The sequence below is a fragment of the Brucella sp. genome (assembly GCF_032066345.1).
Lineage (GTDB): Bacteria > Pseudomonadota > Alphaproteobacteria > Rhizobiales > Rhizobiaceae > Brucella > Brucella pseudogrignonensis.
In genome coordinates, this window is sequence record NZ_DAMBKZ010000027.1 from 1 (window position 1) to 55943 (window position 55943).

The window sequence follows — 55943 nt, forward strand, 5'->3', positions numbered from 1 at the left end:
TCGTGAATCGGGTTCGATCGAGCAGGACGCCGACGTGGTACTTTTCGTGTTCCGTGAGGAATATTACGTTAAGAACCTCGAGCCTCGCGATGAGTTCGACCCTAAGTATGAAGAGTGGAAGCAGCACTTTGAAAAAGTAAAGGGCACCGCTGACGTTATTGTTGCCAAGCAGCGTCACGGACCAACGGGTACAGTTAAGCTCGCCTTCCAGGCCGAGTTCACGCGATTTGCAGATTTGGCCGAGGGATCTTATATCCCGGAGCAGTATGAATAAATCCGAATGTTCCTTTTGGTCGCAATTCCGAACGGAAAACCGCTAAGCACTTTTCCCGGAATTGCTTGTATCCCGGAGCAATATGAATAGTTTTTCCAATCTTAGAGAGCGTGCTTGATGGCCAAAGCACGCATTCAGTTCATCTGCCAGAATTGCGGCGCGGTTCATACGCGCTGGGCTGGCAAGTGCGACGGCTGCGGCGAGTGGAATACACTCGTCGAAGAAGGCACCAATAGTGGCATTGGCTCCGGCCCTGGCTCCATGCTTTCAAAGCGCAAGGGCCGCGCCGTTGCCCTCACCTCTTTGTCTGGCGAAATCGAAGATGCGCCGCGCATCATTTCCGGTATCAGCGAACTTGATCGCGTAACTGGCGGTGGCTTCGTCCGTGGTTCGGCTATCCTGATTGGTGGCGATCCCGGCATCGGCAAGTCAACGCTGTTGACACAGGCGGCGGCAGCTCTCGCTAATCGCGGGCACCGAATCGTCTATGTATCCGGCGAAGAAGCCGTCGCGCAGATACGTCTACGTGCACAACGTTTAGGCGTTGCGTCTTCTTCGGTAGAACTGGCCGCCGAAACCAATGTCGAAGATATTCTTGCCACCGTTTCTGATGGCAAGCGACCTGATCTCGTTATCATCGACTCAATCCAGACGCTCTGGACTGACATGGCAGATTCCGCACCCGGTACAGTGACGCAGGTGCGTTCCTCTGCTCAAGCAATGATCCGCTATGCCAAGCAGACAGGTGCTGCGGTCGTCCTCGTTGGCCACGTCACCAAAGAAGGGCAGATCGCCGGCCCGCGCGTGGTTGAACACATGGTCGATGGCGTTCTCTATTTTGAAGGTGAAGGCGGACACCAGTACCGCATTCTACGCACGGTCAAGAACCGTTTCGGCCCGACCGATGAAATCGGCGTTTTTGAGATGTCGGATGGCGGCTTGCGCGAAGTCTCCAATCCCTCTGAACTGTTCCTTGGTGAGCGCAACGAAAAGTCGCCTGGAGCTGCTGTTTTTGCAGGCATGGAAGGCACGCGCCCGGTTCTGGTCGAGATACAGGCACTCGTGTCCCCCTCTTCGCTCGGTACACCGCGCCGTGCGGTTGTGGGCTGGGATGGAAGCCGTCTCGCGATGATTTTGGCGGTTCTCGAATCACATTGCGGCGTGCGTTTTGGCCAGCATGATGTCTATCTCAATGTGGCGGGTGGCTATCGCATCAGCGAGCCAGCGGCGGATATTGCCGTGGCTGCAGCGCTTGTTTCATCCATTGCAGGTATTGCCCTGCCCGCAGATAGTGTTTATTTCGGCGAAATCAGCCTTTCTGGTGCTGTTCGTGCGGTTTCGCATGCAGTACAGAGACTGAAGGAAGCCGAAAAGCTCGGTTTCCGGCAATCAGTAGTGCCGGGCGGAAGCAGCGAACTCTGGAAAGACCGCAACTTCGGCCTCGTAGAAACTACGGCGCTACCCGATCTTGTTGCGCGTATCGCTGCATCGGGACCGGGTAAGAAGTAAGTTTCATCTGCGACCATAAGGTTGCAGATCATTGAATTTAATGAGATTTAACAGCGGAAGGTTTCGTCAACTTTCCGCTGTTATGCTCAGCCAAGTTTGACTGCCCCGCAGGCGAAAAAGCCACGCTGCGTATAAATTAAGGACAGGCCAGAATGCCGATTACGTTACTTGATGGAATTCTACTCGGAATAACGCTGGTTTCGGCCGTTCTTGCGATGGTCCGTGGTTTTTCGCGTGAAGTGCTTTCGCTGGTCTCATGGGCAGCAGCAGCCGCCGCTGCGTATCTTTTCTATAAGCCGGTTCTGCCGTACCTTCAGCCCTATATCAACAACGAAACAATCGCCAAGATTGCAGCCGCCGGTGCGGTTTTCCTTGTGGTTCTGATCGTTGTTTCGCTGATTACCATGAAGATCGCTGATTTCATCATCGACAGTCGCATCGGTGCACTCGATAGGACGCTCGGCTTCTTGTTCGGCGCTGCACGCGGTGTTCTTCTCGTTGTTGTCGCGATGTTGTTCTTCAACTGGCTGGTGCCAACCGGCCAACCTGCGTGGGTGAGCAACGCAAAATCCAAGCCAATGCTTGATTCCTTTGGCCAGCAGCTGATCGATCTTTTGCCTGCGGACCCAGAAGCGGCCATCAAGCAGTTTAAGCCAGGCCAGGAAGGTCAGGCACCTGCAACTGGCCAGCCAAATGGCCAGACAGGCGATCAGACGGAAGCACCTGTACCGGACGATACACCGGCTGCAAACTGATCTTGAACCACCTTTTTTGAAACCGGTATGCCTAGCGCTGCCGGTTTCATCTGTTTTCAGCCTCAATCCATCCTTATATTGAGAGCTGAAAATGACGCAGGTGAAACGGACCGCTTTTAAAGTGACGCCTTTTCCTGTAAATACCGCTTTTAACAAACCGCAATCGAAAGGCCTTGCGGACGATGTTCCAACAATCGCATGACGAAACTTCCTTTATGCTGGACGATGATACGTTGCATGAAGAGTGTGGTGTATTTGGTATTCTCGGCCATGAGGACGCGGCAGCGCTGACAGCGCTTGGTCTGCACGCCCTTCAGCATCGCGGACAGGAAGCCGCCGGTATTGTTTCCTACCACAACCGCCGCTTCCATTCGGAGCGCCATATGGGGCTGGTTGGAGATCACTTCACCGATGCTTCGACGCTCAATCGTTTGCCCGGCGATCGCGCCATCGGCCATGTGCGTTATTCCACCACCGGCGAAACAATCCTGCGTAATGTGCAGCCACTTTTCGCAGAGCTGGAAGTTGGCGGCATCGCCATTGCGCATAACGGCAATTTCACCAATGGCATTACGCTGCGCAAGCAGCTGATCGCGTCCGGTGCCATTTTCCAGGCAACATCGGACACCGAAGTTGTGCTGCATATGATCGCTCGTTCGCGTCAAGCTTCCTCGAGCGCGCGTTTTGTCGATGCAATCCGTCAGGTCGAAGGCGGTTATGCCATGCTGGCGCTTACGCGCACGAAGCTGATTGCGGCGCGCGACCCGGTTGGCATTCGTCCCCTCGTCATGGGCGAACTCGACGGAAAACCGATCTTCTGCTCGGAAACCTGTGCTCTCGACATTATCGGCGCGAAATATATTCGCGACGTGGAAAACGGCGAAGTCATCATCTGTGAAATCCAGAAAGATGGTTCGATCACGACTGACTGCATCAAGGCCGAAAATCCGCAACCGGAACGCCTTTGCTTGTTTGAATATGTCTACTTCGCACGTCCTGACTCGGTTGTTGGCGGTCGCAGCGTTTATGTTGCGCGCAAGAACATGGGCATGGAACTGGCGAAAGAATCGCCAATCGAAGCTGACGTGGTTGTTCCTGTGCCGGATGGCGGCACACCTGCGGCCCTTGGTTTTGCACAGGCCAGCGGCATTCCGTTTGAATATGGTATCATCCGTAATCACTATGTCGGTCGTACCTTCATCGAGCCGACGCAGCAAATCCGTGCGCTTGGCGTTAAGCTCAAGCACTCCGCCAATCGTGCGATGATCGAAGGCAAGCGCGTCGTTCTGGTGGATGATTCCATCGTGCGTGGAACCACTTCGGTCAAGATCGTTCAGATGATCCGCGATGCAGGTGCCAAGGAAGTGCATATTCGCGTTGCAAGCCCGATGATCTTCCATCCAGACTTCTACGGCATCGACACACCGGACGGTGATAAGCTGCTGGCGAACCAGTATGACAGTCTCGAAGCGATGTGCCGCTATATCGGTGCAGATTCGCTGGAATTCCTGTCAATCGATGGACTTTATCAGGCTGTTGGCGGACAACCTCGTGATCCGAAGGCGCCCGCCTTCACCGATCACTACTTCACGGGTGAATATCCAACCCGTCTTGTCGATCAGGAAGGCGAAAGCAACGTTCACACGTTGTCGCTTCTCGCTTCTAACGGCTGATCGATAGTCTTCACGCAGGCGGCTCAAAAGGCCGCCTGTTTCATGTTCCAGCACGAAATTGGGGGTAGAATGACAACTGACCTTAAGGGCGACCTTACGGGCCGTATTGCCTTGGTAACAGGTGCATCACGCGGCATTGGATATTTTCTTTCGCTAGAGCTTGCAAAGCGCGGCGCTCATGTGATCGCCGTTGCACGTACTGTTGGCGGTTTGGAAGAACTTGACGACGAAATTCGTAAGATCGGTGGCACCAGCACGCTCGTTCCGCTCGATATTACCGATATGGAAGCGATTGATCGTCTCGGCGGCTCCATTCATGAGCGCTGGGGTAAACTCGATATTCTGGTTGCAAATGCTGGCGTCCTTGGCACGATTTCCCCCATCGGCCATGTCGAAGCCAAGACATTTGACAAGGTTATGAATGTCAACGTGACCAGCGTATGGCGCCTCATCCGCACCACAGACCCGCTGCTGCGTGCATCTGATGCTGGACGTGCAATCCTGCTCTCATCAGGTGTTGCTCACTCCTGCCGCGCATTCTGGGGTCCTTATGCTGCCTCCAAAGCCGCAGTCGAAGTGATGGCGCGTTGCTGGGCGGAAGAAGCCAAGCAGATGAAGCTCAAAGTCAACTCAGTTAATCCGGGCGCAACCCGCACCGCCATGCGTGCGCAGGCAATGCCGGGAGAAGATCCGGAAACTTTGCCAACACCACAGTCAGTCGCCGAGAAGATCGTCAAACTAGCCGATCCGAACCTTGATGTTACCGGCAAGCTTTACGATGTGCGTCAGGATCGCTTCCTCGACTATCATATGCCGTCCTGATTTTTGCAGATCCGGCCTTGCACAAAGCCAAGGCCGGACTTATCCTTTCTAGAGCATTTCCTGTTTTGATTGAGTCATTGGAAATGCTCTATCTATTTGTTTCTACCCGCATCTTTTTCCGAAAACCGCTTCGCACTTTTCGGGATGCGCTCTAAATATTCCGCTCCTGCCGACCTTTCCGGCCCATTTTTAAAGCGGACCTTCCCCCTCACCAGACAATACTGTTCCTTCGCGCGCTTGTGCACGCGTACATTCCCATTCTACTGGAGGACCAATGTCTCACGATTATCAGCGCTTTATCATTATCAGTGGCGGACCCGGATCAGGTAAAAGCACACTCATTGATGCTTTGGAGAAACAGGGCTTCGCACGCAGTGTCGAAGCAGGTCGCGCCATTATTCAGCATCAGGTAGAAATCAGCGGGAAAGCACTGCCATGGGCAGATCGCGCCTTGTTTGCGGAACTGATGCTTTCATGGGAGATGCGCTCTTACGATCTTGCCAGCAACAACGAAGGGCCGGTGTTCTTTGATCGCGGTGTGCCTGATGTTATCGGCTATCTCACGCTTTGTGGATTGCCGGTGCCTGAACACATTCGGCAAGCAGCGTCCACGATTCGATATAACAGAATGGTGTTTCTCGCGCCGCCATGGTCAGAGATTTTTGGTCAGGACGCCGAGCGCAAACAGGACTTCGATGAGGCGAAACGCACATTTGATGCGATGGAGCAGACATATCAGCAGTTTGGATATGAAATCGCGCTCCTGCCGAAATCAACGGTTCAGGAGCGCGCAAATTTTATTCTCCAAAACTTACCGTCAGACGTCTTCTGACGGCTCGTTTTCATGAGCGGCCTTCTTATCGGCTGCTTCACGACGGTTCCATGCCAGCAGACTAAGCGGCAGAAAGGCAACATAGGCTAGCGCTGTCAGTGTCAGCGTGTGCCATGTGAAGCTCATCAGAAATGCCACATAAATCACCACCATGAGGATCAGCGGCATGACGATGTCGCGGCGCACGAGGCTACCGGCGGACTTGCCGTTATAAACCGGCAAGCGGCTGACCAGCAGGAAAGCAATGGCAACTGTGTAGATCGCAACACCGAAAGCCAGCCCCTTGCTTGGTGTCAGCCCAAGGAAGCCGAGATAGACGGGCAACAGAACCAACATGGCGCCTGCTGGTGCAGGCACGCCGATGAAGTAATTGCTCTGCCATGCAGGGCGGTTCGGGTCTTCCAGCATCACGTTGAAACGGGCAAGACGCAGGCAGCAGGCAATGGCGTAAAGCAGCGCCGCAATCCAGCCGAAGGAACGCGCCTGATCAAGTACGAAAACATAAAGCACCAATGCCGGCGCGACGCCAAAATTGACGATATCGGCCAGCGAATCCATCTGCTCACCGAATTTCGACGAGCCTTTCATCATGCGGGCGACGCGGCCATCAATACCGTCGAGAAACGCCGCAATCAGCACCATCGTTACTGCGAGTTCAAAGCGGTGCTCAAATGCCAGACGAATGCCAGTCAGGCCTGCACAGATGGCAAGAACCGTGATGACATTCGGAATTACGATGCGCAGAGGAATCTGCGACAGTCTTGGGCCGCGGGATGAATCCACGCGGCCATTAGGCTCGAAGGGTGGGAATGGTGTTTCCATCGGCTCAGGCGATCCGCACCACAGGTTCAACGCGTTCGCTACCGAATTCAGCAAGAACCGTTTCGCCAGCCACAGCGGTTTGGCCGACAGCAACGCGAACCGATGCACCGGCTGGCAGATAGACATCAACGCGTGAGCCGAAACGGATCAGGCCGAAGCGTTCACCGACCGAGAGATTGTCGCTTTCGCGTGACCAGCAGACGATACGGCGGGCAACCAGACCTGCGATTTGTACAACGCCGACCTTGCCGTTTGAACTGTCGATGAGAACGGAATTGCGCTCGTTTTCGGTGCTGGCCTTATCAAGTTCTGCATTGAGGAACTTGCCCGGGCGATGAAAGATCTTCTCGATACGACCTCGCACTGGCGCACGATTGATGTGAACGGAAAACACGTTCATGAACACAGACACGCGCATAAGCGGCTCTGCGCCGAGATCCAGTTCCGCTGGCGGCACTGCGGGGCCAACAAAAGAAACCTTGCCATCAGCCGGGCTGATCACAAGATCGTCGGCGATTGGCGTCACACGCTCAGGATCGCGGTAGAAATAAATGCACCAGATGGTCAGAACGAGACCAATCCAGAACAGCGGGTTCCACAGCCAGCCCAGAATGAGCGAAACCACGAAGAAGCCCGCGATGAACGGATAACCTTCACGATGGATCGGCACGAAAGTGTTGCGAATGGTATCAGACAGGCTCATCGTTTTTCCTTCTGGAACGCGGCAAGTCTCGCCGACACACCATGCGTTCTAGTGAATTATATGCGCACCGCTTTGCCGAAAATCTCCCCTGATCGACGGCACGATGCGACGCTTGGCCCGGTTTTACCTCATCCCGCTTAAAATCGAAACGTATTTCGCAATTTATTCACGACTGTCAGGGTTCGTGATCATATACTAATCCAAAGCACTAAAATGCTGAGCATCAAGCTTTGAGAAATTCATCTACGCTCAGGCCTGACCAAACACCTATGAGAAAAGGTCACAGGTGTTTGGTTTAACAAGCGATTGTTTACTCAGCAGCAGGCGCACCACGCGTGACGACGCCCATGTCGTCACTTTCGCGGACTTGACGCAGGCGTTCTTCTGCCTCATCAGCCTCACGCTGACGGTTCCACATCGAAGCATAAAGACCGTCCTGCTTCAGAAGCGCCCTATGCGTACCACGTTCGGCAATCAGCCCTTCCTTCAGCACGATGATTTCGTCCGCACCAATAACCGTCGACAAACGATGCGCGATCACCAGTGTTGTGCGGCCACGGCTGACGATATCGAGCGCCAACTGAATTTCTTGCTCGGTCGCTGTATCGAGCGCCGATGTAGCCTCATCCAGAATAAGAATTGGTGGTGCTTTCAGGATCGTACGAGCAATTGCCACGCGCTGCTTTTCACCGCCTGAAAGCTTCAAGCCGCGTTCGCCGACCATCGCCTGATAGCCTTCCGGCAGATGTTTGATAAAGCCGGAAATCTGCGCCATTTCGGCTGCCTTTTCCACTTCCTGATCGCTCGCATCGGTGCGACCATAACGAATGTTATAGGCTATCGTGTCATTGAAGAGCACAGTATCCTGCGGGACCATACCGATGACTTTGCGCAGGCTCTCCTGCGTTACATCGCGCACATCCTGCCCATCAATCGTCACCGAACCGGACTGAACGTCATAGAAGCGGAACAGAAGACGCGAGATCGTGGATTTACCTGCACCTGACGGGCCGACAATCGCCACCGTCTTACCCGCCGGCACTTCAAAGCTGACACCTTTGAGGATCGGACGGTTGGCGTCATAGGCGAAATGCACATCGTTGAAGCGGATTGCGCCTTTGTCCACATCAAGCGGTTCGGCGCTTGGCTTGTCCTGCACTTCCTGCTGTACATCGAGAAGGTCGAACATCTGCTCAATGTCAGTCAGGCCCTGACGGATTTCACGATAGATGAAACCGATGAAGTTGAGCGGAATGGAAAGCTGCATCAACATCGCGTTGATGAATACGAAGTCACCAAGCGACTGCGTACCCGCCTGCACTTCGCGCGCCGACATCACCATGACAATGGCCATACCGACACCGAAAATCACAGCCTGACCAAAGTTCAGCCAGCCGAGCGAAGTCCAGGTTTTGGTCGCGGCATCTTCATAGCGCGCCATAGACGCATCGAAGCGCTTGGCTTCCATCGTCTCATTGCCGAAATATTTGACCGTCTCGAAGTTGAGTAGCGAATCGATGGCCTTGGTGTTGGCATCTGTGTCGGAATCATTCATCTCACGACGAATATTGATGCGCCAGTCACTCGCCTTGATCGTGAACCACGTATAGGCCCATACGGTTGCAGCAACCACCAGCAGGTAGGAAAAGCCATAGGCGAAGGCGAAAATCACCGCCGTCAGCGCAAACTCTAGAATGGTCGGCAACGTGTTGAGAATCGTGAAACGAACGATCGTTTCAATGCCCTTGGTGCCGCGCTCGATCACACGCGAGAGACCACCCGTGCGCCGCTCCAGATGGAAGCGGAGCGAAAGCTGGTGCATATGCACGAAGGTTTTATAGGCAAGCTGACGCACGGCATATTGGCCGACACTGGCAAACAGCGCATCGCGAAGCTGATTGAGTCCCGCCTGAATAATCTTGGCCGCATTATAGGCGAGCACCAGCATGACCGCGCCGGTAAGGATCAGCGGAATGTAATCGGGCGCTGAAAGCTGTCCGTTCAGTGCATTCGTCACCCATTTGAAGAAATAGGGAACAAGGATCAGAACGATCTTGGAAATCACCAGATAGAACGTCGCCCAAACCACGCGCATGCGCAGATCAGGGCGTTCAGATGGCCACATATAGGGCCAAAGATTTCGCAATGTTTTGAACGTTTCGCCGGAATCGGCAGAAACAGTTTTGGGGGAACTCATGATGTTTCTTTCAAATCAGACAGTTTTTTCGCAGCAGCCATTTCGAAAGACTGCGAGATGCGAACGAATGATGGACAATTGCTGCCAGTTGACGCTGTAGCGTGAAGTCTGGCGGTCGGGCCGATAGTCGATAAGGCCGGCCTGTACGAGAACCTTGAGATGCTGCGATACCGTGGACTGAGCAAGGTCGAGACGGCCGACAATATCCTTGCAGCAGCAGGCATCTTCAAGAATCAGCTGCCGGAGAATGTGAATGCGAACGGGATGACCGAGCGCTGCATAAATACGCGCCGCAAGGTCGTCATCTAAGCCCGGAAAAACATCGGACATTGTCTCGAGTGAAATATTCATCGTAAATCGACGATATACGATTATACTCAAAAAGGCAAGATAACGCAGCATCCTTTCTAAAAGACACTGCGTTCACAAAACAGATATTGCCGATTTATATCAGTTTGCGGAATCCTGCAGTCGGCGCTGCACTTCGTCATCACCGAGCGGCTGTTGTGGCATTACAAAGACCTGTCCCGGCAAAATCAGGTCAGGATTACGGATCTGATCGCGGTTCGCGAGATAGATCGTCGTGTATCGTGTACCCTGACCATATGTTCGCTTCGAAATCGTCCAGAGATTATCACCCTTGCGGATGATCACAGAGCCTTCCACCTTCTGCAAAGGTGTGGCGCTGGCTGCTTCTCCCGCACTGGAGTTCTGATCGCCAGTTCCCGAAGCAACAGCCGAAACATTTTCGCCAGCTTCTCGGCGGAAAGGCACGCGCGCTGTGGCAATCACACGAGAAGAGCTATTGAGAAGATCAGCACGAATAATGTAGTCGCCCACTGCGAGCGGCTTCTGGCTCTGCACCAGAAAACGACCTTCCGGCGAAATCGGGCTGGCACCAAGCATGATATCATTGGCGTTCACAACAACGCTGTTACCATCCTTCAGACCATTGGCCTTACCTGCAACAAAGACCCTATCGCCTTCAATCTCGACAGCCTCGATGGCAATCGGCGCATCGGGATCAGGCTTAGCCTGCGGCGCGGTTTCGGTAGGAGCTGCATCCGGCGCGGTTGAAGCGGTCGTTTGCTGAGCTGGGACTTCTGGCTTGGTGATCAGGCGACTGGCCTGGCCCGGCTCTTCAACCAGCGCCAATACCTGGCCCTTGCTGTTATCGGGAACGGAAACAATCGCAGTTTGCGCAGAGGTTGCAACATTGCCGCCCTCACCGCCAGCACGCAGCACCAGCTGGTGATCGCCCGGTTCAAGCGGCTGATCGAGAACGATAGCGAAGTCGCCGTTTTCACCGGCCTTAGCCGTCCCCAGCACCTTGGAACCGGAAATGATTTCGATGGCGGCATTCGCAGCAGCCTGACCGGCAATTACGACAGAACCATCTGTTTCTACACGCAGAATATCGAAGACCGGAACTTTCGCTTCTTTCGGCGCTTCTTTTGCTGCCTCTGGCGCAGGCTGTTCAGTCAATTGCTGCGGCTGAGCATCCGCTGGTTTTTCTGGCTCTTGTGTTGCAGCGGGCGTTTGCGTCTCAGCAGACTTTGGCAAACTGCCGGTTTCAGGAGCCTTTGCAGCAATGCCCGAATCCGACGTAACAGCCTGCTCTTTCAGCGAATTCCAATAATATGCACCCCCGCCAAGAACGAGGACGAGAAGAACACCGATAACCCCATATCTATAGTTTTGCATTCGGCCCGAAACCCACAAGAGATAAATTAACCTCCGGGTTTATCGCTTTTTTCTGCACCTCACAAGAAGTTGAGCCGAATTGCGAGCGCTATCCGAATGATTATTGCTGTGAAATTACTCTTCCTTGCAGCTGATCGGCTTTTCCTGTTCCGGATCATCCATCAGATTATACAAATCGGCAGTTTCACCTTTGGTCCACCAGACGTAAATCCCGCCCGCATATTTAGCACCGGAACCGGAAAGGACGTTGGCTGCGATGACCGTGTTATCTTCCATTTCAAGCTCAACAAGCGAGTTATCACCCGCATTATAATAGGTTGCAGAAACATTCTGATCACCGCATTTGTAGAGCACTGAATTTACAGTCACATCAATATCGTCAGGGAGCTGGATCGTGATCTCACCTGCCGATGCATTCGATGCAGCCAGCGAAAGACCTGCCAACAAAATCCATTTCTTCATGCCATCGAACTCCCTGTCAAAATTTTACCTTTCCAGAGTTATAGGTCTGGCTTGAAAAGTCTAGCCAAAGCTTGACGCTCAAACGCCAAAGGCGCACAAGAAATCATGTCTGAGATTCGATCCATTTGTGTTTATTGCGGCTCTTCAACGGGCTTAAATCCAATCTATCGTGAAGCAGGTCTGACGCTCGGTCGTTCCCTTGCAGAACACGGCATTCGCCTTGTTTATGGCGGCGGCACACGCGGCATTATGGGCGCGGTTGCGCAGGGTGTGATGGAAGCTGGTGGCGAAGTCACCGGCATCATCCCGACCTTCCTGCTCGACAAAGAAGCGAGCCTTGAAAAGGCGCAGGAGCTGACTGAACTCATCATCGTCGGCGACATGCACGAACGCAAGCATCTGATGTTCCAGAAGTCCGACGCTTTCGTCACCCTTCCCGGCGGTATTGGCACGGTTGAAGAAATCGTGGAAATGATGACATGGGCGCAGCTTGGCAAGCATCGCAAGCCGATGGTCTTCGCCAATATCAACAATTTCTGGCAGCCAATGCTCACATTGCTTGAGCACATGACAAATGAGGGCTTCCTGCACACCGCGCATCAGGTGAAGCCGCTGGTGATCGATCAGGCGAAAGATATCGTGCCTGCAATCCTCGCTGCCAATGGCAAAGCCCATGAAGGCGATCCAAAAATCATCGAAAAAATGTAATCACCGCACTGAACTATTATGCGTGATTGAAGAATGAGGGCGGAGCGATCCGCCCTTCATTATATCCGGGAGGGCTTGATGAAAACGATTGGACTGATTGGTGGGATGAGCTGGGAAAGCTCGCAGGAATATTATCGCATCATCAATCAGGAAGTCCGTGCGAGACTAGGCGGCACGCATTCGGCCAAGAGCCTGATGTGGTCGATGGATTTTGGTGAAATCGAGCACCTCCAGCATCAGGGCAAATGGGACGAACTGACCAAGTTGATGGTCGGGGCCGCGCAGAACCTTGAAAAAGGCGGTGCGGATTTCATCCTCATCTGCACCAACACCATGCATAAAATGGCCGCTGATATTGAACACGCCACGTCGATCCCGCTTGTGCATATTGCAGACCCGACAGCCGAAAAGATCAAGGCCCAAGGCCTCACCAAAGTCGGCCTTCTCGGCACAGCCTTCACGATGGAGCAGGATTTCTACAAAGGCCGCCTCGCCTCCAGGCACGGGCTTGAAGTTTTGACGCCCGACGATGCCGACCGCAAAACCGTGCATGACATCATCTATCAGGAACTGGTGGTTGGCGAAGTGCGCGATGCCTCACGCGAAAAATACCGCGCGGTCATCCAACGCCTCGTCGAGCGCGGTTCCGAGGCCATCATCCTCGGCTGCACTGAAATCATGCTGCTGATTGGCCAAGAAGACAGCCCCGTACCAGTGTTTGACACGACACGGCTACATGCAGTGGCAGCGGTTGATTGGGCGTTGAAAAGTTAACCACTGAAATCTTCTTACAAAGACTTGCATTAGGTCCTTGCTCAATTAAGCTATACTTGGGGTAGCTTAAATAATTGCGGGGCTAAAAAAGTGAACATCCAAGACGAAATAGCAAATATCGAAAACGAGAACGTTTCCTCACCTTCTCAAATTCCCTTTACTTTGTTTCAGCGCCCAGAACTAAAAACATCAAATTTATGGATCGATAGCCCCAGTCATACCGGACAAAAAGGGGCCTCCAAACCATTTGAATTTCAGTTCAGAAGTCCTGATTTAGTGACTGTTGTAGTTATTCATTTAGAAAACTATTCTTCCCACGATAAATTTGATGTGACTTGGACCAGCTTAGATGGCGGTAGTGTTACCCAATCTTATTCACCTAACGAAGACAAGCTAACATTTGAACCAAATGAGTTGATATCGAAATTTACATTTCGCCCCCCCACCAAATTATTCCCAGGTAAAAAAATAGTTTCGGTGTTAGCTGAAGGCTTGGACTATGAGACATTGGCAGCAACTCTAAAGTCCCATAACCGCATCTCCATGTGGAAACAAAACGTAATTGCCCAAACAAACCAAAAAAATAAAGAGTTTCTTGACATACAGAGTAATATTGAGAAACAAGAGCTAGCTAAAACTGAGGCACTTAGAGAGCAAGCAAGAAAAGATCTTAATAATAGAGAAAAATCTCTCATTAAGGCAAATCAAGAATATAAAGATGCCGCCAGTAAAACTACTAACGAGATGAATATATTAAGGGAGACGGCTGTAACAATTTCCGAAAAGCAGAACGAACTGAAAAAGCTGAAAGACGATATTAATCTTTTCCCTACAGAGCTAACAGCATTCGCAACTCAAGGAAATAAAACTGCAAGACACTACGGGCTACTTGCTGTAATACCGATGCTCGTAATTATTGGAATGGCTACTAATTTAATTTGGGGTGCGGATAATTTAAAAGATGCAGCATGGGGAAAACCACTATCCGAAGTGGTTGCAGCACTTGTCTCAAGGGGACCTTACGTTACATTATCACTAGCAACTATCGCCGCCTGCTATGGGCTCGCTCACTTCTTACTTTCTGAAATTGTAAAAATAAACCGCCAAAAACTTATCCTTAGCAAGCTTAGCATTATAGCGACAGACGTATCTAAAACTGCAGCCATTGACTTTCGTGAACTCAATGAAGAAGAATTGTTCGAGAAGAGGGTAGAGTTTAAAATGATCTTGCTTCGAGATCACTTAAAAACGCACATCTCTGACGATTTAAGTTTTAAGTTTCCGAGAATTCGCTTTTTGGAAAACAAGTTTTTTGGCACCGAAAAAGACAACTCTTAGAGAACATAACGAGTCCGAGTACTACTTCTTCACGAGCGTCGCCACGGCTTCGACATGTGGCGACCAGAGGAACTGGTCAATCGGTGTAACGCGGGTGATGCGGTAGCCGCCCTTCACCAGAATGGCGAGGTCACGGGCCAGCGTCACCGGGTTGCACGAGATCGCGACAACCTTCTCCACCTTGGATTTAGCCAGTTCCAGCGCCTGTTCTTCTGCACCCGCACGCGGCGGATCAAAAACGACCGCATTGTAAGGCAACAATTCTTTTGGCATCAACGGACGGCGGAAGAGGTCGCGGCGCTCGACCGAGACAGGCTTCAAACCCTGCACATGGCGCACACCGCGATCAAGTGCTGCCAGTGCCGGAGCATCGTTTTCAATCGCATGGACCGCGCTCTTTTCCGCAATGCGCAGTGCAAATGTGCCCACACCGCAGAACAGGTCTGCAACGCGCTTGGCCTTGCCCAGATGCGCCTGCACAAGCGATACCATCGCTTCTTCCGCATCGACCGTTGCCTGCAAGAAGCAACCCGGCGGAACCGGAACCGGCACCTTGCCAAAATGAATGACAGGCTTCTTTGGCTCAACGATGATTTCGCCTTCATGAGACAGACGCGCGAAATCCTTTTTCATCATAAGCGCGGTGAGCGCGCGGCGCTGCTCGTCGCTAAGTGTGCCGCAGCCACTTGCCGCCAGATCAAGGCCCGATGCGGTTACAGTTGCCGCCAGTTTGAACGGCTTGGAACCGGGTGCAATCAGCGCACCCACTTCGCGCAGATCATCAAGCCGTGAAATGATTTCCGGCACCGTGACGGCGCATTCGACAATATCAATGATCTCGTGGCTCTGGTGGCGGTTAAAGCCAAGCAGCACACCCTTTTCCGTCTTGCGCGCTGCAAAGGTTGCGCGGCGGCGCGACTGTGGCTGGCAAGCGACCAGCTCATCGACTTCAACCTCAAGCCCCCTGCCCTTTAAGGCAGAGACGACCAGTTCGCGCTTCCATGCGCGGTAAGGTTCGTCCTGCCAATGCTGCAAAGCGCAGCCACCGCAATCTTCAAAATGCTGGCAGGCTGGGTCCTGACGTTCAGCGGAGGTTTCGAGCAATGCCATCACTGTCGCACGGTTTTTGTCGCGCGCCACATTGGCCACCTCACCGGGCAGTGTGAAAGGCACAAAAAGCTGACCATCGGGAAGATTGGCGACGCCATCGCCGCCCGCACCCATCGAGCGGATTGTAATTTGCGTCGTCATTGGTCTTTCTTTCCTGCCAAGAGATATTCACGATTGCCGTCGCCGCCCTCAATGGGTGACGGGCAAAGGCCGAGCGCGCGCCAACCGGGCTGCGTCTCAAGCCATGATTTCAATTCTTCCGCAATGCGTTCGCCGTCTTTCGGGTCACGCAAAATGCCACCTTTGCCAATGGCTTCGCGCCCGGCTTCAAACTGCGGCTTTACGAGAAGCGCGCAGATAGCATCTTTTTGCGCCAAGGCCAATGCCGGTGGCAATGCGAGTTTTAATGAAATGAAGCTCACATCCGAAACAACGCAGCCAATATCGCGGCCATCAAGGTGGCTGAAATCCAGCGCACGGGCGTTGATGCCCTCTTTATTGGTGACACGCGGGTCATTGCGGAGGCTCTCGTGCAACTGGTCATGGCCGACATCAATGGCGATGACATGATTGCTGCCGCGCTCCAGAAGCACTTGTGTAAAGCCGCCGGTCGATGCGCCAATATCAAGCGCGCTCACGCTCTTCACATCGAGATTGAAATAATCTAGTGCCGCGATAAGCTTCAGTGCGCCGCGCGAAACATAGGCGCTTGCGGGATCATCCACGCTTAGTTCTGCTGTACGCAGAACATTTTGCCCCGGCTTGGTGACGGGTTTGCCGTCAACCTTCACCGTGCCGCGCTGAATGGCGTCACGCGCACGCGAGCGCGTGGCGAACAACCCGCGGTCAACCAGCAACTGGTCGAGACGCGGGCGATTATCCGTCGATGCTTCGCTCATCAATTATGCGCGGAAAGGTGTCGCGATTTCTTCGCGGCCCAATGCTGCAAAGACCGTATGCACGATGCCAGCGCGATCAAGCCCGGCATTGGCATACATGACTTCCGGCTTAGCGTGATCCTGATAGGTATCTGGCAGGGTCAGCACACGCACCTTGAGGCCACGGTCCAGCAGACCATCGGTCGCCAGGAATTGCAGCACATGGGCAGCAAAGCCACCCGCAGCACCTTCTTCAATCGTGAGGAGCACTTCATGCTCACGCGCAAGACGACGGATGAGATCATGATCGAGCGGCTTGGCAAAACGAGCATCGGCAACCGTTGTAGAAAGGCCAGCAGCGGCCAATTCATCAGCAGCGCCCAAGCATTCCTGCAAGCGGGTGCCAAATGACAAAAGCGCCACCTTGGTGCCTTCGCGCACGATGCGGCCCTTGCCGATTTCCAGCACAGAGCCACGCTCCGGCAGTTCCACGCCGACACCATCGCCACGCGGATAGCGGAAGGAGATCGGGCCTTCGTCGTATTCCGCCGCCGTGCGCACCATATGGCGCAGTTCAGCTTCGTCAGAAGCAGCCATCACCACAAAGCCCGGAAGCGCCGCGAGGAAGCCGGTATCGAATGAACCCGCATGGGTTGGGCCATCGGCACCCACCAGACCCGCACGGTCGATTGGGAAACGCACGGGCAGGTTCTGGATCGACACATCATGCACGACCTGATCATAGCCGCGCTGGAGGAAGGTCGAATAGATCGCACAGAACGGCTTATAGCCTTCCGTTGCAAGGCCAGCGGCAAACGTCACCGCATGTTGCTCGGCAATGCCCACGTCAAAAGTGCGCTTCGGGAAGACCTCACCAAAAAGGTCGAGGCCGGTACCGGTTGGCATCGCCGCTGTAACCGCGACAATCTTGTCGTCGTGGCGGGCTTCTTCGATCAAGCTTGTGCCGAAAATCTTGGTATAGCTTGGTGCATTTGCCGGTGGCTTCGACTGCTTGCCGGTGATGACGTCGAACTTATTGACGCCATGATATTTGTCGGCAGCGGCTTCAGCAGGCGCATAGCCCTTGCCCTTTTGCGTCACTACATGGATCAGCACCGGGCCTTCCTGCGTGTCGCGGACGTTTTTCAGGACCGGCAGCAGATGATCGAGATTATGACCATCAATCGGGCCAACATAATAAAAGCCCAGCTCTTCAAACAGCGTGCCGCCGGTGAAAAAAGCCCGCGCATATTCTTCCGACTTGCGAGCCTTGTCCTGCAAAAACTTCGGCAGCTTCTTCGCAAGCTGCTTTGCGGTTTCGCGCAGCGTGCGATAGGTCTTGCCGGAAACAAGACGCGCCAGATAGGCGCTCATGGCACCTGTCGGCGGGGCAATCGACATATCATTATCATTGAGGATAACGACGAGGCGCGCGTCAAGCGCACCGGCATTGTTCATCGCTTCATAGGCCATGCCAGCCGACATGGAGCCATCACCGATGACGGCAATCACATTGCGTTTTTCGCCCGAAAGATCAGCCGCAACGGCCATGCCGAGACCGGCCGAAATGGAGGTCGAGGAATGCGCGGCACCGAATGGATCATATTCGCTCTCAGTGCGCTTGGTGAAACCAGACAGGCCGTTTTCCTGACGCAACGTACGGATGCGGTCGCGGCGTCCGGTCAGGATTTTGTGCGGGTATGCCTGATGGCCCACATCCCAGATGATACGGTCATGCGGTGTGTCAAAGACGTGATGCAGCGCGATGGTGAGTTCCACCACGCCAAGCCCCGCCCCGAGATGCCCGCCCGTCGTGGAGACTGCATCGACCAGTTCGGCGCGCAGTTCTTCCGCCAGCTTCGGCAAATCCTGTTCCGGCAATTCGCGCAAAGCATCAGGTGTTGGTGCCTTGTCGAGCAGCGGGGTTATGGGTCGGGACATTGCTTACCCTATCTATCCGGTTGGGTGTTTATGCGAGGTCGGTATATCAGTATCGGTTCCCAGATCAAGAAAAAGGAAACGCTAAGCCGTCAGAGCGAGACATCCTGTCCTATCCTGCATGTCTGTTATACAAGCTTTTTCACCCTTATTCTGGCAAAGGTATGAACTCTTCTTCATCGCCCGGCACAATATCAAAACGCCCGGTGCGCCATTCTTCCTTGGCCTGTTCGATGCGTTCTTTGGAAGACGAAACGAAGTTCCACCAGACATAACGTTTTGAGCCAAGCGCCGCGCCGCCGAACAGCATGAAATGCGCACCATCCGGCCCAGCCTGCACAACAATATCGTCGCCCGGACGAAATGCCAGCAGACGATCTGGAGGGAACACCTCGCCGCCAATGCCGACATTGCCGCGTAGCGTATAGATTGCGCGTTCTTCCGTTGTTGGTGGGATATGAAAGCGTCCGCCGGGCAGCACTTCAATATCCGCATAAAGCGTTTCGGCATGCTGGATAACCGGCGAGGAAACGCCATGCATCGAACCGATGATCAGCCGCCCGTTAAACTCGCGGTCCTGCATCAGTGGCAGATCAGGCCCATTGGTGTGATAGAACTGCGGATCAATTTCTTCGAGCGACTCAGGCAGCGCCAGCCATGTCTGCACACCAGAAATCGGCATTGGACCATTGCGCTCTTCTTCCGGCGACCGCTCGGAATGAACAATGCCACGACCTGCCGTCATGAGGTTCACATCACCCGGCTTGATCACCATTTCGGTGCCAAGACTGTCGCGATGGCGGATATGCCCATCAAAAAGATAAGTCACGGTGGAAAGCCCAATATGCGGATGCGGGCGCACATCAAGCGCATCGCCATCACGCAATATCGCAGGTCCCATACGGTCAAAGAAGATAAACGGACCGACCAGACGGCGCTTGACCGTTGGCAGAGCGCGGCGCACTTCCAGCCCGCCAATATCGCTCGTGCGCGGGAGAACCAACGTTTCAATGGCATCCACTGTCGTCTTGTCGCCAAGCACCGGATCAGGACAAGGAAAAAAACTCATAAAACCGCTACCAAATAAAGCGCACCGGCAAGCCGTTTGCCGGTGCGTGATGTAGAAAAATAAGACCGTATTAGCGATTGTGCAACAGGCGCGACAATTCGTTTGTGTCTGGCACCTGTCCGTTGGTCGTGAGCTTATCCACCAGCCCCGGAAGAACCTGCGATAGCTGATTAAGCAATTCCTGTTGATCAATCCCTGCATGAGCAGCGATTTCGCTCAACGTCTTCTGGCCGAGTGCATCTCCGAGCTGACCCGGTTCAATCTGATGATTGCTGCCCTGCCCAACCCAGGAATCCACCTTATCGCCAAGACCTGCCTGTTTGAGCTGATCGAGAAGACCGCCTAAGCCGCCGCCAAGCGGACCGGGAGCAGTCGGCGCGGAAGCTGCACCGCCACTTGCGAGCGCACCACCCAGCAAACCACCGAGGCCACCGAGAATACCGCCAAGTAGACCGCCACCGTTATCCGCCTGCTGAGGAGCAGACTGGTCTGGAATGGAAGCTGGCTGTTCAGGCTCCTCACTATGCCCTTTCAGCATCTTGCCGACCAGAAGCGCACCGAGCGCGATCAGAACCGGCTTGGCAAGGCTGCCGCCGGGGATCGGCGAATTGTTGGAATTGTCGTCATAACTTCCCATCACACGATACTCCCTGTTGGTCGCTGTGGTTTTCTCACACGCGATAAGTTAAGGTGAAATAAGTTTCCGCCTTTGACAAGCATTATACCTTGCCAAATCGAAACTATTGTGAAAATTTTCTAACTGTCTGATGCAAAAACTTATTTTCGCAATCGGAGATATTAGATGTCTGTAATAAGCTGGATTATATTAGGCTTGATTGCCGGCTTCATCGGCAGCAAAATCGTCAATAAAAGCGGTCAGGGGGTGTTTTTCGACATTGCTTTGGGCATTGTCGGAGCAATCGTTGGCGGCGTTCTTTCTTCCGCTCTTTTCGGTCGAGGCGTCACAGGCGCATTTGATCCAATGAGCCTGATCATTGCAATTATCGGTTCCATTATCGTCTTGTGGGCTTACCACAAGATCACCGGCAAGCGTTCCATCGGCTAACAAAACCAACTATAGTGCTTAGGCTCCGGTTCGCGCCGGAGCCTTTTTATGTTTAGCGTGGTTTCCGAATGAGCTTTATTGAGCCTTATATCGCCGCCTATGGCGCGCTGGCCCTTTTCGTCATCGTCTATTTCGAGTCTTTTGGCGCACCGCTTCCCGGTGAAAGCGCATTGATTGCAAGTTCGCTCTTAGCGCTGCATGGCACACTCAATATCGAGATGGTCATTCTGGCGGTGTTTGTTGGTGCGGTTTTAGGTGATTGTACCGGCTATGCGATTGGGCGCTTTGGCGGGCGCGCACTCATTCTGCGATACGGGCACTACGTGAAACTGACGCCGGAGCGTCTCGATAAATTCGAGAAAATGTTTGAGAGCAAGGGTATCTATGTGGTCGCGACAGCGCGCTTTGTCGTCCTGCTTAGACAATTAAACGGCATTGTCGCAGGTTCCATGAAAATGAACCCTATGCATTTTCTGGCTGCCAATGTGATTGGCGCTGCCGGTTGGACACTTGTCTGGGGACTAGGGCCCTATCTCCTGAGCGGCGTGCTTGCGCCCTACGCCGCCCAGCTCAAGGCGATGTTTTAAGTCTGAGATTTATTCAGCGTCGAGCGGTTCTGTACCCGCTGGCTGACCGTCACGGCCAACGCGAATTTTCTCGACCTTGTCTTCTGCAGATTTGAGCAGCGTATCGCAATGCTTCTTCAGCGCTTCGCCACGCTCATAGATGCGGATGGATTCTTCCAGCGGCACATCGCCCCGCTCCAGATCATCGACGATCTTCTCAAGCTGCTTCAAGGCATCCTCAAAGCTCATAACTGCAATGTCGGTGTTGGACGGTTCGGTTACCATGGTTTATCCTTTCAACAGCCGCGTAATATGAGAAGACGCGGACTGCGACAAGCCCTCAAGATCATATCCACCTTCAAGCACACTCACCAGTCGGTGATTGCAGAACCGTTCAGCACGTTCCATGAGCTTGCCCGTCGCCCAATCGAAATCCGATTCATCGAGATTGATCTCGGCAAGAGGATCGCGGAAATGCGCGTCGAAGCCAGCCGAAATAAGGATCAAATCTGGCCGGAAGTTGTCCAAAGCAGGCAATACACGACTATTAAATGCCTCGCGAAATTCCCGGCTGCCGGTATTGGGCGAAAGCGGAGCATTGACGATGTTACCGACCCCCACCTCATCTTTCCGGCCTGTGCCAGGAAAAAGCGGAAACTGGTGCGTCGAACAGTAAAGAACGCTCGGATCATCTTTGAAGATATCCTGCGTGCCGTTGCCATGATGCACGTCCCAATCAACTATTGCGATGCGTTCCGCACCATGATTGCGCTGCGCATGACGCGCTGCGATAGCAACATTGTTAAACAGGCAGAAGCCCATTGCCGTTGACAGCTCGGCATGATGACCGGGCGGGCGTGAAGCGACAAAGACGTTATCAGCTTTCCCGGAAAACACATCGTCTACGGCAGCATTTGCGCCACCAATGGCTAGCAATGCTGCTTCCCAGCTTTTCGGGCTCACATAGGTATCGACGCCAAGCTTGTTGATCGGTTGCGGCGCTTCCTCATCGTCTATGCCATCGGGAATTTGCTTACGGATTTCGTTGACATAGCTTTCAGGATGCGCGAACAGGATGGCATCTTCTGATGCCATCCGCGCTTCCACACGGTCGAGACGGTAGAAATCCGGCCCTTCCAGCTCGCTCATCAATGCACGAATGCGGTCGGGCCGCTCGGGATGTCCGGGCGGCACGATATGTTCAAGATAGGTAGGATGCCAGTAAAGCCGTGTTGTCATTGCGATCCTGTAGCATCTTTAGCCGACAACACTGTGTCAGATGATTTCGGTGCGGGCGATGTTTATGCCGAAACCTTCAAGACCAACATAGTGGCGCTCACGCGATGCCAGAAGCACGATCGATGTGATGCCCAGGTCTTTCAGAATCTGTGCGCCCAGACCGATCTGGCGCCATTCCTCTTCACGAGCAACGGCTTCCGCATGGGCTTCGTGTTCGCCAAGCAGCGCTTCACGCGCACGCGCGTCACGGTGATCTGCACGCACCCCGACAGAACCTTCGCGCAGATAAACCAGAACGCCACGGCCTTCCTTGCCCATACGCTTCATAATCGCGTCGAGATTGTTGCCGCTGCTGCCGAAAACATCGTTGATCACGTCTTCGCGGTGCAGACGGACAGGCACTTCTTCACCATCACGAATATCGCCAAAGACAACAGCGACATGCTGCATCGGTTCCCAAGGCAATTCGTAGGTATAGGCATGGGCTGGGCCTGCACAGGTTTTCACTGGCGCGTCGCTGATGCGCTTGACCAGCGTTTCTTTGCGCTGACGATAGGCGATGAGATCAGCTACCGTAACGCGATGCAGCGTGTGCTTTTCAGCAAATGCCGTCACATCAGGACCACGCATGACCGTGCCATCATCATTGATCAATTCGCAGATCACGCCAATTGGCGGGAGATTTGCGAGCTTGCAGAGGTCAACAGCTGCTTCCGTATGGCCGGAGCGCATCAACACACCGCCTTCGCGGGCGATCAGCGGGAAGATATGGCCGGGACGCACAAAATCCGAAGCACCTGCATTCGGGTTTGCGAGGTTGCGGACAGTGAGCGTGCGGTCTTCAGCCGAAATACCAGTGGTGGTGCCGTGGCGATAATCAACAGTGACCGTGAAAGCCGTTGTGTGAGCGGACTCATTTTCCGCTACCATCGGCGCCAGATTAAGACGCTTGGCTTCATCACGCGTCATTGGCGTGCAGACGATGCCCGACGTGTAACGAACGATGAAGGCCATCTTTTCCGGCGTGCAGTGAACGGCTGCAACGATCAGATCGCCTTCGTTCTCGCGCCCGTCATCATCCATGACCACAACAATTTCGCCACGCTCAAAAGCGCGCAGCGCATCAACGACCTGTTTCTGATTATAGCTCATTTCAGCCTCAATGGTTGTACCACAGCTTCAGTCGAAAACCGGCCCTCAGTTCCTGAAACTGAACTTTCTATTTTTTAGATACGTCCCGTCTGTCCACGATGGCGCAGATAGTGATCGGCAATTGCGCAAGCGACCATCGCTTCGCCAATCGGCACAGCGCGAATGCCCACGCAAGGATCGTGGCGTCCTTTGGTCATCACATCCACTTCTTTGCCGTCCTTATCAATGGATTTGCGTGGCGTCAGGATCGATGACGTCGGCTTCACTGCAAAGCGTGCCACCACGGGCGCACCCGTTGCAATACCACCAAGCACGCCGCCCGCCTGATTGGACAGGAACATCGGCTGACCATCATTACCGATACGCATTTCGTCGGCGTTTTCTTCGCCTGTTAGGCGTGCAGCCTCAAAGCCGTTGCCAATTTCGACGCCTTTCACGGCATTGATCGACATCAGCAGGCTGGCGATATCCTGATCAAGCTTACCGTAGATCGGTGCGCCAATGCCTGCAGGCACGCCATCTGCGACGATTTCAATAATCGCGCCGATGGAAGAGCCATTCTTACGGATGCCATCCAGATAGTCCGCGAAGACCTCCACAGAACCAGCATCCGGCGTGAAGAACGGGTTGTTATCGACTTCGTTCCAGTCCCAGCGCGAACGATCAATGTCGTGCACGCCCATCGAGACGAGCGCACCACGCACCTGCAAACCCGGAACAACCTTACGAGCAATTGCGCCAGCCGCAACGCGGGCTGCGGTTTCGCGTGCCGAGGAACGACCACCGCCGCGATAGTCGCGAATGCCGTATTTGACGTCGTAAGCATAATCGGCATGGCCCGGACGATACTGCTTTGCAATATCACCATAATCCTTGGAGCGCTGATCGGTGTTTTCGATCATCATCGAAATCGGCGTGCCGGTGGTGGTCATTGTGACGCCATCGTCGCCCAGAAGCACACCAGAAAGCACACGAACCTGATCCGGCTCGCGACGCTGGGTCGTATATTTCGACTGACCCGGCTTGCGCTTATCGAGATAGGACTGAATTTCGGCCTCGGTAAAGGTGATGCCGGGAGGGCAACCATCCACGACACAACCTAGCGCAATCCCATGGCTTTCGCCCCAGGTGGTTACGCGAAACAGATGACCGAAACTGTTATGAGACATGAGCTAAGCCTGATTACGGAGCGCCTTTGCCGGCAAGATATGGGCCGGTTTTATTGGCCTTTTGAGCAACGGTCAAATTATAGCTGGGATTAGCCACATACCGTTCGCAAAATTTCCATCGGATCATCCACATACCGCATTCTTTTTGACACATTCCGTCGGCTAAAATGCGCCCACAATCAAGTTGCGTCCTTTAGTTTCAGCCCATACTGTCGGCTCATACAAACTTTGAGGGAAGCAATTGCGCAAAATGCAATTCGTGTCGAATCAGTCAGTTGACGGTCGGGCACTCAAAAGGAGGATGACACCCATGCAGTATATTGTGGGACTGCTCTTCATTATTGCCTCGCTCTTTTCGACCGTTGCCATGGCGGATGATGTCGAAGGCAAGATCACCGGCATCAATCAGGATAAGGAAACAATTACACTGGATGACGGCAAGACCTATAAGTTGCCGGGAGAGTTTGATTATTCCGCTATTAACAAAGGCATGAAGGTCATCATTCTCTATGATGAAGCCGACAATACGCGCTTCGTCACCGACATTCAGGAAGCCCCATAAGATCAGCTTACCGCAAGCACTAGACCCGTGTCGTACTGGCGAACAAAATCGACGCGGGTTCCATTCCAGTGATAGCTGTAGTGCCGACCCTGAACCGGAATCGTTATAATATTCGGCCAGAAAATCCCGATACAAAGGCCACCGCGCATCCGCACACTTGGCCAGAGAAGCCCGTGACTGCCCGCTGCGCGAAGATCTTTTCCCTCCACATGTGAAGCCCCATAGTCAACCGGATCAAGCACACCCGGTACTTTGCTCACATCGTCCAGTTCCCGTTCGACACTGCCAATCAGCACCCGAAAATCGGAAGTCCAGCCGGGTTCTTCATTGGTTGCCCGCATGAATTTTTCATGGTGATGGATGGTTTCCGCCACCGCCACATCTTCACGATCCGCGGCATAATAAATACCGTAGCTGCCATCGCTGAAACGCCCCGGACGGGCTGTCGAGCAATGTACGAAAGGCGCCATCACATAAGTTGCACCCCGCCCGGCAACGCGCCGATCAGCAGGCACCTTGCCAAGATCGCCAATTTCGAAACGAATGCGCGGGTTTGTCTTCTCCTCAACCGAAGCAAGTGCCTCCCAATCACGCGGATCTGCGATATCTTCAAACAGGTCGATTGGCGGATGGATGGAGCGGATGATGCGAAAAGTCTGCGGCCAGTGAACATGTTGCTTTTGAGCCAGTCCGCTTACCATGCGCCGCGCTCCGCATTGAGCCATTCTCGCAGTGCAGCAAGATCTGAAATTTCACCACGCAACATGAGATCGAGCGCCGACAAACCGTCGAACGCGCCATTCGGCTTTCTGATCCAGGCATAGCCGCGGGCCGCATCACGGAACATGTAGCGCAGGCCTTTGTGAATGCCCATAAGATGCGCCATACGCATCCGCAAGTCACGGTCGATGCGGCCTATGCTACCTTCTTTCCAGCGCGCCCATGTGCGCGGGGACATATCACCCAAAAGCGTACTGGCTTCCGTATCTGACAGTTTCCACGCCTTGAACAAATTGACCGTGGTGCGCGCCAATGCGCCCGCTTCTTCGTCAGTGATTACCTTCGACAGATTGCCCGCAGGCGTTATGCTGATTGGCTGAAGCTCCATGGCATACCTTCCTTATGGCGGAAAGATAGCATAATTTTGCCAAATGGCAAGAAATCAGAAACTCACGCGCTTATTCGACGCGAAGCCATCCAGTGCGAATGACATTTGCCCATTCTTCCCTGCCTGCCTTCTCAGCGAGCAAAGCCATTCGAGATGGGTCATATGGGATACTGCGGAATGTAACCCGCCAGTTCCCTGCACCATCATCGATTACGGCATAAGACGCATTCGGCGTTCCGGTCTGCACAATATGTGGCACGGGATGATCGTCATCATAGCCAGGACAGCCAACACTGCCGGGATTGACGATCTGGCGACCATCGCTCAACCACACAACGCGCGGCGTATGCGTATGACCGCAGAGGATCAATGATGCAGCAATGCCTTCTGCTTCCGCTTCAATCTGCTTTTTCGGCCTCAGCACGACATCGCCAGTAGCAGTCACAGTTTCGAGCCAGTAAGTCGTGTCACTCGTGGGCGTTCCGTGGCTCAGAAAAATGCGGCCATCCGCGAGAACTTTGGTTGCGGGCATATCTCGCAGCCAGGCAAGATGCCGCTCTTCCAACTGGTCATAGGCAACGCGATCAGATGGGCCCATGTCTTCGACGGCTTTTTCAACCAGCCAACGGTCATGATTGCCACGAATTGCAATCATCTCACGCGCCATCAGTATATCCACTGTTTCGCGCGCAGCGAGCGGCCCACTTAAATGATCGCCGAGATTGATAATGGTTTGGATATTCAGGGCATCAATATCAGCAAGCACTGCTGCCAGCGCATCACTGTTGCCATGAATGTCAGCAATAACCGCAAAGCGTTTGAATGACATGAACACTCGCTAAGTAGGGCTTTTCAACGACCGCAATGACGCAGCGCATCGACATCAAAAGCTACCCGGCTTTTAAGAGCAGTTCCAGTTAATATTGAACCGTTGGAACCGCTCTATCTTTTTGTTTTTACGCATTATCCCTATGCAAAACCGCTTCCAACTTTTGCCGGAAATGCTTTAAACCCAATCAAGCTTGCCGTTTTCGAACTTCAATATCTTGTCCTGCGGGATGGAGATATTTGCAGCATCGTGGCCGTCGATATCACCATAGAGATAAAACAGGGTGCGAATGCAGCCGCCATGCGTCACACAGACGGTTGGCCATTCGACCGCTTCAACCCAGCGCCCGATACGCTGAGAAAGACGCATATAGCTTTCAGCCGTTTCGCCCGGCGGGATGAAGTTCCACTTATCGCGAGCGCGCGCTTGCACAAGGTCATCACGCTCCTTGGCAATATCTTCCATCATGAAGCCTTGCCAATCGCCGAAATTCACTTCCATAAGCTGCGGATCAGTACGGAAATCATATGGGTCGAGACCCATGCGCAGGCGAATGCGCTCCATTGTTTCGCGTGTGCGGCGCAGCGGGCTTGCAACGAAATCATAACCGGCACCGTCGCCAATCAGTGACTTCAGCATATCGCCGTTACGGTCTGCCTGTGTACGTCCATGGGCGTTGATATCAATATCAAGCTGCCCCTGAATGCGCTGCGAGACATTCCAATCCGTCTCACCGTGACGCGAAAAGTAGATGATCTCCCGAGCCAAAGCGTTACCTCTATTTGCCGCTAAATGATTTTCTGGCGCACATTATGCTAGCGCCCATTCTTTGGATAACCTTCCCGCTGACGGAAAGACAAAAGAAAAATCCCGAAAAGTCGGTCAACTTTTCGGGATTTCGTCTTACAGCAATCAGTCTTTAACGACTGAGATATCCGGAGCGTCAACAGCCTTCATGCCGATGACGTGGTAGCCGCTGTCAGCGTGGTGAACTTCACCCGTGACCGAGCGCGATAGGTCAGAGAGGAAGTAAAGGCCAACATCGCCCACTTCATCAATCGTAACCGTACGGCGCAGCGGTGCGTTATACTCGTTCCACTTGAGAATATAGCGGAAGTCACCAATGCCGGATGCAGCCAGAGTCTTGATAGGACCTGCTGAAATCGCATTGACGCGGATATTCTGCGGGCCAAGATCAACGGCCAGATACTTGACGCTTGCTTCAAGAGCAGCCTTTGCAACACCCATGACGTTGTAGTTCGGCATGACTTTTTCAGCGCCGTAATAGGTCAGCGTCAAAATGGAGCCGCCATCAGCCATCAGCTTTTCCGCGCGGCGCGAAATTGCCGTCAGCGAATAAACCGAAATCAGCATGGTGTTCTGGAAATTGGCTTCGCTGGTATCGACGTAACGGCCGGTCAGTTCATCCTTGTCGGAGAAACCAATGGCGTGAACGACGAAGTCGAGCTTGCCCCACTTCTTTTCAAGTGCTTCAAAAACAGCATCAATGCTTGCGCCGTCAGCAACATCACAATGTCCTGCAACGAAAGCATCCAATTCTTCGGCCAACGGCTCCACGCGCTTCTTCAGCGCATCACCCTGATAGGTAAATGCGAGTTCCGCACCAGCTTCACGAGCGGCCTTGGCAATACCCCAGGCGATGGAACGGTTGTTGGCTACGCCCAGAATCAATCCGCGCTTGCCCTGCAACAAACCTGACTTTGCGGTCATTAAGGGTCCTCATCGAAATATAATCAACTAGATGCCCTATCGCACAGGCTTGCAACAGCTTCAAGCAATTGCGCATAAAAAGCCGGGTATTGTGATTTTATCGCACAACAGAGTTGTGCTTGAGCATCGGTTGAGGACGCAAAAGACACTACATAGCCTTTTTGCGGGGATTAAATGCAGCTCTAGCAGTTAATCCCCGCATTGGTTTTTATAACGATTTTGACTTATTCGCCTTTGCGCTTGCGCAAAAACTCTTCAAGTTCGGCATCGCCACCTTCCGGCAGCATGATGCGGACGTGAACATAAAGGTCGCCATGACCGCCAGCCTTCAGTGGCAGGCCCTTACCCTTGAGGCGCAGAACCTTATCTGAGTTGGACCAAGCCGGAACCTTGACGGCGATACGACCGCTCAGCGTTTCGACTTCAGCCTTACCGCCAAGGACGGCATCCTCAAGCTCGACAGGCAGATCGACATGCACATCGCGGCCTTCAAGCCTAAAACGTGCGCTTTGTTTGAAGTGGATCGTGACCAGCGCATCGCCGGGTGTTCCGCCCAGGACGTGCTCGCCCTGACCTTTGAGCCTGATTGTCTGGCCGTCTTCGACGAATTGCGGCAGCTTAATCTTCAGATGCTTGCCGTTGGGGAAGACGGCTTCAACCTTGTCGGCACCTGCAGCCTGTTCCAGCGTTATATTGATCGACGCTGAAAGATCGCTGCCCTTTACCGGCCCGCGCTGTTGACGTGCGCCACCGCGCCCGCCACCGAAAGCGCCGCCAAACAAATCATTGAGAATGTCTTCAGCGCCACCGAAGCCACCCTGTTGCCCGCCGCCACGCTGACGAAAGCCCGCAAACGGATCTCCGCCACCGAAACCGGCATGTCCATCAAAGCCGCCACCCTGACCGGCAAAGCCCTGAAACAATGGCTTGCCTTCTGCATCGATTTCGCCACGGTCAAACTGTCCGCGCTTGTCTTTATCGCCGACGATTTCATAGGCCTGGTTAACTTCCGCAAAACGCTCCTGAGCCTTCGGATCATCCTGGTTCTGATCCGGATGATGCTTTTTGGCCAGCTTGCGAAATGCCGATTTTATTTCTTCGGGCTTCGCCGTTTTGGCGACGCCCAACACGCTATAGGGATCGCGCATATATAGTCCTCATTAGGAAAAATGACTGTAATCTCAGTCGCTAGACTCAGTTTGCCATAATATGCGCACGAAGCCGGAAAACTTCCAGACTTACAAAGGGATGTTTTCAAAAAAGCTTAAATCGGTGCAAATGAGGTGAGTGTCCACTGACCGCCGCGCTGCATACAGGTTTCGCCGCGATAGATGGAAACACCGTCAAAAGCCTCACGAGAGGTCTCGAATTTCCGGCATAGGCCATCGTCAGATTTGGTCTCGGCAATCGTGGTAATCGTGCCCTGACTACCCGTATCAGGATTAGCCCACGGCACTGGCTTCTTGCCCCATTGGGTGAAATCAAGCGCCGAAACGACACTCTTGATCGTGGACTGGTCCGAAAGTTTACCAGTATCTGTTTCTGTCTTTTGTGCTGGTTTGACTGAACCCGTGATTGTAGACGAATCGGGCACAGCCTTCTCAATACTGACGCCACCCATCGCACAGCCTGCCAGCGGCAAAACAACCATAACGAGCGCTGCACGGCGAATAAAAGCCATACCAAGAATCGTAGAATCGTCATGTGTGTCGCGGCGAGCGGATTCAGCAGCCAACGGTCTTCCCTTAAATACATCCTAAAGATGTAGCGAATATGGGGGTATGGGGTTAACAAGCGGTTCGCGGGCAAGGTAAACAAATCGCTACCAAAGGACAACGGTATAAAGTTGGCTGACAGAGCTTCTATTGCAGATGTTCAGTGTTAATTGCGAAAACAAGCTTTTGCGGGCAAAAATCGCCATGATTAGTGAGCAGATTCAAGAGTCTGAAACATCGGTTCGAGTGAGGATGAACTTTGATTTCACGCCGTAACTTACTGATTGGTGGCGCCGCGCTTACCACAGCATTCAGCTTGCCAATTATCAGTGTTCGATCACAAAGCAGCCGCCTATCCCTTTGGCCTGCATCGCCACCTGGTGGCGGAGGCCCGAGCGGTTCGCCTGATATAACCAAGAGAGGCGCGGTCACAAACATTGCAGTACCTGGCTTAGAGATATTCAACCCTGAGCGGCCAAACGGTTCTGCAGTGATCATTGCCGGAGGTGGCGGATATAAGCGCATTGAGGAAGGCAAAGAGTCTTATCCCGCTGCACGCTGGCTCGCAAAAAGAGGCATTTTTGCTTTTGTCCTCACCTATCGACTGCCAATTGAGGGATGGGCTGCAGGACCACTGGCACCGCTACAGGACGTTCAAAGAGCATTTCGTCTGGTGCGGGCGAAAGCGGCTGACTGGCAGATTGCTCCAAACAAGATCGGTGCGCTGGGCTTTTCTGCTGGCGGGCACTTGATGGGGCTTGCCGCGACCCGCTCAGCTTTTGCGTCTTACGAACCTGTCGATGACATCGACACACAATCAGCCCGGCCAGATGCGGCGGCGCTGATTTATCCGGTTATTACACTTGAAGCGCCTTATGATCACACATCGACCCGTCGCTCGCTTGTTGGCAAGCATCCAACACAAGAAGCAACGCGGGAGTGGTCGGTTGAAAGCCATGTTAACAAGGATTGCCCTCCGGTTTTTCTCACGCAAGCGGACGACGATCAGATTTCCAATCCAGCCAATAGCCTTATCATGCAGCAAGCTTGTGTGAAGGCAGGCGTGGATGTGGAGTTTCATGCGATACCATCAGGTGGCCATGGCTTTGGCATGGGTAAGACGGGAACGCCTACGGAACAATGGCCGCAATGGTATGAAGCCTGGTTGAGAAAACACAACATGCTGGCATGATGCGTCGCAGCTCTCAGCCATGGACAAAGCGGACGAATTGGAGGAAGTTCCGCGTACCCAAGTTTTCCAGATATCTGAAATAGCGGCAAATGACAGACACCAGCGACGATTTCACCCAAAGCTCAGAACCGTTCCGACTTTTTGCTGAATGGCTGAATGACGCCACCAAGAGCGAACTGAACGACCCAAATGCACTGGCACTTGCCACCGTTGATCCTGACGGCCTGCCCAATGTGCGTATGGTGCTACTCAAGGATTTCGACGAGCACGGTTTTGTTTTCTACACCAATTATGAAAGCAAGAAGGGACAGGAAATCCTGTCCGCCGAAAAGGCTGCCATGTGCTTTCACTGGAAGTCGCTGCGCCGTCAGGTGCGCGTGCGCGGGCCAGTTGAGAAGGTCAGCGACGCAGAAGCCGACGCTTATTATGCATCGCGCCCACGCGGCAGCCGCATAGGAGCATGGGCATCGAAACAGTCTCGACCGCTCGAAAGCCGTTTTGCGCTTGAAAAGGCTGTTGCCGAATATACCGCTCGTTACGCCATCGGCGACATTCCAAGGCCTTCTCACTGGTCCGGATTCCGCATTCGCCCGGTTTCCATCGAATTCTGGCACGACCGTCCGTTCCGCCTGCATGACCGCGTATTGTTTACCCGCGACACACCTGAAGGCGACTGGAACAAAGATCGGCTTTATCCGTAACCAAATAAGAAAAAGGCCACCGTTTCGGTGGCCTTTTTAATTTAGACGAGCGGTTTGACTGCCACCCAAAGGCTTCCAAACACGAGGCCCAGAAAGATGATCAGGCCCACAATATTGTTGGAACGAAACAGTTTCAGACACTGATCGGGATTGTCGATATCAAGCACGATGATCTGGCGATAAAGATGGGCACCAGCGGCCAGCAAACCGGCAAGTGCTGGCATCGGAACCTGCGCAACAGCAAACGCCGCCGCAAAAAAACCGATTGCTCCACCATAAAGCACCATGAGCGCAGTCTTGGTATGTTTGCCAAACAGCCGCGCGGTTGAACCAACTCCAACCAGCGCATCATCTTCCTTGTCCTGATGGGCATAGATCGTATCGTAGCCGATCACCCAAAGGATCGCCCCTATGTAAAGCAGCACAGGTGGCAATGCGAGAGAGCCTTCCGCGGCCGCCCAACCCATCAGCGCGCCCCAAGAAAAGGCCAGACCAAGCACCAGCTGCGGCCAATTGGTGAAGCGCTTCATGAATGGATAGGCAGCAACAATCAGCAGAGAGAAGACACCAAGTCCGATTGAAAACCAGTTAAGCTGCAGCACGACGGCAAGGCCAACCAACGCCTGCAAAACGAGAAAAATCTTCGCCTGCCTGCTCGTGACCTGCCCCGATGGCAGTGGACGCGACCGCGTGCGATCGACTTTATCGTCGATATCCTGATCGACAATATCGTTATAGGTACATCCTGCACCGCGCATGGCAATTGAGCCAACCAAAAACAGGACAAGGTGCCAGATCGAGGGCATGACGGACCATGCACCGTCGCCAGGCTGCGCACCTGCGCCAGCAACGAGTGCTGCCGACCACCAGCACGGCCAGAGTAAAAGCTGCCAACCAATCGGGCGATCCCACCGAGCGAGCTGCGCATAGGGCCAAAGCGATGGCGGAAGAACACGATAGACCCAATGGCCCGAGGGTGCGTCTTTCACGCGTCCACGCACATCGCGCGACTGCACATCTGAATTGGCCCCAATACCGGACCCTGCATTGGGTTTTGACTGCTGCATGATTGCCTGCTTTCTAGAAACTGCTACGGCTCCACCCGCTTTTTATCCAAAAATCGCGGTACTGCCCTTGCCCGCAAACGCGTTGGGCAATAGAGACCCGTATCAATAAACATTTACTGATCTCACGCGCAGGGAGCAAGGCATGAAAGTTCTGTTGATCGGTTCCGGTGGCCGCGAACACGCATTGGCCTGGAAACTCGCCGCTTCTGAAAAGCTGACAAAGCTTTATTGCGCGCCCGGCAACCCCGGCATTGCCGAATATGCAGAACTTGTAACGCTCGACGTAACCGATCATGCAGCGGTCATCGCATTCGCCAAGGACAAGGCAATCGATCTGGTTGTCGTTGGCCCGGAAGCCCCACTCGTCGCGGGCCTAGCCGACGATCTCCAAGCCACGAATGTTCGCGTTTTCGGACCATCCAAGGCTGCCGCCCAGCTTGAAGGCTCGAAAGGCTTCACCAAGGATCTTTGCGCGCGTTTTGGCATTCCAACAGGTGCCTATGGCCGCTTCAACAATGCACCAAAAGCCAAGGCCTATGTCCGTGAAGTGGGCGCACCTATCGTCGTCAAGGCCGACGGCCTTGCCGCCGGCAAAGGCGTTGTTGTTGCCATGACGCTCGATGAAGCGCTGGACGCGGTTGATGCCTGTTTTGAAGGCGCATTCGGTTCTGCTGGTGCCGAAGTGGTCGTTGAAGAGTTTCTTGAAGGTGAAGAAGCAAGCTTCTTCTGCATTTGTGATGGCAAAACGGCCCTATCGCTTGGCTCGGCACAGGACCACAAGCGCGTGGGCGATGGCGACACCGGGCCGAATACCGGCGGTATGGGCGCTTATGCCCCCGCTCCTGTAATGACACCCGAAATCGTTGAGCGCACCATGCGCGAACTGATCGAACCGACTATGCGCGGCATGGCGGAAATTGGCGCACCTTTCTCGGGCGTGCTGTTCTTGGGCTTGATGATCGGCAAGGACGGCCCGAAGCTTATCGAATACAACACCCGCTTCGGTGATCCGGAATGTCAGGTGCTGATGATGCGCCTTGAAACCGACCTGCTTGATCTTATCAATGCGGCCGTGGACGGCAAGCTCGATGAAGTATCGCTTGAGTGGAAAGATCAGCCTGCCCTCACCGTGGTTATGGCTGCAGAAGGCTACCCTGCCAATGTGAAGAAAGGCAGCATCATTCGTGGTCTCGACCAGCTCAATGACATTGACGGGCTCAAAGTTTTCCACGCCGGTACGGCTGAAAAAGACGGCAACCTGATTGCCAATGGTGGCCGCGTTCTCAACGTAACAGCGATTGCTGAAACGGTGGCCGAAGCCCAGAGCAAGGCTTACGACGCCGTCAAGCAGATTGACTGGCCGGAAGGTTTTTATCGCTCAGACATTGGCTGGCGTGCAGTGGAACGCGAACGCTCGGGCAAGTAATAACCCGTCTCATGCGGCTGCAGCATTTCAAGCGATATGGACACGATTGCGTCCGGCTTTTTTCGCCTGATAGAGTGCCGCATCTGCACGGCGCATCGTCTCATAAAGGCTCTCATCATCGACCTGCTCGGCAACACCAAAGCTTGCCGTCGGGCTCCAAGCCGGAGATTTGCCTGTAAAGCGAAGCTCGCATAGAGCTTCTCGCAAGCTTTGCGCCAAAGCTTCCGCAGCAGCCATGTCGTTGTCTGGAATGAAGACAACGAATTCCTCGCCGCCCATTCGTGCGGCAACCGCTGCTTTCGGCAATTGCGTTTTGAGCAGCTTACCAAAAGCTGCAATCACCCTGTCACCGCCATCATGACCATAGGTATCGTTGACGCGTTTGAAAAAATCCAGATCGCTCATAATCACTGAATAGCGAATACGAGCTCCCTTGCGCGCCAAAACGCGGGAAACATGCCGATCAAAACCGCGTCGATTATAAATCTGCGAAAGCTCATCGACTTCCGATTGCTCGCTGGCCTCCCCCACCATATGCGACACAGTACTCAGCAAAAGAAGCAGTCCGCGCGCTACCTGCACCAGCACACCCACTGCCAGGGAAACGATGACATGCAGCGTGTTGGCATCGTCCTCCGGCCGCATATCGGAACCCGGCCAAGCGATAAGGAAGGCTTTTGAAAGGTAGTAAATGCAGCTGAATATCGCGAGCGCCATCATCAGTTTATCGACCAGGCGTGGCATACGCGATAGATAGATCACACGGATCATCCAAAGCTGCGCGAGGCAGAGCGGCAACTGATAAAGAAAGCGATGCAAAAACGACGTTCGCGGCAGATCATAGATGAGCAGATTGCAGATGATGGCTGCAAGGAAGAAGCCGCCATAAAATTTCCAGTCGATCTTCTGGTGATAGATACTTTGCAGGCCGATCGTTATGGCCAGAAAAGCCGCCATCAGAAGCGAGAAGGAAGCCAGGACCAATAGGCGTGGATTTTCTGCAAGCGGGATCCAGTAGCCGAAGATTGCAACGAGTGCTGCTGCTATAGATGCCAGCGTGAACCAGCGCGGGGCTGCATAGTTCCGTTCCTGAATGGCAACGAACGCAAATGTCAGGATGAAAACACATGACACCGTCAGATTGACAGTCAGGAAGTACGGAACAAGCGTCATATAAAAACACCTACGAACATTACTGACGTTTACAATAATGAACTAAAAATTGGATTAAGTGCAGTGTTTTGTTTTTAAAGGTCTATTTTCGGATTGGAGCATGAGAAAACGTAACCGTCGCGCGCTTCCTAATGCACTGATGACTTGGAGAGCAAATTAACAATCAGCACACCAAAAATTATGAAGCCGATTCCGATAATTCCCCACAAGTCCAGCTTCTGACCATAGACCAGCCAGCCGAAGGCAGAGATCAGAACGATACCGCAGCCGGACCAGATCGCATAAGCCACACCCACCGGAACGGTTTGCAATGTCAGGGACAGAAAATAAAAGGCTACGGCATAGCCAACAATCATCGTGAAGGTTGGAACCATAACCGTAAAAGAGTTGGACGCCTTGAGCGCAGATGTCGCAATTACCTCTGCAACGATAGCAACGCCGAGAAACAGATAGTTTTTCATGAGATTTAACTTTGTTGGTAAAGCCAGTTATTAGAGTGACTCCAGTTAATATTAAACTGTTGGAACCACTCTATCTTTTTGTTTTTATGCATTATTCTTACGCAAAACCGCTTCGCACTTTTGCCGGAAATGCTTTAATCGCTAATCATTTTCAGCAGACGGCTCCGAAGTGCTGACCAGTCATTCGGGACGACGCCAACCATATGGCTCAGCCAGATTCCATCAGCTGCAAAACGCACGGCTTCCATATCTGCCCCGCTTTCCGTGTCCCCGTATTCTTCGAGCCGCGCATTAAGCCAATGGCCCCAGGCATCGCGAAGTCTTGCATCGGAAAATACCGATATCCATAAAGCCCATACACGACTGTCATCCTGTTGCGCCTCTATCGCCAGCTCAAGATAGGCTCTTGTAAAACGTCCGCGAGTTTCTTGGTCATTCGCCATTCTGGCTCGCAAGGCAGTTTCAAAATCCAGTACCAATTCCTCAAAGACCGCATCAATCAGCAATTGTTTGTTTGCGAAGTGGTGCAGCAGACCGCCCTTCGTGACGCCAGCTCTACTTGCCACAGCCTCAAGGCTCACCGCATTCAAACCAGACTCCAGTGCCAACTCGACAGCACTTTCAATGAGCTGCGAACGGACAAGTTGAGGGTTCTTCTGGCGACGATTAGCGATTGACATAAAGAAACCTACCAGATGGTTTGTTTTCTGTCACGCAGCAAACTTGCGTTTTCTTCGCGCTGTAAAAGGAAATCTGGTGTGAGGTTGCGACCACCCAAAGGAAACCGAACGTGATCCAACAAGACAATTCATAATATTGACGTTTACGTAATAAGCCGATAGCTCTTATATCAATAGCCATTATGTTCCCGCTGCCTGATTGGCCGCGGGACGGGTTTCCGAGGAGAGACCCGCACAAAGGCCAAGTGGAGGAAAGATGTATCGCGCGCCGGTTTCCGAAATTTCCCATACGCTGATGAAGGTCGCAGGCCTTGAAACAGCCATTGAAGAGAACCGTTTCCCCGAATTTTCCACCGATCTGGCGGAAGCTATTCTGGAAGAAGCAGGCAGGTTTGCCTCCGAGCGCGTGGAACCACTTCGCATCACCGGTGACAGGCATGGTGCCACCATCAAAGATGGCGTTGTGACGACGGCACCGGGTTGGAAAGAGCTTTATGCCGACTGGATTGCAGGCGGCTGGAATTCACTAACCGGCACGCCGGAATATGGCGGCCAGGGCCTGCCAACCATGATGTCGGTGGCGGTCAGCGAAATGTGGAATTCCGGCACTTTGGCATTTGCTATCGCTCCTACGCTAACGATGGGCGCGGTCGAAGCACTGGAAAAGCACGCCTCAAAAGAGCTGAAAGACACGTATTTAGAAAAGCTCATCACCGGCGAGTGGATGGGCACAATGAACCTGACAGAGCCGCAGGCGGGCTCTGATCTCGGTGCATTGCGTGCGCGTGCAGAGCGCAGCGATGATGGTTCATATCGTATTTTTGGCCAGAAGATTTTCATTACCTATGGCGAACATGATCTGACCGACAATATTGTGCATCTGGTGCTGGCTCGCCTGCCCGATGCACCTGCAGGAACCAAGGGCATATCGCTGTTTCTGGTGCCGAAATTCCTCGTCAATGCTGATGGCTCGCTCGGTCGGCGCAATGATCTGTTCTGCTCGGGCCTGGAACACAAGATGGGCATTCATGCCTCCCCTACCTGCACCATGATCTATGGCGATGGGTTCGTGAAAGGCGAGGAAACAGGTGCCGTTGGTTATCTGATTGGCGAAGAAAATCGCGGCCTCGCCTGCATGTTCACCATGATGAACAATGCCCGTTTGCTGGTTGGTATTCAGGGCGTTGGCGTGGCCGAAGCCGCCTATCAGCAGGCATTGAACTACGCCAAAGAGCGCAAGCAGGGCCGCGCCTTAGGTGCTGACCCGAAGGCTGGCATGAGCCCAATTATCGAGCACCCGGATGTGCAACGTATGTTGCTCACCATGAAAGCGCTGACACAGGTTGCCCGCTCCATCACCTATTCATGCGCCCATGCGATCGATATGAGTCATGCAACAGAGGGTGCTGACGCACAATTCTGGTCGGATCGCGCCGGACTGCTCACACCTTTGGCCAAAAGCTTTGCAACTGATGTCGGCGTGGATGTGGCCTCGCTTGGCGTGCAGATCCATGGCGGCATGGGCTTCATCGAAGAAACCGGTGCAGCGCAATTGCTGCGCGATGCCCGCATTACTCCGATTTATGAAGGTACAAATGGCATTCAGGCCATTGACCTTGTGCTGCGCAAGTTACCGCTCGGCAATGGTGAGCGCATCGGCAACTATCTCGCCGAACTGCAGCAAGAAGCGGACAAAGCGACAAAATCGAACCGTCCTGAACTTGGCGAAACGGGTTCACGTCTTTCGGCCGCCATCAAAGAAGCGCGTGAAGCCACCGAATGGCTGCAAAAGGCGGCAAGCGAAGGCCGTACAGAAGAAGCGCTGGCTGGCGCAACGCCGTATCAGCGCCTGCTCTCCCTGACTGCTGGCGGTGCGTATCTCGCGCGCGCAGCACTTAAGAGTGACGATGCCGGCCGCGCTGCGCTTTGCCGTTTCTTTGCCGAAAACATGCTTGCAGAAGTCTCATCCCTCAAGGACACCGTCATCAGCGGCGCAGTCAGCCTTGCAGCTGCAAAATCCGCGCTGGAGGTCTGATTATGAGCGAGCATGTTCTGATCGAACACAAAGGTGCAGTGCAGATCATCCGGCTTAACCGGGCCGACAAGAAAAATGCCATCACCCGCGCTATGTATGCGGCAATGGCCAAGGCGCTTGTAGATGGCGATGCCGATGATGCGGTGCGCGTGCATGTGTTTTTGGGTGTGCCCGGTGCATTCTCGTCGGGTAACGACATGCAGGATTTCATGGCTGCCGCGTCGGACGGCAATATGGGCAATGACATTCTGAATTTTCTCGCAGCCCTATCGGGCTCGAAGAAGCCGGTCATATCCGGCGTCGATGGCCTGGCTATCGGGATCGGCACGACAATCCATCTTCATTGCGACCTGACGTTTGCCACTAACCATGCGTTGTTTCGCACGCCTTTTGTTGATCTCGGACTCGTACCGGAAGCGGCCTCCAGCCTGCTTGCACCATCGCTGATGGGGCATCAGAAGGCATTTGCATTGCTCGCACTGGGGCATGGCTTCGATGCGCAGGCGGCACTTGAAGCGGGCATTGTCTATAAGGTTGTCGAAAGCAACGAGCTGGAAGCAGAAGTGCTGAAAGCTGCAGAGGAAATTGCTGCCAAGCCTCCGCAGGCCATGCAGATTGCTCGCAGCCTGATGCGTATGCCTGCCGAACCTGTTGCTGATCGCATCGCAAGAGAAGCAAAGCATTTTGCCGAGCGGCTTACGTCGAGCGAAGCGCGCGAAGCCGTAATGGCGTTTCTCAGCCGCAAAAAGTAATCTGAATAAAAAATTACCCGGATGGGGTTACCATCCGGGTGGCTTGCTGGAGGTCAGCCAAGTTGGTTGCTCCGGCATCGAGGCCTTTGATGTCTGGAAAGGTCCTTCATCTTTCCAGACGACCACCGAGCGGTGCGTTATTCTTTAGATAGTATAGAAATCCGACGAGAACGTGTTCACACGCGAATGTGATGACCTACTAGTATGGCGAACCCGAAATTCGTATCGCTTTGATGCAGCTCTTGGAGCGAATTTCTGGATGCGTTCTAGTTTCGAGCGATAATCTCACGGCCTTCAATGACCATACGCACGCCCAGCGAACCGGTTTTGCGGCGGGCAAGGAAGCGAGGGCGGCGGCGGCGCGGTTCCTGCCCCTGACGGCGTGCCTGTGGTTCTCCGGTGCGAACCGGGCCAGTGCTTTCATAAAGCGGACGCGCAACGCCATCTTCTTCCACCAGCATCATTGGCAGATTGAAGGTTGCAGCCCAGGCGCGCCAGTCAGCAGCAACATCGGTCAGGTCGTGAGCAACCAGCAGCGGCACAGAAAGCTGCGGATCTTCATGCATCAGTTCAAGCGTTACGGTGATTTCGCCAAACTCGTCTTCGACAGCGCGAGCTGTCACGCCGATGAATGCGTTGATCGGAAGAGCGAGCGACATTGGCAAGCCGCTCGATGGCAGGATCTGGCGGATAACCGCACCACGTTCACTAATGGTGAAGGTTACGTCTGCATCGCAATCTTCTGCCGCATAGGTCACAACCTGCGGAAGGTGAAACGGATCGAGCCGAAGTTCCTGACCTGCCCATTCTGGCTTTTTAAGTCCGCTGCTCATCATTTTCGACGCCTCTGTCTATCTCTGCCTGTTTTTTGAGAGCCAGTTATTCCGGCTTCCCTTTTGAGCGATGTTCGCTCTTGTTGATTTGGAGAATAGACCGCGTTTATTACCGATGCGCTTAACGCGTTAGGTTAACTTTTCCCTGCTTTTTCATTTGGTTACTGCTTTACAACCAGGTGTAAGAAGTCAGTAATTCTTGCTAATTTTCGTTTACATAAATGAAAAGGCGGACAGTTTCCTGCCCGCCTTAATTTCTTCTTATTTGCTGGAATTACAGCACTTTACCCGGATTCATAATGCCATTCGGATCGAATGATTTCTTAATACGGCGCATCAGTTCAAGCGCCACATCCTGCTTGAAGAAGGCCAGCTCCTCGCGCTTCAACTGACCAATACCGTGCTCTGCGGAGATCGATCCGGTATAAGAAGCAACAATTGTATGAATGCGGTGATTAAGGTCGTGCCAGCGATCAAGGAAAGCTTGCTTATCGGCACCCACCGGCTGCGACACATTATAGTGCAGATTGCCATCGCCAATATGGCCGAAGCAAACGATACGCGAGCCGGGAATCATTTCCAGCGTTGCCGCATTGGCTTCATGAATGAATTCCGGGATTTTTGCGACAGGCACCGAGATATCGTGCTTGATCGAGCCGCCTTCCGGTTTCTGCGCCCAGGACATTTCCTCACGCATTTTCCAGAACATCTGCGCCTGTGCAACGCTCTCGGCAATCGCTGCATCCTGAATAATATCGTTCTCGAACGCTTCCGTCAGGATGGTTTCAAGCGTCGCGCGCGCATCGTCTTCCGAGCGGGTCGAGGAAATATCAACCAGCACATACCAGTCATGCGGGCTTTCGAGCGGATCGCGAACGCCGTCGACATGGGCAATGGTAAACTCAACGCCGACACGCGGCATCAGTTCAAAGCCAGTGAGCGACGGGCCAGCATGTTCGGTTGCAAGCTGGAACAGGCGCAGCACGTCTTCCGGGCTGCGAAGACCCGCATAGGCCACGCCCTTGCCCTTTGGCTGCGGATAAATCTTCAAAACGGCAGCCGTGATGACACCGAGCGTGCCTTCCGAACCGACAAACAGATCTTTGAGATCATAGCCGGTATTGTCTTTCTTCACGTAGCGCAGATCATTGAGAATCTCGCCGCTTGGCAGAACCACTTCAAGGCCGAGGCAAAGCTCGCGCATATTGCCATAGGCCAGAACGGCGGTGCCGCCAGCGTTTGAACCAAGATTGCCGCCAATCTGGCAGGAACCTTCCGCGCCAAGCGACAGCGGGAACAGACGGCCCACTTTCTGCGCTTCGTCCTGAAGGTTTTTGAGGATCACACCGGCTTCGACCGTCACCAGATTGCCGACCGGATCAACCGAGCGCACCTTGTTCATGCGGCCAAGCGACAGAACAATCGTGGTGTCGCTCTGATCAGGCGTCTGACCGCCAACAAGGCCAGTATTACCGCCCTGCGGGACGACCGGCGTCTTGGTTTCATTGGCAAGTTTCAGGATAGCAGAAACTTCTTCCGTCGAAGCAGGGCGCAGAACCAGTGGCGAACGGCCCTGATAGAGATCGCGCTGCTCGATCATGAAGGGCGCAATATCTTCCGGCGCGGTCAGCGCATTCTTTTCGCCAACGATGGCTGCAAAACGTTCGATCAGGGCGGTGTCGAGCATGTGCTTCTCTTGTCAGTTTGGGGAACTAGCGCGGGGCCGCCGCGCGTTTAAGACGATCATTGATGGCCTCACCGAGACCATCAAAAGGAATGGGTTCGACAGCAATGGTGCGTGCGCCGCTTGCATCAAGCCTGCGCATGAAATCAAACAGATTGCTGGCCGCTTCGCGCAAATCGCCTGTCGGGCTAAGATTAAGCGTCGAAACCGCCTTGTCTGCACCGGCCACGCGCTTTGGCCCGAAAGCCAGCAATGCCTCGCCCGCATCAACGCTTGCAGCATCAAGCCGCACGGCAGCATCAGGCGCATAATGCGATTCCATCATGCCCGGCGCTTGAATGGCGGCCTTATGCTCAGCGCGTTCAAGCTTAACGCCAATCAGCGCTTCAATCTCTTCTGCCGCCAGACCACCGGGGCGCAGCAAGCGCACGCGCTCGCCTTCAACCTTAAGAATAGTCGATTCAACGCCCACGCCGCACGGCCCGGCATCGAGGATCAAATCGATCTTATTGCCCAGATCGTCCGCCACGGCTTTCGCGGATGTCGGACTGATACGGCCTGAAGTATTGGCGCTCGGTGCAGCAACAGGGCTGTCCAGATTCTTTATAACATCACGCACCCGTCCCGTAGGCATACGGACGGCGAGCGTATCAAGCCCTGCCGTCACCAGCGGATGGATTGGGCGCATCGTGTCTTGCTGCGCTTTAAGCGGCAGAACTATTGTGAGTGGCCCCGGCCAGAAAGCCTCCGCGAGCTTTCGCGAGATCGGATCGAACGTCACGTAACGCTCGGCCATGGCTATACTGTCGACATGGGCAATGAGCGGGTTGAACTGCGGGCGACCTTTGGCGGCGAAAATACCAGCCACGCCTTCGCCATGCGCTGCGTCAGCCGCAAGACCATAGACCGTCTCTGTCGGAATCGCGACAAGGCCGCCACGGGTGAGCACTGCCACCGCACGTAAAACAGCTTTATCGTCAAATTCCAGAATATCGGCCAAGGTCATTCTCCTGCCGCTGTAGCTACACAACACATGGGCTTAGAGCAAGGGACTCGTATGCGCAGTTCATGCAAGATAGGAATGAGGTACAAAAAGAAAGGGCGCTTGAAAGCGCCCTTTTTGTCTTATCCGGCGATTTTCGAGAAATCTGCCACCTTGCTGGTGGCAGTGCGGATTTGTTCAAGCAGTGCAAGGCGATTGGCGCGGACATTTTCGTCCTCGTCATTGACCAGAACCTTCTCGAAGAACGTATCGACCGGACCGCGCAGCTTGGCCAGTGCCAGCATTGCACCGCCGAAATCTTCGCGGACAATAGCTTCTTCGGCTTCTTGAGCTGCGAGGTTCACAGCCGCATAAAGCGCCTTTTCCTCATCGAGCTTCAGGAGAGCCGCATCAACGCTTTGGGCGACCTTGGTGCCCTTCTTTTCTTCCGCAGCCAGAATATTGGCAGCGCGCTTGGTGCCAGCCAGAAGGTTCTTGCCGTCTTCTTCATTGATGAAGACGATCAAGGCTTCCAGACGACGGGCAACCAGCAGAAGATTGTCGGCATCCGAAGTCAGAACCGCATCAATCGCGTCGTGGCGTGCGCCGTCTTCTTTCAAGTGAACCTTGAAACGGTCATGCAGGAACGACAGCAGGTCAGCCAACAGCGGCTCAGCATTGGCTTCGATTTCAGCACGCGCTTGCGTTTCGAGATTGCGCAATGCGTTATCGACGTCCTGCTCGCCATCAACATCGCCAGATTTTTCATCTGCGAGCTTGGCTTCAAACTCACGCAGTTTGCGCTGAACCTGGCTCTCTTTCAGCGCGGCATAAGCCGAGCGCAGAAGTGGCAACAGCGGGAACTTCCAATCCTTTGACAGAACCAGACGGATCACACCAAGAGCTGCACGGCGCAGAGCAAACGGGTCTTTCGAGCCGGTAGGCTTTTCGTCAATCGCCCAGAAGCCAACCAGCGTGTCGAGCTTGTCAGCCAAAGCGACAGCAACAGCAACCGGATTTTTCGGTACGAAATCAGACGGGCCTTGCGGCTTGTAATGCTCTTCGAGAGCCGTTGCGACGGATTCGTCTTCGCCCTGAAGGAGCGCATATTTACGACCCATTGCACCCTGAAGTTCAGGGAACTCGCCGACAACTTCCGTGGTCAGATCAGCCTTAACCAGAACTGCCGCGCGGGCTGCAAGCGCAGGATCGGCTCCGACCAGCGGCGCAATCTGTGCTGCCAGTTCGCGGATGCGTTCAACGCGTGCGCCTTGCGTGCCGAGCTTGGCATGGAAGGTCACATTAAGCGCATCCAAACGCGCCATGCGCTGATCGAGCGGCTTTTTCAGATCAAGGCCGAATTTCTCGCCAGAAGCCAAAAGCTTGTCGAGGTCCGGCAGATCATGCTGATCGGTGTGCCAGAAATAGAGCGCATCGGAGAGGCGTGCGCGCACGACCTTGCCATTGCCGTAAGCGATTTCTGTGCCGCCATCGCGGGCTGCGATGTTGGAGATCAGAATGAACTTGTTCGACAGCGCTTCCGTTTCACCCTGCTTGCGGGTGACAAAGCATTTCTGGTTCACACGGATTGTCAGCTGAATGACTTCCGGCGGAATCGCCAGAAACTCTTCCTCAAACTCGCCCATCAGCACCACAGGCCATTCGACCAGACCAGAAACCTCTTCAAGAAGACCCGCGTCTTCGACCAGTTCCAGACCGGATGCGAAAGCGAGATTATGCGCGTCCTGCGAGATGATTTCCTTGCGGCGCTCGGCGTCGAGCACAACGAAAGCCTTTTCGAGCTTTTCGACATAATCATCGAAACGGCGCACCTTGATCGCCTGACCATCGCTTAAGAAACGATGACCATAGGTGACATTGCCCGACTTGATGCCATCGACGTCAAACTCTACCACAACCGTTTCTTCGGTTTCAGGACCGAAGGTGCAGAGGATTGATTGCAACGGACGCACCCAGCGAAGCGCACCCGGCTTTGAGGACGCCGCACCCCAGCGCATGGACTTTGGCCAAGGGAAGTTGCGGATTGTCTGCGGTACGAGTTCCGCGATGATTTCTTCAGCAGCGCGACCCGGCTTGGTCAGATGAGCAACGTAGAAATCGCCCTTCTTCGGATCAGAATGCACATGCGCCTGAGACACATCGGTCAACCCAGCCTTGCGGAGGAAGCCCTGAATGGCTTGTTCCGGCGCTGTGACGGATGGGCCTTTTACGTCTTCATGCACGTCTTTCGAGCGCACGGTCAGGCCGCGCACATCGAGCGTCAGACGACGCGGGGTCCAATAGGCGGTCGTGGCCTCATAGGTCAGACCGGCTTCTACCAGACCATCGGTGATCATCTTCTTGAAATCACCTGCTGCTTTACGCTGCATACGGGCCGGGATTTCCTCGGAGAAAAGTTCGAGTAGTAAATCGGGCATCACACAGCCTCGTTCTTAAGGTTGAAGCCGCCGGCGTCGGTGAGCAAAAATGCTTCGCCGCACTGACGCGCGAGATTGCGCACGCGCAGGATATAGCTTTGACGTTCAGTGACCGAGATCACGCCGCGCGCATCCATCAGGTTGAAGACATGCGATGCCTTGATGCACTGGTCATAAGCCGGGAAAACGCACTTATGTAAAGAGCCTTCGCCTGTGCTACCTGCCTTCAAAATCGCAGCGCATTCACGCTCTGCATCGATGAAATGCTGATGCAGGATATCCGTGTTCGCCATCTCGAAATTGTAGCGGGAATATTCCTGCTCGGCCTGCAAGAAAACATCACCATAGGTGACTTTTTCCTCGCCTTCGAGACCATTGAAGTTGAGGTCATAGACATTGTCCACGCCCTGCACATACATGGCGAGGCGCTCAAGACCATAGGTCAACTCACCCGCAACCGGCGAGCATTCAATGCCGCAGACTTGCTGGAAATAGGTGAACTGCGACACTTCCATGCCGTCACACCAACATTCCCAACCAAGGCCCCAAGCGCCAAGCGTCGGGCTTTCCCAGTCGTCTTCCACGAAGCGCACGTCATGCAACGTTGGATCAAGACCAATGGCACGCAGCGAACCGAGGTAAAGGTCCTGCAGGTTCGGCGGCGATGGCTTAATGATCACCTGATACTGGTAATAATGCTGCAAGCGGTTTGGATTTTCACCATAGCGGCCATCCTTTGGACGGCGCGACGGCTGCACATAGGCAGCTTTCCAAGGCTTTGGCCCGAGCGAACGCAAAGTCGTTGCCGGGTGGAAAGTACCCGCCCCCACTTCCATGTCGTAAGGCTGCAAAATAGCGCAACCGTGTTCCGCCCAATAGTTATGGAGCGTCAGGATCAAGCCCTGAAAGGAACGGGTGGGGTGCATATGTGCTGGCAACGTACTGGACACGGGGTCAGGCCTTGTTATTGAAATGATGGCCCGGTCTAATTTGTCAGCCTGCCACGGTCAAGCATGACATTTGATCGCTGAACGCTGCTCACGCTGGCATAGAGAAATGGAAAGCCCGGAAATCGATCAAACTTCCGGGCTTTGAAATTATTCGGTTTTGGTTTCAGGCGCTTTTGTCGGCTCAGGCTTCTTGTCCTGAGCCCGCGCCTCCGAAGGATTTGGATCAGGAGCCAGACCCTTTTTCAGCTTCTCTTCAATCTTGGCCAGCTCTTCCGGCTCAGGCTTGCCAGCAATGGCGTGGTTCCACTGGAAAGTCGCTTCAAGCTGACGGTCCGAGCGCCAGTAAGCATCGCCAAGGTGGTCGTTGATCGTCGGATCTTCCGGACGAAGCTTCACGGCCTTTTCAAGCTCGACCACGGCTTCCGGATAACGACCTAGCTTGTAATAAGCCCAGCCAAGCGAATCGACGATGTAACCATCCTGCGGACGCAGTTCGACTGCCTTCTTGATCATTTTCAGTGCTTCATCGAGATTTTCACCCCGATCAACCCATGAATAACCAAGATAATTCAGCACCTGTGGCTGATCCGGATAAAGCTCCAGAGCCTTTTTGAAATTCGGCTCTGCCTGATCCCATTCCTTCAGCCGTTCATGCGCGATGCCGCGCTGGTAGAACACTGGCCAATCCTTGCGTTCCGGCGATTTGATCTGCTCTACCGCTGCATCATAGATTTTTGCAGCGTCGGCAAAATTCTTGTCCTGCGCATAGACACCACCGAGCGCCAAATAGGTGCGCAGATCCGTCTTGTCGCGCTCAAGCAAGGTCTTGAGCTGGGTGATTGCTTCGCCAGTCTTCTCGTTTTCAGCAAGATTAAGCGCGCGCTGCATTTCCGCATCACGCCTATACGGCGATTTTTCGGGAACGCGAGCATAATATTCGACAGCCTTTTCCGGCTGACGCAGCTTCGCCGAAATATCTCCAAGCTGGTAAAGCGTAGCATCATTGTCTGGGCGCAGTGGCAACGACATTTGCAAGTACAGTTTCGCAAATGCTTCTGCACCACCGCGATTGATCGCAGTGCCAAGCGTATAAAGCACTTCGCCCACACCTTGCTGCGGCGTATCGATCAGGCGAGAATATTTCTGTCCCGCCTCAATCTTTTCGCGCATTTCTGTGATCGTCATACGGCCATTCAGAAGCTCTTCAGCGTCTTTGAGAATCTTGACAGCACCCGCCTTGTCGCCCTGACGCAGCTTGAATGCGGCATAAGACATCACAATACGCTCATAGGTATCAGGCGCTGCGCTACCACCGGCGCGATCATCGAGCGCTTGCTGATAATAATTGCGTGCATCCTGCTTATCGCCCGCAATATCGGCGATAAGCGCTGCATTATAAATGCGGAACAGGCCGTACCACTCAGGACCGTTGATCTTCACAACATCGGCAAGCGCACGCTTTGGATTGCCCTGCCCGACCTTCACCCATGCGCTCATGAGACTGGTCGCGAGCTGGTCCATGTCGGACTGAATCGACAACATCAGAAGCGGGCCGGTCTTGCGATACTGCTTCTTGGAAATGGCATCGATTGCCAGTGCTACGCGTGAAAAGCGCTCAATCTCCGACTGATCTTTAAGCTCTTCGGCAAGCGGCAAAGCATCCTTGAAACGACCTTCCGTCAACAGCGCCAATAGCAGGTTCTGCTTGATGATGTCATTTCCCGGATCAAACGCCATGGCCTGACGATAAAAATCGACAGCTGCGGAAATGTTGTTGTCGGCTTCAGCTGTGCGCGCTGCGAGATAAGCGCCGGCAAATGAACCGGCACGCACCTGCGAGACTGGATCTGTGCTTGTTTTAGCCATTGCCGCATTTGCCGGTATCGCCACTCCCGCCAAAGCCAGAAGAAGCAATCCGTAAAGCGGACGACGTTTAGATCCCTGCCGCATAAAGCCCAGTCCTCTTTCCGATTCCGTATAAGATCCCCTATTCAGAGGCACCTCAAGCATGGCCTTTTTGGGGTCCAAGCGCAAGAAAAGCATCCGTGAAGGATGCTTTTCTTGTTACTCCTTATCAGCATGTCGTCAACCTGAAACCGGTTTCCACTTTCAGGCGACATGCTTGAAAAAGCATCCGTGAAGGATGCCATTCTTTAAATTTTACAAAGACCTTAGTTTACCCGGCTGATGCAGAAGTCGATGACTTCAATCAGCGCATCCTTTTCAGGGCAAGCCTTCAAAGGCGCTAAGGCATCGCGGGCAATTTCGCCGAAATGGCGGGCACGCTGTACAGTGTCAGCGATTGCACCGTGCTTTGTCATCAGGCCGATGGCCTTTTCAAGCGAAGCGTCGTCGCTCGCACCTTCTTCAATTGCATGTTTCCAGAAAGCGCGTTCTTCATCAGTGCCGCGGCGATAGCTCAGGATCACTGGCAGTGTGATCTTGCCTTCGCGGAAATCATCGCCGGTGTTCTTGCCAAGATCGGCTGCCGAACCACCATAATCCAGCGCATCGTCAACAAGCTGGAAAGCGAGGCCAAGATTAAGACCGTAGTCGCGCAGGGCTGCACGATCGGAAGGTTTCGCATCAGCAATGATCGGGCCGACTTCGGCAGCAGCCGAGAACAGCGCTGCGGTTTTAGCCTTGATGACGGCCAGATACTCGTCTTCGGTGGTTTCCATGTTCTTCGCAGCAGCCAACTGCATCACTTCGCCTTCAGCAATAACCGAAGCAGAGGTTGCAAGAACATCAAGAGCGTCGAGCGAGCCGACATCGACCATCATCTTGAAAGCCTGACCGAGCAGGAAGTCACCAACCAGAACGCTTGCCTGGTTGCCCCAGATCATGCGCGCCGTGCTTTTACCGCGACGCAGATCGCTTTCATCGACCACATCGTCATGCAGAAGAGTTGCGGTATGCATGAATTCGACCGAGGTTGCGAGACGGACATGCCCGTCACCCTCATAGCCAAACATGCGGGCAGCAGCCAACGTCATCATTGGGCGGAGGCGCTTGCCACCAGATGAAATGAGATGGTTCGCCACTTCCGGGATCATCTCGACATCGGAGCCCGCACGGGACAGGATCATTTCGTTCACGCGGCCCATATCGGCCTTCGTCAGGTCGACCAGAGGCTGAACCGATCCTTCCCGCTTCTGTTTCCCGTCAAGATTCAAAACCACACCCAATGTCGTTACTCCTAGCTGCCGACCACACTATTTGTGCGGATCAGAATGCTCAAGACGCTTAACAGCCCCTGCAACGCCCAAGCTTTTTATTCAGAGCCTGTTCACCATTGAAGGAAGCAGTTGTCAATGCGGTCTATTGATTACACATTGTCGAAATGATCGAACTTATGCGCACAAATGATTCCGTTCTCCTATCCGTTGCCGAAGCTCTTATGAAAGAGGCCGGCATCATTTACTTCATTGCCGACACCAATATGAGCATTCTCGAAGGTTCATTAGGCGTTATACCTAGGCGATTCCTCGTTGAGGAAGACCGATTGGACGAAGCCAGACGTTACCTGATCGATGCCGGTCTGGAACATGAACTCAAAGACCATGACGAATAACATTTCCGAGCGCGCACAGGATACCGTGGAAGAAACGCTGGATGTGTTTCATCGTGGTGCATTTCATCTCGTGCAGCCCGCGATGAAAGGCCATCGGTCCGGTGTAGACGCAATGATTCTCGCAAGCAGCGTGCCAAATGGTTTCTCAGGCCGCCTTGCCGATCTCGGCAGTGGTGCAGGTGCTGCAGGCCTCGCGGTGGCTGCCCGCTGCAAGGACGCGCGCGCTACACTCATCGAACGCTCGGGCTTTATGCTTAACTTTGCGCATAAGAGCGTCAACCATCCACTAAATACCGCCTTGCGCGACCGTGTCGATATTCTGGAAGCCGATGTCTCACTGACCGGCAAGGCGCGGGCCAGCGCTGGCCTGATCGATAACAGCTTCGATTATGTCATCATGAACCCGCCTTTTAATGAGGCGAGCGACCGCTCGACACCTGATCCCTTGAAAGCTGAAGCGCATGTCATGCCCGAAGGCATGTTCGAACAATGGCTGCGCACCGCATCGGCGCTTCTGCGGCCCGGCGGCGGCGTTTCGATTATCGCACGCCCTGCTTCGCTCGCGCCGATATTGGAAGCGCTTGAGCGACGTTTTGGCGGACTGAAGATCATTCCGATCCTGCCACGCCCTGACGCGGCGGCCATCCGCATCGTGATTACCGGCATTCGCGGTAGCCGTGCAGGCCTTTCGCTCATGCCAGCCCTTATTCTGCACGGCGATGCGGGTAATGATTTCACGCCACGCGCCACAGCCATTAATAACGGCCAGACTTCGCTACTTTAGGAAAACCCGTGAAAAAATGTCTGAACGCGGTTGATCGCACCGACGGAAAGGCCCGGTTCGAACTTTTTGATCATGGAAACGGGCTTTATTCTTTTGAAGAAACCCAAGAGTTTCTGGATGAAGTGCCTGAGATCGGACCCTACACTTATTGGGGTACGACTTACGCATCCGGGCTTTACAATGACCAGACCGAAGCCATGCGTGAAGCGAGAGCGCTGATCCAATGGCTTTCCGTGATTGAAACAAGCGAGGGCTTCATGGAAATCAGACCAGTCAAAATTGACGATGCGGATGGCATGAGCCGCATTCTCAAAGAGATCATCGACGCAACCGGACGCCAGCGGGATTATGATCGCGACCATGTCATTGAGCGCTATATTTCCGATCCGAACCGGATCGAATGTCACGTAGCAGTTGCTGATGGCGAGATACTAGGTTTTCAATCACTGAAACATGCGACCGAAGACAATCCCTATGGCGTCGCGGTCGGCTGGGGAATTATCGGCACCCATGTCAGTCCGCGTGCCGCCCGTAAAGGCGTAGGATCGGCCCTATTCGAAGCAACCCGTCAGGCGGCGGAAGCGGCAGAGATCACTGATATCGACGCAACCATCGGCGCCGATAACGATATGGGCCTCGCCTATTATGAAGCGATGGGGTTTCGCAGCTATCGCACATCAGGCGACAGGATCTGCAAAAAATATAGTTTGGAAAACTGAAGACATGCTTCTGATCGTTGGAACGATTCGCTTGCCAGCGGAAAAACTTGATGAAGCTCGACCAGTTATGCAGCGGATGATTGAAGCAAGTCGCGCAGAGGACGGCTGCCTTTCGTATTCTTATTCTCAAGATGTACTTGAAACAAACGTCATTCATGTAAAAGAGCTATGGCGAGATCGGGTTTCACTGGACAAACACTTCGTGTCTGACCACATAGGGAAGTGGCGTTCCGAATGGCCAAGACTTGGCATTACGGATCGCAACCTCACGCTCTACGAAGTAGACGCTCCGGAAATAACCTGAAAAGAAGAATAATGACGTCACATCCGAAGCCCGTCCGCCCCGTTTCCATCATGCGTCGCTTTCTCGACAGCGAATCTGCTGGTGGTATTGTTCTCATGGCCGCTGCAGCGCTCGCGCTGATCGTTGCGAATTCGCCTTTTTCCAAGGTCTATTTCGGCGCATTGCAGTCCTATATTGGTCCACTCAGTCTTTCGCATTGGATCAATGATGCGCTGATGGCCGTCTTCTTTCTGCTGGTCGGACTTGAGATAAAACGTGAGTTTCTCGATGGCCAGCTTGCAAGCTGGCCTAATCGCATTTTGCCGGGCATAGCTGCTGCAGGCGGCGTCATCGTGCCCGCACTGATTTTCGTTGCCTTCAATTATAACGATCCTGAGAAAGTGCGCGGCTGGGCTGTACCGTCGGCCACCGACATCGCTTTCGCGCTTGGCGTTTTATCGCTGCTCGGATCGCGCGTGCCGTCAAGCCTCAAGGTCTTTCTGGCGACGCTTGCCATTCTCGATGATCTGGCAGCAGTGATCATCATTGCGATCTTTTATACTGCTGAGATTTCCATGCCTTATCTGGGCGCAGCATTTGCAACGGCCGCCGTTCTGTTTGCTATGAACCGCATAGGCGTCTCGAAACTGCTACCCTATCTCATTGGCGCTGCCATATTGTGGTTCTTCGTGCTCAATTCCGGCGTTCATGCGACCGTTGCAGGCGTTGTCGCGGCTCTCATGATCCCGCTGAAGCCCGCCAAAGCGAAGCCGGATGATATGACTTCGCCACTTCATACGCTGGAGCACGCTCTGGCAAAACCTGTCGCTTTCTTCATCGTTCCAGTGTTCGGTTTTGCCAATGCCGGTATTTCGTTCACCGGAATGACGCCTTCCATCATCTTCGATACTCTGCCGCTTGGCATCATGCTCGGTCTTTTTGTCGGCAAACAGCTTGGCGTGTTTGGTGCTGCATGGCTCGCAATCAAAACAGGTCTGGCACAGCGGCCAATGGGTGCCAGCTGGGGGCAGATATATGGTGTTTCACTTCTTTGCGGCATCGGCTTCACGATGAGCATTTTTATCGGGCTTTTGTCCTATCAGTCGGAACTATTACAGGCCGAGACAAAAATCGGCGTTCTAACGGGCTCCGCACTCTCTGCAATATGTGGCTATGTACTGCTCAGAATGCTGGCCAAGCCGAAAAAATGACGAAAATACAATGCCCGGAACGAAATTCCGGGCATTTTTCTTTGTGTTTGCCAATTTGCTTCCTACATTCGCTGCAACAAGCATTTTTCAGGTTGGAGTTTGATTTGTCAGGAATATTGTCCCGCTTCATTCCGCGTCGTTTTCGCAAAAAAGAGATTGAAATCCCTGTTGTGCGTTTGCATGGCGTGATCATGAGCGGCGGTTCATCACTTCGCCCATCGTTGTCGCTCGCAAGTGCTTCCGCTGTGCTCGAAAAGGCCTTCACTGACAAGGAAACGCCAGCAGTCGCCATTTCCATCAATTCGCCCGGTGGCTCACCGGTGCAGTCACGCCTCATCTATCGTCGTATTCGCGATTTGGCAGACGAGCATCAGAAGCGAGTTTTTGTCTTTGTGGAAGATGCTGCTGCATCAGGCGGTTACATGATTGCGCTCGCAGGTGATGAGATCATCGCCGATCCGTCGTCGATTGTCGGCTCCATCGGCGTTGTTTCAGCGTCGTTCGGTTTCCCGGAGCTGCTTAAGAAAATCGGCGTCGAACGCCGTGTCTATACAGCAGGCCAAAACAAGTCGACGCTTGATCCGTTTCAGCCAGAGAAGGAAGCCGATATTGAACGTCTCAAATCGCTTCAGCTTGAAATTCACCAGACCTTCATCGACATGGTGAAGGAGCGTCGCGGCAGCAAACTCGCCGATGACGAGAGCCTCTTCACCGGCTTATTCTGGACAGGCATTAAAGGCAAAGAACTGGGCCTCGTTGACGGACTTGGGGATATGCGCAGCTTCCTGCGCAAGACCTATGGTGACAAGGTGAAGCTCAAGCTGATTGAACCCAAGCGCGGACTACTCGGACGTAAGGCACCGGGTGTCGAAATAGCGCTTAGTGGCATTGATCCTGCTGCGATCGCAGCTAATCTCGGTGACGGCCTTCTGTCAGTCGCCGAAGAAAAGGCGCTCTGGGCGCGATATGGCCTTTGAAATTCATTGTTTCACCATGATATGATGCATAATCCTACAAAGTAGTGTTATGCTGCCTGCGAATAAGTTTCACTCCGTGATCCCGAAAAGGCCTTTCGGGAACCTATGCTAGCCTGAGGATTAGAGGCCATGCCCCAGCTTATCTTTCTGCTGTTGATACTCGCTGCCGCCTGGTACGGTTATCGCTCGTTCAAGCGCGAAGCGGTACGTGTTACCCAGCGCGTTCGTCGGGCAGAAAAAGAGGCCCAGAACCGCGCCCATGGCACACTGGTTCAGGACCCGAAGACGGGTGAATATTACGTCAAAAAAGACTAATATTAATTTCATTCTGAATGCATCATTCTGCTGAGGCTGCCACTCTGGATCGTCCTTCTGTTCATCGCGTGGCACCGGCCAAGGTTAATCTCGCGCTGCATGTGACAGGGCGTAGAGATGATGGCTATCATCTGCTCGATATGCTGGTCGTCTTTGCTGATTATGGCGACCGCATCACCATCGAAGAAGCCGACGAAGATAGTTTCAGCATTGGCGGGCGCTTCGCTCAAGGCATACCGCTTGATAGCGGCAATCTAGTCGTCAAGGCGCGCGACGCTTTGCGATCACATGCGGATCGCGCGCTTACCCCCGTTTCAATCCACTTAGAGAAGAACTTGCCCGTCGCGTCAGGCATCGGCGGTGGTTCCAGCGACGCGGCGGCAACGCTTCTCGCACTCAACGAAATCTGGCGGCTCAATCTGGACCTCGACACGCTGGCTGAACTCGGGCTCAATTTGGGCGCCGACCTTCCCATGTGTCTGCGTGGTGCCGCTCTCGGAGCACCGCTTGTTGCGCGTGGCATCGGTGAACAACTCACCGCAATACCGCAAATGCCATCGTTTCCGATACTGCTGGTCAATGATGGCACCGCTGTTGCGACGCCCGATGTCTTCCGTGCGTTGACAAAGCGTGACAACCAGCAGCTCCCGGCACCTGCACATGGCGATGTTGAAAGCATCTGCACATATCTCGGCTCAACCCGTAACGACCTTCTGCACGCAGCGCTGGCTCTTGCCCCGCAGATTAACGGTAAGCTTGATCTGCTACGTGCGCATGGCGCGCTTTATGCGCAAATGTCCGGCTCAGGCGCTACCTGCTTTGCAATCTTCAAAGATCAGCAAAGCGCGGATGCCGCCGCATCTCAAATCCTGGCGAAAAATCCCAACTGGTTCGTGGTTTCAAGCCAAACAGCTCCGTCAGCGCTCTGACAAAACGGTCATTTTCTCGCCTCACACTGTTCACATATACTTGAATAAACCGTGTTGTCTTGGACATTTTGC

The 55943-nt window shown here is 53.8% G+C and carries 58 protein-coding genes; 25 read left to right on the top strand and 33 right to left on the bottom strand.

Annotated elements, in window-relative coordinates; all coding sequences use genetic code 11:
* From RT142_RS21915 to RT142_RS21940, 6 genes are all read left to right on the top strand, one after another.
* Nucleotides 1-274: DnaB-like helicase C-terminal domain-containing protein (locus RT142_RS21915; RefSeq protein WP_313031507.1), on the top strand; the 274-nt coding region annotated here is incomplete at its 5' end.
* Nucleotides 275-391: 117 nt separating this feature from the next.
* Nucleotides 392-1783 (top strand): DNA repair protein RadA, encoded by a 1392-nt coding sequence (gene radA / locus RT142_RS21920; protein WP_007873802.1) that lies wholly within the window; start codon nucleotides 392-394, stop codon nucleotides 1781-1783.
* A gap of 152 nt (nucleotides 1784-1935) precedes the next feature.
* Complete coding sequence (locus tag RT142_RS21925) at nucleotides 1936-2538, top strand: CvpA family protein (protein ID WP_064320270.1); 603 nt, start codon at nucleotides 1936-1938, stop codon at nucleotides 2536-2538.
* 182 nt (nucleotides 2539-2720) lie between these two features.
* A complete protein-coding gene (purF, locus tag RT142_RS21930) occupies nucleotides 2721-4211 on the top strand; it encodes an amidophosphoribosyltransferase (RefSeq protein ID WP_079211579.1) in 1491 nt (496 codons plus the stop codon).
* A gap of 69 nt (nucleotides 4212-4280) precedes the next feature.
* On the top strand, nucleotides 4281-5033 hold the full coding sequence (locus RT142_RS21935; protein WP_112813337.1) for an SDR family NAD(P)-dependent oxidoreductase: 753 nt from the start codon (nucleotides 4281-4283) through the stop codon (nucleotides 5031-5033).
* A 274-nt stretch (nucleotides 5034-5307) separates the two neighbouring features.
* Nucleotides 5308-5865: an AAA family ATPase gene (locus tag RT142_RS21940; protein ID WP_112807021.1), complete on the top strand. Its 558-nt coding sequence runs from the start codon at nucleotides 5308-5310 to the stop codon at nucleotides 5863-5865.
* Here RT142_RS21940 and pssA read toward each other — a convergent pair.
* From pssA to RT142_RS21970, 6 genes are all read right to left on the bottom strand, one after another.
* Nucleotides 5851-6687, bottom strand: a complete 837-nt coding sequence (gene pssA, locus RT142_RS21945) for a CDP-diacylglycerol--serine O-phosphatidyltransferase (RefSeq protein ID WP_007873797.1) — start codon at nucleotides 6685-6687, stop codon at nucleotides 5851-5853. The two genes, RT142_RS21940 and pssA, sit on opposite strands and share 15 nt — an antisense overlap.
* Nucleotides 6688-6691: 4 nt before the next feature.
* Nucleotides 6692-7390 carry a phosphatidylserine decarboxylase gene (locus RT142_RS21950; protein ID WP_105518243.1) on the bottom strand — a complete coding sequence of 233 codons (699 nt, stop codon included), beginning with the start codon at nucleotides 7388-7390 and terminating at the stop codon, nucleotides 6692-6694.
* A 310-nt stretch (nucleotides 7391-7700) separates the two neighbouring features.
* A complete protein-coding gene (locus RT142_RS21955) occupies nucleotides 7701-9587 on the bottom strand; it encodes an ABC transporter ATP-binding protein/permease (protein WP_313031515.1) in 1887 nt (628 codons plus the stop codon).
* Between the two features lie 15 nt (nucleotides 9588-9602).
* Nucleotides 9603-9938, bottom strand: a complete 336-nt coding sequence (locus RT142_RS21960) for a metalloregulator ArsR/SmtB family transcription factor (RefSeq protein ID WP_313031517.1) — start codon at nucleotides 9936-9938, stop codon at nucleotides 9603-9605.
* A 99-nt stretch (nucleotides 9939-10037) separates the two neighbouring features.
* Nucleotides 10038-11291 carry an Ig-like domain-containing protein gene (locus RT142_RS21965; protein WP_313031520.1) on the bottom strand — a complete coding sequence of 418 codons (1254 nt, stop codon included), beginning with the start codon at nucleotides 11289-11291 and terminating at the stop codon, nucleotides 10038-10040.
* Nucleotides 11292-11405: 114 nt separating this feature from the next.
* Complete coding sequence (locus tag RT142_RS21970; protein ID WP_007873786.1) at nucleotides 11406-11753, bottom strand: MliC family protein; 348 nt, start codon at nucleotides 11751-11753, stop codon at nucleotides 11406-11408.
* A 105-nt stretch (nucleotides 11754-11858) separates the two neighbouring features.
* Between RT142_RS21970 and RT142_RS21975 the strand changes: the two genes are divergently transcribed.
* The 3 genes from RT142_RS21975 to RT142_RS21985 all read left to right on the top strand — a co-directional run bounded on the left by RT142_RS21975 (nucleotide 11859) and on the right by RT142_RS21985 (nucleotide 14573).
* The gene (locus RT142_RS21975; RefSeq protein WP_007873784.1) at nucleotides 11859-12461 is read left to right on the top strand and encodes a TIGR00730 family Rossman fold protein; all 603 of its coding nucleotides are present in this window, start codon (nucleotides 11859-11861) and stop codon (nucleotides 12459-12461) included.
* Nucleotides 12462-12539: 78 nt separating this feature from the next.
* Nucleotides 12540-13235, top strand: a complete 696-nt coding sequence (locus RT142_RS21980) for an aspartate/glutamate racemase family protein (RefSeq protein WP_313031525.1) — start codon at nucleotides 12540-12542, stop codon at nucleotides 13233-13235.
* Between the two features lie 90 nt (nucleotides 13236-13325).
* Nucleotides 13326-14573 carry a hypothetical protein gene (locus tag RT142_RS21985; protein WP_313031528.1) on the top strand — a complete coding sequence of 416 codons (1248 nt, stop codon included), beginning with the start codon at nucleotides 13326-13328 and terminating at the stop codon, nucleotides 14571-14573.
* Between the two features lie 21 nt (nucleotides 14574-14594).
* Here the strand turns inward: RT142_RS21985 and RT142_RS21990 are convergent, their stop codons facing one another.
* The 5 genes from RT142_RS21990 to RT142_RS22010 all read right to left on the bottom strand — a co-directional run bounded on the left by RT142_RS21990 (nucleotide 14595) and on the right by RT142_RS22010 (nucleotide 20205).
* A complete protein-coding gene (locus tag RT142_RS21990) occupies nucleotides 14595-15824 on the bottom strand; it encodes a class I SAM-dependent RNA methyltransferase (protein ID WP_313031530.1) in 1230 nt (409 codons plus the stop codon).
* Entirely contained in the window at nucleotides 15821-16582 is a 762-nt protein-coding gene (locus RT142_RS21995; protein ID WP_313031532.1) for a TlyA family RNA methyltransferase, read from the bottom strand. The genes RT142_RS21990 and RT142_RS21995 overlap by 4 nt, the downstream gene beginning before the upstream one ends.
* A gap of 3 nt (nucleotides 16583-16585) precedes the next feature.
* Complete coding sequence (gene dxs, locus RT142_RS22000; protein ID WP_112807035.1) at nucleotides 16586-18502, bottom strand: 1-deoxy-D-xylulose-5-phosphate synthase; 1917 nt, start codon at nucleotides 18500-18502, stop codon at nucleotides 16586-16588.
* A gap of 145 nt (nucleotides 18503-18647) precedes the next feature.
* A complete protein-coding gene (locus RT142_RS22005; RefSeq protein WP_112807037.1) occupies nucleotides 18648-19568 on the bottom strand; it encodes a pirin family protein in 921 nt (306 codons plus the stop codon).
* Nucleotides 19569-19638: 70 nt separating this feature from the next.
* The gene (locus tag RT142_RS22010; RefSeq protein WP_064320254.1) at nucleotides 19639-20205 is read right to left on the bottom strand and encodes a YidB family protein; all 567 of its coding nucleotides are present in this window, start codon (nucleotides 20203-20205) and stop codon (nucleotides 19639-19641) included.
* 165 nt (nucleotides 20206-20370) lie between these two features.
* Here RT142_RS22010 and RT142_RS22015 point away from each other — a divergent pair, with 165 nt between their 5' ends.
* Together RT142_RS22015 and RT142_RS22020 are read left to right on the top strand one after the other, a co-directional pair.
* The gene (locus tag RT142_RS22015) at nucleotides 20371-20634 is read left to right on the top strand and encodes a GlsB/YeaQ/YmgE family stress response membrane protein (RefSeq protein ID WP_007873766.1); all 264 of its coding nucleotides are present in this window, start codon (nucleotides 20371-20373) and stop codon (nucleotides 20632-20634) included.
* Nucleotides 20635-20702: 68 nt separating this feature from the next.
* Nucleotides 20703-21221 carry a DedA family protein gene (locus RT142_RS22020; RefSeq protein WP_064320253.1) on the top strand — a complete coding sequence of 173 codons (519 nt, stop codon included), beginning with the start codon at nucleotides 20703-20705 and terminating at the stop codon, nucleotides 21219-21221.
* Nucleotides 21222-21230: 9 nt separating this feature from the next.
* On the opposite strand, the gene RT142_RS22025 is transcribed toward RT142_RS22020, so the two are convergent.
* The 4 genes from RT142_RS22025 to aroC form a co-directional block, all read right to left on the bottom strand.
* Nucleotides 21231-21485: an exodeoxyribonuclease VII small subunit gene (locus tag RT142_RS22025; protein WP_112807039.1), complete on the bottom strand. Its 255-nt coding sequence runs from the start codon at nucleotides 21483-21485 to the stop codon at nucleotides 21231-21233.
* 3 nt (nucleotides 21486-21488) lie between these two features.
* On the bottom strand, nucleotides 21489-22439 hold the full coding sequence (locus RT142_RS22030; protein ID WP_313031538.1) for a histone deacetylase family protein: 951 nt from the start codon (nucleotides 22437-22439) through the stop codon (nucleotides 21489-21491).
* Between the two features lie 36 nt (nucleotides 22440-22475).
* The gene (ribB, locus tag RT142_RS22035; RefSeq protein WP_007873757.1) at nucleotides 22476-23591 is read right to left on the bottom strand and encodes a 3,4-dihydroxy-2-butanone-4-phosphate synthase; all 1116 of its coding nucleotides are present in this window, start codon (nucleotides 23589-23591) and stop codon (nucleotides 22476-22478) included.
* A gap of 74 nt (nucleotides 23592-23665) precedes the next feature.
* The gene (aroC, locus tag RT142_RS22040; protein ID WP_007873754.1) at nucleotides 23666-24760 is read right to left on the bottom strand and encodes a chorismate synthase; all 1095 of its coding nucleotides are present in this window, start codon (nucleotides 24758-24760) and stop codon (nucleotides 23666-23668) included.
* 310 nt (nucleotides 24761-25070) lie between these two features.
* Here aroC and RT142_RS22045 point away from each other — a divergent pair, with 310 nt between their 5' ends.
* On the top strand, nucleotides 25071-25322 hold the full coding sequence (locus RT142_RS22045) for a DUF1344 domain-containing protein (protein ID WP_079211564.1): 252 nt from the start codon (nucleotides 25071-25073) through the stop codon (nucleotides 25320-25322).
* Nucleotides 25323-25324: 2 nt separating this feature from the next.
* Here the strand turns inward: RT142_RS22045 and RT142_RS22050 are convergent, their stop codons facing one another.
* The 7 genes from RT142_RS22050 to RT142_RS22080 all read right to left on the bottom strand — a co-directional run bounded on the left by RT142_RS22050 (nucleotide 25325) and on the right by RT142_RS22080 (nucleotide 30725).
* Complete coding sequence (locus tag RT142_RS22050; RefSeq protein ID WP_313031545.1) at nucleotides 25325-26023, bottom strand: RES family NAD+ phosphorylase; 699 nt, start codon at nucleotides 26021-26023, stop codon at nucleotides 25325-25327.
* Complete coding sequence (locus RT142_RS22055; RefSeq protein ID WP_112807045.1) at nucleotides 26017-26430, bottom strand: MbcA/ParS/Xre antitoxin family protein; 414 nt, start codon at nucleotides 26428-26430, stop codon at nucleotides 26017-26019. The genes RT142_RS22050 and RT142_RS22055 overlap by 7 nt, the downstream gene beginning before the upstream one ends.
* A 70-nt stretch (nucleotides 26431-26500) precedes the next feature.
* The gene (locus RT142_RS22060; protein WP_313031549.1) at nucleotides 26501-27259 is read right to left on the bottom strand and encodes a metallophosphoesterase family protein; all 759 of its coding nucleotides are present in this window, start codon (nucleotides 27257-27259) and stop codon (nucleotides 26501-26503) included.
* A gap of 177 nt (nucleotides 27260-27436) precedes the next feature.
* Nucleotides 27437-28027 carry a histidine phosphatase family protein gene (locus RT142_RS22065; RefSeq protein WP_007873745.1) on the bottom strand — a complete coding sequence of 197 codons (591 nt, stop codon included), beginning with the start codon at nucleotides 28025-28027 and terminating at the stop codon, nucleotides 27437-27439.
* 144 nt (nucleotides 28028-28171) lie between these two features.
* Nucleotides 28172-28990: an enoyl-ACP reductase FabI gene (fabI, locus tag RT142_RS22070; protein WP_007873744.1), complete on the bottom strand. Its 819-nt coding sequence runs from the start codon at nucleotides 28988-28990 to the stop codon at nucleotides 28172-28174.
* 224 nt (nucleotides 28991-29214) lie between these two features.
* Nucleotides 29215-30138 (bottom strand): DnaJ C-terminal domain-containing protein, encoded by a 924-nt coding sequence (locus tag RT142_RS22075; RefSeq protein WP_007873742.1) that lies wholly within the window; start codon nucleotides 30136-30138, stop codon nucleotides 29215-29217.
* A gap of 116 nt (nucleotides 30139-30254) precedes the next feature.
* On the bottom strand, nucleotides 30255-30725 hold the full coding sequence (locus tag RT142_RS22080) for an RT0821/Lpp0805 family surface protein (RefSeq protein ID WP_241270807.1): 471 nt from the start codon (nucleotides 30723-30725) through the stop codon (nucleotides 30255-30257).
* A gap of 239 nt (nucleotides 30726-30964) precedes the next feature.
* On the opposite strand from RT142_RS22080, the gene RT142_RS22085 reads away from it, so the two are divergent.
* Entirely contained in the window at nucleotides 30965-31897 is a 933-nt protein-coding gene (locus tag RT142_RS22085; RefSeq protein ID WP_007873739.1) for an alpha/beta hydrolase, read from the top strand.
* 89 nt (nucleotides 31898-31986) lie between these two features.
* The gene (gene pdxH / locus RT142_RS22090; protein ID WP_007873737.1) at nucleotides 31987-32598 is read left to right on the top strand and encodes a pyridoxamine 5'-phosphate oxidase; all 612 of its coding nucleotides are present in this window, start codon (nucleotides 31987-31989) and stop codon (nucleotides 32596-32598) included.
* Nucleotides 32599-32639: 41 nt separating this feature from the next.
* On the opposite strand, the gene ubiA is transcribed toward pdxH, so the two are convergent.
* A complete protein-coding gene (ubiA, locus tag RT142_RS22095; RefSeq protein WP_105518225.1) occupies nucleotides 32640-33665 on the bottom strand; it encodes a 4-hydroxybenzoate octaprenyltransferase in 1026 nt (341 codons plus the stop codon).
* A 142-nt stretch (nucleotides 33666-33807) separates the two neighbouring features.
* On the opposite strand from ubiA, the gene purD reads away from it, so the two are divergent.
* Nucleotides 33808-35091, top strand: a complete 1284-nt coding sequence (gene purD, locus RT142_RS22100; RefSeq protein ID WP_112807051.1) for a phosphoribosylamine--glycine ligase — start codon at nucleotides 33808-33810, stop codon at nucleotides 35089-35091.
* Between the two features lie 27 nt (nucleotides 35092-35118).
* Here purD and RT142_RS22105 read toward each other — a convergent pair whose 3' ends face one another.
* The 3 genes from RT142_RS22105 to RT142_RS22115 form a co-directional block, all read right to left on the bottom strand.
* On the bottom strand, nucleotides 35119-36264 hold the full coding sequence (locus RT142_RS22105; RefSeq protein WP_007873723.1) for a GGDEF domain-containing protein: 1146 nt from the start codon (nucleotides 36262-36264) through the stop codon (nucleotides 35119-35121).
* Nucleotides 36265-36392: 128 nt separating this feature from the next.
* Complete coding sequence (locus tag RT142_RS22110) at nucleotides 36393-36725, bottom strand: SMR family transporter (protein WP_064320244.1); 333 nt, start codon at nucleotides 36723-36725, stop codon at nucleotides 36393-36395.
* Between the two features lie 134 nt (nucleotides 36726-36859).
* A complete protein-coding gene (locus RT142_RS22115; protein ID WP_112807053.1) occupies nucleotides 36860-37405 on the bottom strand; it encodes a TetR/AcrR family transcriptional regulator in 546 nt (181 codons plus the stop codon).
* A 256-nt stretch (nucleotides 37406-37661) separates the two neighbouring features.
* On the opposite strand from RT142_RS22115, the gene RT142_RS22120 reads away from it, so the two are divergent.
* Both RT142_RS22120 and RT142_RS22125 read left to right on the top strand, forming a co-directional pair.
* Nucleotides 37662-39440 (top strand): acyl-CoA dehydrogenase, encoded by a 1779-nt coding sequence (locus RT142_RS22120; RefSeq protein WP_313031565.1) that lies wholly within the window; start codon nucleotides 37662-37664, stop codon nucleotides 39438-39440.
* Nucleotides 39441-39442: 2 nt separating this feature from the next.
* Nucleotides 39443-40192, top strand: coding sequence for a crotonase/enoyl-CoA hydratase family protein (locus tag RT142_RS22125; RefSeq protein ID WP_313031567.1), 750 nt, complete (start codon nucleotides 39443-39445; stop codon nucleotides 40190-40192).
* Between the two features lie 266 nt (nucleotides 40193-40458).
* Here the strand turns inward: RT142_RS22125 and RT142_RS22130 are convergent, their stop codons facing one another.
* The 7 genes from RT142_RS22130 to RT142_RS22160 form a co-directional block, all read right to left on the bottom strand.
* The gene (locus RT142_RS22130) at nucleotides 40459-41028 is read right to left on the bottom strand and encodes a DUF6101 family protein (RefSeq protein WP_007873714.1); all 570 of its coding nucleotides are present in this window, start codon (nucleotides 41026-41028) and stop codon (nucleotides 40459-40461) included.
* A gap of 271 nt (nucleotides 41029-41299) precedes the next feature.
* The gene (locus RT142_RS22135; protein ID WP_313031570.1) at nucleotides 41300-42712 is read right to left on the bottom strand and encodes an FAD-binding oxidoreductase; all 1413 of its coding nucleotides are present in this window, start codon (nucleotides 42710-42712) and stop codon (nucleotides 41300-41302) included.
* A gap of 25 nt (nucleotides 42713-42737) precedes the next feature.
* A complete protein-coding gene (locus RT142_RS22140; RefSeq protein ID WP_409558598.1) occupies nucleotides 42738-43715 on the bottom strand; it encodes an L-threonylcarbamoyladenylate synthase in 978 nt (325 codons plus the stop codon).
* A 119-nt stretch (nucleotides 43716-43834) separates the two neighbouring features.
* On the bottom strand, nucleotides 43835-46129 hold the full coding sequence (glyS, locus tag RT142_RS22145) for a glycine--tRNA ligase subunit beta (protein ID WP_112807063.1): 2295 nt from the start codon (nucleotides 46127-46129) through the stop codon (nucleotides 43835-43837).
* Nucleotides 46129-47055 (bottom strand): glycine--tRNA ligase subunit alpha, encoded by a 927-nt coding sequence (locus tag RT142_RS22150; protein WP_112807065.1) that lies wholly within the window; start codon nucleotides 47053-47055, stop codon nucleotides 46129-46131. The genes glyS and RT142_RS22150 overlap by 1 nt, the downstream gene beginning before the upstream one ends.
* Before the next feature lie 171 nt (nucleotides 47056-47226).
* Complete coding sequence (locus RT142_RS22155) at nucleotides 47227-49029, bottom strand: tetratricopeptide repeat protein (RefSeq protein WP_112807075.1); 1803 nt, start codon at nucleotides 49027-49029, stop codon at nucleotides 47227-47229.
* Nucleotides 49030-49250: 221 nt separating this feature from the next.
* Entirely contained in the window at nucleotides 49251-50267 is a 1017-nt protein-coding gene (locus RT142_RS22160; protein ID WP_007873698.1) for a polyprenyl synthetase family protein, read from the bottom strand.
* 155 nt (nucleotides 50268-50422) lie between these two features.
* Between RT142_RS22160 and RT142_RS22165 the strand changes: the two genes are divergently transcribed.
* The 8 genes from RT142_RS22165 to RT142_RS22200 all read left to right on the top strand — a co-directional run bounded on the left by RT142_RS22165 (nucleotide 50423) and on the right by RT142_RS22200 (nucleotide 55871).
* The gene (locus tag RT142_RS22165; RefSeq protein WP_007873690.1) at nucleotides 50423-50653 is read left to right on the top strand and encodes a DUF2007 domain-containing protein; all 231 of its coding nucleotides are present in this window, start codon (nucleotides 50423-50425) and stop codon (nucleotides 50651-50653) included.
* On the top strand, nucleotides 50643-51437 hold the full coding sequence (locus RT142_RS22170) for a methyltransferase (RefSeq protein ID WP_210346674.1): 795 nt from the start codon (nucleotides 50643-50645) through the stop codon (nucleotides 51435-51437). Before RT142_RS22165 ends, RT142_RS22170 begins: the two co-directional genes overlap by 11 nt.
* Nucleotides 51438-51445: 8 nt before the next feature.
* On the top strand, nucleotides 51446-52156 hold the full coding sequence (locus RT142_RS22175) for a GNAT family N-acetyltransferase (RefSeq protein ID WP_313031577.1): 711 nt from the start codon (nucleotides 51446-51448) through the stop codon (nucleotides 52154-52156).
* A gap of 4 nt (nucleotides 52157-52160) precedes the next feature.
* Nucleotides 52161-52460 (top strand): putative quinol monooxygenase, encoded by a 300-nt coding sequence (locus RT142_RS22180; protein ID WP_007873683.1) that lies wholly within the window; start codon nucleotides 52161-52163, stop codon nucleotides 52458-52460.
* 11 nt (nucleotides 52461-52471) lie between these two features.
* Nucleotides 52472-53650, top strand: a complete 1179-nt coding sequence (gene nhaA / locus RT142_RS22185) for a Na+/H+ antiporter NhaA (RefSeq protein WP_215776052.1) — start codon at nucleotides 52472-52474, stop codon at nucleotides 53648-53650.
* Between the two features lie 104 nt (nucleotides 53651-53754).
* Nucleotides 53755-54627 (top strand): S49 family peptidase, encoded by an 873-nt coding sequence (locus RT142_RS22190; RefSeq protein WP_105518214.1) that lies wholly within the window; start codon nucleotides 53755-53757, stop codon nucleotides 54625-54627.
* A 129-nt stretch (nucleotides 54628-54756) separates the two neighbouring features.
* A complete protein-coding gene (locus RT142_RS22195) occupies nucleotides 54757-54942 on the top strand; it encodes a hypothetical protein (RefSeq protein ID WP_007873680.1) in 186 nt (61 codons plus the stop codon).
* Nucleotides 54943-54959: 17 nt separating this feature from the next.
* Nucleotides 54960-55871 (top strand): 4-(cytidine 5'-diphospho)-2-C-methyl-D-erythritol kinase, encoded by a 912-nt coding sequence (locus RT142_RS22200; protein ID WP_007873678.1) that lies wholly within the window; start codon nucleotides 54960-54962, stop codon nucleotides 55869-55871.
* Nucleotides 55872-55943: the final 72 nt, after the last annotated feature.

Bases quoted from the DNA above. Each gene is read 5' to 3' on its own strand.
- radA (WP_007873802.1), top strand. From the start codon at position 392: ATGGCCAAAGCACGCATTCAGTTCATCTGCCAGAATTGCGGCGCGGTT.
- RT142_RS21925 (WP_064320270.1), top strand. From the start codon at position 1,936: ATGCCGATTACGTTACTTGATGGAATTCTACTCGGAATAACGCTGGTT.
- purF (WP_079211579.1), top strand. From the start codon at position 2,721: ATGTTCCAACAATCGCATGACGAAACTTCCTTTATGCTGGACGATGAT.
- RT142_RS21935 (WP_112813337.1), top strand. From the start codon at position 4,281: ATGACAACTGACCTTAAGGGCGACCTTACGGGCCGTATTGCCTTGGTA.
- RT142_RS21940 (WP_112807021.1), top strand. From the start codon at position 5,308: ATGTCTCACGATTATCAGCGCTTTATCATTATCAGTGGCGGACCCGGA.
- pssA (WP_007873797.1), bottom strand. From the start codon at position 6,687: ATGGAAACACCATTCCCACCCTTCGAGCCTAATGGCCGCGTGGATTCA.
- RT142_RS21950 (WP_105518243.1), bottom strand. From the start codon at position 7,390: ATGAGCCTGTCTGATACCATTCGCAACACTTTCGTGCCGATCCATCGT.
- RT142_RS21955 (WP_313031515.1), bottom strand. From the start codon at position 9,587: ATGAGTTCCCCCAAAACTGTTTCTGCCGATTCCGGCGAAACGTTCAAA.
- RT142_RS21960 (WP_313031517.1), bottom strand. From the start codon at position 9,938: ATGAATATTTCACTCGAGACAATGTCCGATGTTTTTCCGGGCTTAGAT.
- RT142_RS21965 (WP_313031520.1), bottom strand. From the start codon at position 11,291: ATGCAAAACTATAGATATGGGGTTATCGGTGTTCTTCTCGTCCTCGTT.
- RT142_RS21970 (WP_007873786.1), bottom strand. From the start codon at position 11,753: ATGAAGAAATGGATTTTGTTGGCAGGTCTTTCGCTGGCTGCATCGAAT.
- RT142_RS21975 (WP_007873784.1), top strand. From the start codon at position 11,859: ATGTCTGAGATTCGATCCATTTGTGTTTATTGCGGCTCTTCAACGGGC.
- RT142_RS21980 (WP_313031525.1), top strand. From the start codon at position 12,540: ATGAAAACGATTGGACTGATTGGTGGGATGAGCTGGGAAAGCTCGCAG.
- RT142_RS21990 (WP_313031530.1), bottom strand. From the start codon at position 15,824: ATGACGACGCAAATTACAATCCGCTCGATGGGTGCGGGCGGCGATGGC.
- RT142_RS21995 (WP_313031532.1), bottom strand. From the start codon at position 16,582: ATGAGCGAAGCATCGACGGATAATCGCCCGCGTCTCGACCAGTTGCTG.
- dxs (WP_112807035.1), bottom strand. From the start codon at position 18,502: ATGTCCCGACCCATAACCCCGCTGCTCGACAAGGCACCAACACCTGAT.
- RT142_RS22005 (WP_112807037.1), bottom strand. From the start codon at position 19,568: ATGAGTTTTTTTCCTTGTCCTGATCCGGTGCTTGGCGACAAGACGACA.
- RT142_RS22010 (WP_064320254.1), bottom strand. From the start codon at position 20,205: ATGGGAAGTTATGACGACAATTCCAACAATTCGCCGATCCCCGGCGGC.
- RT142_RS22015 (WP_007873766.1), top strand. From the start codon at position 20,371: ATGTCTGTAATAAGCTGGATTATATTAGGCTTGATTGCCGGCTTCATC.
- RT142_RS22020 (WP_064320253.1), top strand. From the start codon at position 20,703: ATGAGCTTTATTGAGCCTTATATCGCCGCCTATGGCGCGCTGGCCCTT.
- RT142_RS22025 (WP_112807039.1), bottom strand. From the start codon at position 21,485: ATGGTAACCGAACCGTCCAACACCGACATTGCAGTTATGAGCTTTGAG.
- RT142_RS22030 (WP_313031538.1), bottom strand. From the start codon at position 22,439: ATGACAACACGGCTTTACTGGCATCCTACCTATCTTGAACATATCGTG.
- ribB (WP_007873757.1), bottom strand. From the start codon at position 23,591: ATGAGCTATAATCAGAAACAGGTCGTTGATGCGCTGCGCGCTTTTGAG.
- aroC (WP_007873754.1), bottom strand. From the start codon at position 24,760: ATGTCTCATAACAGTTTCGGTCATCTGTTTCGCGTAACCACCTGGGGC.
- RT142_RS22045 (WP_079211564.1), top strand. From the start codon at position 25,071: ATGCAGTATATTGTGGGACTGCTCTTCATTATTGCCTCGCTCTTTTCG.
- RT142_RS22050 (WP_313031545.1), bottom strand. From the start codon at position 26,023: ATGGTAAGCGGACTGGCTCAAAAGCAACATGTTCACTGGCCGCAGACT.
- RT142_RS22055 (WP_112807045.1), bottom strand. From the start codon at position 26,430: ATGGAGCTTCAGCCAATCAGCATAACGCCTGCGGGCAATCTGTCGAAG.
- RT142_RS22060 (WP_313031549.1), bottom strand. From the start codon at position 27,259: ATGTCATTCAAACGCTTTGCGGTTATTGCTGACATTCATGGCAACAGT.
- fabI (WP_007873744.1), bottom strand. From the start codon at position 28,990: ATGACCGCAAAGTCAGGTTTGTTGCAGGGCAAGCGCGGATTGATTCTG.
- RT142_RS22075 (WP_007873742.1), bottom strand. From the start codon at position 30,138: ATGCGCGATCCCTATAGCGTGTTGGGCGTCGCCAAAACGGCGAAGCCC.
- pdxH (WP_007873737.1), top strand. From the start codon at position 31,987: ATGACAGACACCAGCGACGATTTCACCCAAAGCTCAGAACCGTTCCGA.
- ubiA (WP_105518225.1), bottom strand. From the start codon at position 33,665: ATGCAGCAGTCAAAACCCAATGCAGGGTCCGGTATTGGGGCCAATTCA.
- purD (WP_112807051.1), top strand. From the start codon at position 33,808: ATGAAAGTTCTGTTGATCGGTTCCGGTGGCCGCGAACACGCATTGGCC.
- RT142_RS22105 (WP_007873723.1), bottom strand. From the start codon at position 36,264: ATGACGCTTGTTCCGTACTTCCTGACTGTCAATCTGACGGTGTCATGT.
- RT142_RS22110 (WP_064320244.1), bottom strand. From the start codon at position 36,725: ATGAAAAACTATCTGTTTCTCGGCGTTGCTATCGTTGCAGAGGTAATT.
- RT142_RS22115 (WP_112807053.1), bottom strand. From the start codon at position 37,405: ATGTCAATCGCTAATCGTCGCCAGAAGAACCCTCAACTTGTCCGTTCG.
- RT142_RS22120 (WP_313031565.1), top strand. From the start codon at position 37,662: ATGTATCGCGCGCCGGTTTCCGAAATTTCCCATACGCTGATGAAGGTC.
- RT142_RS22125 (WP_313031567.1), top strand. From the start codon at position 39,443: ATGAGCGAGCATGTTCTGATCGAACACAAAGGTGCAGTGCAGATCATC.
- RT142_RS22130 (WP_007873714.1), bottom strand. From the start codon at position 41,028: ATGATGAGCAGCGGACTTAAAAAGCCAGAATGGGCAGGTCAGGAACTT.
- RT142_RS22135 (WP_313031570.1), bottom strand. From the start codon at position 42,712: ATGCTCGACACCGCCCTGATCGAACGTTTTGCAGCCATCGTTGGCGAA.
- RT142_RS22140 (WP_409558598.1), bottom strand. From the start codon at position 43,715: ATGACCTTGGCCGATATTCTGGAATTTGACGATAAAGCTGTTTTACGT.
- glyS (WP_112807063.1), bottom strand. From the start codon at position 46,129: ATGCCCGATTTACTACTCGAACTTTTCTCCGAGGAAATCCCGGCCCGT.
- RT142_RS22150 (WP_112807065.1), bottom strand. From the start codon at position 47,055: ATGCACCCCACCCGTTCCTTTCAGGGCTTGATCCTGACGCTCCATAAC.
- RT142_RS22155 (WP_112807075.1), bottom strand. From the start codon at position 49,029: ATGCGGCAGGGATCTAAACGTCGTCCGCTTTACGGATTGCTTCTTCTG.
- RT142_RS22165 (WP_007873690.1), top strand. From the start codon at position 50,423: ATGATCGAACTTATGCGCACAAATGATTCCGTTCTCCTATCCGTTGCC.
- RT142_RS22170 (WP_210346674.1), top strand. From the start codon at position 50,643: ATGACGAATAACATTTCCGAGCGCGCACAGGATACCGTGGAAGAAACG.
- RT142_RS22180 (WP_007873683.1), top strand. From the start codon at position 52,161: ATGCTTCTGATCGTTGGAACGATTCGCTTGCCAGCGGAAAAACTTGAT.
- nhaA (WP_215776052.1), top strand. From the start codon at position 52,472: ATGACGTCACATCCGAAGCCCGTCCGCCCCGTTTCCATCATGCGTCGC.
- RT142_RS22195 (WP_007873680.1), top strand. From the start codon at position 54,757: ATGCCCCAGCTTATCTTTCTGCTGTTGATACTCGCTGCCGCCTGGTAC.
- RT142_RS22200 (WP_007873678.1), top strand. From the start codon at position 54,960: ATGCATCATTCTGCTGAGGCTGCCACTCTGGATCGTCCTTCTGTTCAT.